The sequence below is a fragment of the Kitasatospora nipponensis genome, assembly GCF_039528135.1.
GTDB classification, from domain to species: Bacteria; Actinomycetota; Actinomycetes; order Streptomycetales; family Streptomycetaceae; genus Kitasatospora; species Kitasatospora nipponensis.
Window position 1 is genome coordinate 24,491 of the sequence record NZ_BAAALF010000014.1, and the last position, 57,145, is coordinate 81,635.

At 72.5% G+C, this 57,145-nt stretch carries 42 protein-coding genes and 1 tRNA gene; 19 read left to right on the forward strand and 24 right to left on the reverse strand.

Features of this window, described 5'->3' with window-relative positions; all coding sequences use genetic code 11:
• Nucleotides 1-126: 126 nt before the first annotated feature.
• The 4 genes from lgt (at nt 127) to ABD323_RS06920 (ending at nt 8,757) form a co-directional block, all read left to right on the forward strand.
• Nucleotides 127-1,200, forward strand: coding sequence for a prolipoprotein diacylglyceryl transferase (lgt, locus tag ABD323_RS06905; protein ID WP_344440321.1), 1,074 nt, complete (start codon nt 127-129; stop codon nt 1,198-1,200).
• A gap of 193 nt (nt 1,201-1,393) precedes the next feature.
• Nucleotides 1,394-2,137: a VIT1/CCC1 transporter family protein gene (locus ABD323_RS06910; RefSeq protein WP_344440322.1), complete on the forward strand. Its 744-nt coding sequence runs from the start codon at nt 1,394-1,396 to the stop codon at nt 2,135-2,137.
• A gap of 565 nt (nt 2,138-2,702) precedes the next feature.
• Nucleotides 2,703-7,304, forward strand: coding sequence for a glutamate synthase large subunit (gene gltB / locus ABD323_RS06915; protein ID WP_425555887.1), 4,602 nt, complete (start codon nt 2,703-2,705; stop codon nt 7,302-7,304).
• The gene (locus tag ABD323_RS06920; protein WP_344440324.1) at nt 7,297-8,757 is read left to right on the forward strand and encodes a glutamate synthase subunit beta; all 1,461 of its coding nucleotides are present in this window, start codon (nt 7,297-7,299) and stop codon (nt 8,755-8,757) included. The genes gltB and ABD323_RS06920 overlap by 8 nt, the downstream gene beginning before the upstream one ends.
• Nucleotides 8,758-8,970: 213 nt before the next feature.
• Here ABD323_RS06920 and ABD323_RS06925 read toward each other — a convergent pair whose 3' ends face one another.
• Complete coding sequence (locus tag ABD323_RS06925) at nt 8,971-9,423, reverse strand: hypothetical protein (RefSeq protein ID WP_344440325.1); 453 nt, start codon at nt 9,421-9,423, stop codon at nt 8,971-8,973.
• 48 nt (nt 9,424-9,471) lie between these two features.
• Nucleotides 9,472-10,455, reverse strand: a complete 984-nt coding sequence (locus ABD323_RS06930; RefSeq protein WP_344440326.1) for an ArsR/SmtB family transcription factor — start codon at nt 10,453-10,455, stop codon at nt 9,472-9,474.
• Nucleotides 10,456-10,560: 105 nt separating this feature from the next.
• On the opposite strand from ABD323_RS06930, the gene ABD323_RS06935 reads away from it, so the two are divergent.
• The 4 genes from ABD323_RS06935 to ABD323_RS06950 all read left to right on the forward strand — a co-directional run bounded on the left by ABD323_RS06935 (nt 10,561) and on the right by ABD323_RS06950 (nt 14,812).
• Nucleotides 10,561-11,883, forward strand: coding sequence for an MFS transporter (locus ABD323_RS06935; protein WP_344440327.1), 1,323 nt, complete (start codon nt 10,561-10,563; stop codon nt 11,881-11,883).
• Nucleotides 11,884-12,023: 140 nt separating this feature from the next.
• Nucleotides 12,024-12,893, forward strand: coding sequence for a helix-turn-helix domain-containing protein (locus ABD323_RS06940; RefSeq protein WP_344440328.1), 870 nt, complete (start codon nt 12,024-12,026; stop codon nt 12,891-12,893).
• 43 nt (nt 12,894-12,936) lie between these two features.
• Nucleotides 12,937-14,394, forward strand: a complete 1,458-nt coding sequence (locus ABD323_RS06945) for an aldehyde dehydrogenase family protein (RefSeq protein WP_344440329.1) — start codon at nt 12,937-12,939, stop codon at nt 14,392-14,394.
• Between the two features lie 106 nt (nt 14,395-14,500).
• Nucleotides 14,501-14,812, forward strand: a complete 312-nt coding sequence (locus tag ABD323_RS06950; protein ID WP_344440330.1) for a hypothetical protein — start codon at nt 14,501-14,503, stop codon at nt 14,810-14,812.
• Nucleotides 14,813-14,928: 116 nt separating this feature from the next.
• On the opposite strand, the gene ABD323_RS06955 is transcribed toward ABD323_RS06950, so the two are convergent.
• The 4 genes from ABD323_RS06955 to ABD323_RS06970 form a co-directional block, all read right to left on the reverse strand.
• On the reverse strand, nt 14,929-16,755 hold the full coding sequence (locus tag ABD323_RS06955) for a bifunctional metallophosphatase/5'-nucleotidase (protein WP_344440331.1): 1,827 nt from the start codon (nt 16,753-16,755) through the stop codon (nt 14,929-14,931).
• 185 nt (nt 16,756-16,940) lie between these two features.
• Entirely contained in the window at nt 16,941-17,564 is a 624-nt protein-coding gene (locus tag ABD323_RS06960) for a hypothetical protein (protein WP_344440332.1), read from the reverse strand.
• Nucleotides 17,551-19,218 carry a VWA domain-containing protein gene (locus ABD323_RS06965; RefSeq protein ID WP_344440333.1) on the reverse strand — a complete coding sequence of 556 codons (1,668 nt, stop codon included), beginning with the start codon at nt 19,216-19,218 and terminating at the stop codon, nt 17,551-17,553. The genes ABD323_RS06960 and ABD323_RS06965 overlap by 14 nt, the downstream gene beginning before the upstream one ends.
• Nucleotides 19,218-20,342, reverse strand: a complete 1,125-nt coding sequence (locus tag ABD323_RS06970; RefSeq protein ID WP_344440334.1) for a hypothetical protein — start codon at nt 20,340-20,342, stop codon at nt 19,218-19,220. The genes ABD323_RS06965 and ABD323_RS06970 overlap by 1 nt, the downstream gene beginning before the upstream one ends.
• Nucleotides 20,343-20,583: 241 nt before the next feature.
• Here ABD323_RS06970 and pyk point away from each other — a divergent pair, with 241 nt between their 5' ends.
• Nucleotides 20,584-22,029 carry a pyruvate kinase gene (pyk, locus tag ABD323_RS06975; RefSeq protein WP_344440335.1) on the forward strand — a complete coding sequence of 482 codons (1,446 nt, stop codon included), beginning with the start codon at nt 20,584-20,586 and terminating at the stop codon, nt 22,027-22,029.
• Nucleotides 22,030-22,258: 229 nt separating this feature from the next.
• Here pyk and ABD323_RS06980 read toward each other — a convergent pair.
• A tRNA-Leu gene (locus ABD323_RS06980) sits at nt 22,259-22,333 on the reverse strand.
• A gap of 95 nt (nt 22,334-22,428) precedes the next feature.
• Between ABD323_RS06980 and ABD323_RS06985 the strand changes: the two genes are divergently transcribed.
• Nucleotides 22,429-23,079 (forward strand): ANTAR domain-containing response regulator, encoded by a 651-nt coding sequence (locus tag ABD323_RS06985; protein WP_344440336.1) that lies wholly within the window; start codon nt 22,429-22,431, stop codon nt 23,077-23,079.
• Nucleotides 23,080-23,145: 66 nt separating this feature from the next.
• On the opposite strand, the gene ABD323_RS06990 is transcribed toward ABD323_RS06985, so the two are convergent.
• The 6 genes from ABD323_RS06990 to ABD323_RS07015 all read right to left on the reverse strand — a co-directional run bounded on the left by ABD323_RS06990 (nt 23,146) and on the right by ABD323_RS07015 (nt 30,024).
• The gene (locus ABD323_RS06990) at nt 23,146-23,865 is read right to left on the reverse strand and encodes an ABC transporter ATP-binding protein (RefSeq protein ID WP_344440337.1); all 720 of its coding nucleotides are present in this window, start codon (nt 23,863-23,865) and stop codon (nt 23,146-23,148) included.
• On the reverse strand, nt 23,862-24,851 hold the full coding sequence (locus tag ABD323_RS06995) for an ABC transporter ATP-binding protein (RefSeq protein ID WP_344440338.1): 990 nt from the start codon (nt 24,849-24,851) through the stop codon (nt 23,862-23,864). The genes ABD323_RS06990 and ABD323_RS06995 overlap by 4 nt, the downstream gene beginning before the upstream one ends.
• 2 nt (nt 24,852-24,853) lie before the next feature.
• On the reverse strand, nt 24,854-26,608 hold the full coding sequence (locus tag ABD323_RS07000) for a branched-chain amino acid ABC transporter permease (RefSeq protein WP_344440339.1): 1,755 nt from the start codon (nt 26,606-26,608) through the stop codon (nt 24,854-24,856).
• A 19-nt stretch (nt 26,609-26,627) separates the two neighbouring features.
• Nucleotides 26,628-27,557 (reverse strand): branched-chain amino acid ABC transporter permease, encoded by a 930-nt coding sequence (locus ABD323_RS07005; RefSeq protein ID WP_344440340.1) that lies wholly within the window; start codon nt 27,555-27,557, stop codon nt 26,628-26,630.
• A gap of 103 nt (nt 27,558-27,660) precedes the next feature.
• The gene (locus ABD323_RS07010) at nt 27,661-28,884 is read right to left on the reverse strand and encodes a branched-chain amino acid ABC transporter substrate-binding protein (RefSeq protein WP_344440341.1); all 1,224 of its coding nucleotides are present in this window, start codon (nt 28,882-28,884) and stop codon (nt 27,661-27,663) included.
• Nucleotides 28,885-29,544: 660 nt separating this feature from the next.
• The gene (locus ABD323_RS07015) at nt 29,545-30,024 is read right to left on the reverse strand and encodes a PaaI family thioesterase (protein WP_344440342.1); all 480 of its coding nucleotides are present in this window, start codon (nt 30,022-30,024) and stop codon (nt 29,545-29,547) included.
• 289 nt (nt 30,025-30,313) lie between these two features.
• On the opposite strand from ABD323_RS07015, the gene polA reads away from it, so the two are divergent.
• Nucleotides 30,314-32,998, forward strand: a complete 2,685-nt coding sequence (polA, locus tag ABD323_RS07020; RefSeq protein WP_344440362.1) for a DNA polymerase I — start codon at nt 30,314-30,316, stop codon at nt 32,996-32,998.
• Between the two features lie 73 nt (nt 32,999-33,071).
• Here polA and ABD323_RS07025 read toward each other — a convergent pair whose 3' ends face one another.
• The 3 genes from ABD323_RS07025 to ABD323_RS07035 are packed head-to-tail and all read right to left on the reverse strand — an operon-like array spanning nt 33,072 to nt 37,275.
• On the reverse strand, nt 33,072-33,617 hold the full coding sequence (locus tag ABD323_RS07025) for a Uma2 family endonuclease (protein WP_344440343.1): 546 nt from the start codon (nt 33,615-33,617) through the stop codon (nt 33,072-33,074).
• Between the two features lie 54 nt (nt 33,618-33,671).
• Nucleotides 33,672-36,233 (reverse strand): ATP-dependent helicase HrpB, encoded by a 2,562-nt coding sequence (gene hrpB / locus ABD323_RS07030; RefSeq protein ID WP_344440344.1) that lies wholly within the window; start codon nt 36,231-36,233, stop codon nt 33,672-33,674.
• 46 nt (nt 36,234-36,279) lie between these two features.
• Nucleotides 36,280-37,275 carry a class I SAM-dependent methyltransferase gene (locus ABD323_RS07035; protein ID WP_425555886.1) on the reverse strand — a complete coding sequence of 332 codons (996 nt, stop codon included), beginning with the start codon at nt 37,273-37,275 and terminating at the stop codon, nt 36,280-36,282.
• A gap of 326 nt (nt 37,276-37,601) precedes the next feature.
• Between ABD323_RS07035 and rpsA the strand changes: the two genes are divergently transcribed.
• Both rpsA and ABD323_RS07045 read left to right on the forward strand, forming a co-directional pair.
• Complete coding sequence (gene rpsA, locus ABD323_RS07040) at nt 37,602-39,092, forward strand: 30S ribosomal protein S1 (RefSeq protein ID WP_344440345.1); 1,491 nt, start codon at nt 37,602-37,604, stop codon at nt 39,090-39,092.
• 250 nt (nt 39,093-39,342) lie between these two features.
• Nucleotides 39,343-41,598 carry an MMPL family transporter gene (locus ABD323_RS07045; protein WP_344440346.1) on the forward strand — a complete coding sequence of 752 codons (2,256 nt, stop codon included), beginning with the start codon at nt 39,343-39,345 and terminating at the stop codon, nt 41,596-41,598.
• A 42-nt stretch (nt 41,599-41,640) separates the two neighbouring features.
• Here ABD323_RS07045 and ABD323_RS07050 read toward each other — a convergent pair whose 3' ends face one another.
• Together ABD323_RS07050 and ABD323_RS07055 are read right to left on the reverse strand one after the other, a co-directional pair.
• Nucleotides 41,641-41,790: a hypothetical protein gene (locus ABD323_RS07050; RefSeq protein WP_344440347.1), complete on the reverse strand. Its 150-nt coding sequence runs from the start codon at nt 41,788-41,790 to the stop codon at nt 41,641-41,643.
• A gap of 108 nt (nt 41,791-41,898) precedes the next feature.
• Nucleotides 41,899-42,315, reverse strand: a complete 417-nt coding sequence (locus ABD323_RS07055) for a MarR family winged helix-turn-helix transcriptional regulator (RefSeq protein WP_344440348.1) — start codon at nt 42,313-42,315, stop codon at nt 41,899-41,901.
• A gap of 61 nt (nt 42,316-42,376) precedes the next feature.
• Here ABD323_RS07055 and ABD323_RS07060 point away from each other — a divergent pair, with 61 nt between their 5' ends.
• Both ABD323_RS07060 and coaE read left to right on the forward strand, forming a co-directional pair.
• Nucleotides 42,377-43,039, forward strand: coding sequence for an MBL fold metallo-hydrolase (locus ABD323_RS07060; RefSeq protein ID WP_344440349.1), 663 nt, complete (start codon nt 42,377-42,379; stop codon nt 43,037-43,039).
• A 9-nt stretch (nt 43,040-43,048) separates the two neighbouring features.
• On the forward strand, nt 43,049-43,642 hold the full coding sequence (gene coaE / locus ABD323_RS07065; RefSeq protein WP_344440350.1) for a dephospho-CoA kinase: 594 nt from the start codon (nt 43,049-43,051) through the stop codon (nt 43,640-43,642).
• Here coaE and ABD323_RS07070 read toward each other — a convergent pair.
• From ABD323_RS07070 to soxR, 3 genes are read right to left on the reverse strand one after another with little or no spacing between them, the layout of a single operon-like run.
• On the reverse strand, nt 43,605-44,015 hold the full coding sequence (locus ABD323_RS07070; protein ID WP_344440351.1) for a VOC family protein: 411 nt from the start codon (nt 44,013-44,015) through the stop codon (nt 43,605-43,607). The genes coaE and ABD323_RS07070 overlap by 38 nt on opposite strands.
• Before the next feature lie 9 nt (nt 44,016-44,024).
• Nucleotides 44,025-44,900, reverse strand: a complete 876-nt coding sequence (locus ABD323_RS07075) for an SAM-dependent methyltransferase (protein ID WP_344440352.1) — start codon at nt 44,898-44,900, stop codon at nt 44,025-44,027.
• Nucleotides 44,901-44,941: 41 nt separating this feature from the next.
• Nucleotides 44,942-45,406, reverse strand: coding sequence for a redox-sensitive transcriptional activator SoxR (gene soxR, locus ABD323_RS07080; protein WP_344440353.1), 465 nt, complete (start codon nt 45,404-45,406; stop codon nt 44,942-44,944).
• 55 nt (nt 45,407-45,461) lie between these two features.
• Here soxR and ABD323_RS07085 point away from each other — a divergent pair, with 55 nt between their 5' ends.
• Complete coding sequence (locus tag ABD323_RS07085) at nt 45,462-46,142, forward strand: transketolase (protein WP_344440354.1); 681 nt, start codon at nt 45,462-45,464, stop codon at nt 46,140-46,142.
• Between the two features lie 32 nt (nt 46,143-46,174).
• The gene (locus ABD323_RS07090; RefSeq protein ID WP_344440355.1) at nt 46,175-47,071 is read left to right on the forward strand and encodes a transketolase family protein; all 897 of its coding nucleotides are present in this window, start codon (nt 46,175-46,177) and stop codon (nt 47,069-47,071) included.
• On the opposite strand, the gene treZ is transcribed toward ABD323_RS07090, so the two are convergent.
• The 3 genes from treZ to glgX all read right to left on the reverse strand — a co-directional run bounded on the left by treZ (nt 47,055) and on the right by glgX (nt 53,193).
• Entirely contained in the window at nt 47,055-48,743 is a 1,689-nt protein-coding gene (gene treZ, locus ABD323_RS07095; RefSeq protein ID WP_344440356.1) for a malto-oligosyltrehalose trehalohydrolase, read from the reverse strand. The two genes, ABD323_RS07090 and treZ, sit on opposite strands and share 17 nt — an antisense overlap.
• On the reverse strand, nt 48,740-50,989 hold the full coding sequence (treY, locus tag ABD323_RS07100; RefSeq protein ID WP_344440357.1) for a malto-oligosyltrehalose synthase: 2,250 nt from the start codon (nt 50,987-50,989) through the stop codon (nt 48,740-48,742). The genes treZ and treY overlap by 4 nt, the downstream gene beginning before the upstream one ends.
• Nucleotides 50,990-51,087: 98 nt before the next feature.
• Nucleotides 51,088-53,193 carry a glycogen debranching protein GlgX gene (gene glgX / locus ABD323_RS07105; protein WP_344440358.1) on the reverse strand — a complete coding sequence of 702 codons (2,106 nt, stop codon included), beginning with the start codon at nt 53,191-53,193 and terminating at the stop codon, nt 51,088-51,090.
• Nucleotides 53,194-53,546: 353 nt separating this feature from the next.
• Between glgX and ABD323_RS07110 the strand changes: the two genes are divergently transcribed.
• Both ABD323_RS07110 and efeU read left to right on the forward strand, forming a co-directional pair.
• Entirely contained in the window at nt 53,547-54,842 is a 1,296-nt protein-coding gene (locus ABD323_RS07110) for an SAV2148 family HEPN domain-containing protein (RefSeq protein WP_344440359.1), read from the forward strand.
• Nucleotides 54,843-54,979: 137 nt separating this feature from the next.
• On the forward strand, nt 54,980-57,052 hold the full coding sequence (gene efeU, locus ABD323_RS07115) for an iron uptake transporter permease EfeU (protein ID WP_344440360.1): 2,073 nt from the start codon (nt 54,980-54,982) through the stop codon (nt 57,050-57,052).
• Nucleotides 57,053-57,145 lie beyond the last annotated feature (93 nt).

Genomic DNA, 57,145 nt, shown 5'->3' on the forward strand with positions numbered 1-57,145 from the left:
GGACGCTCACCGCCGCCGGCCGAGCGCGCCGGGGTCCACCACGGGCCCCGGCGCGCCGCTGTGTCCGAACCGGTACCACGGGCGGTGCGGGGACGCAGGTCACGACACGGTAGCGTCGGTGCTGCCATGAATATCGCTTACATTCCGAGCCCGTCGCGGGGCGTGATCCATCTCGGACCGCTGCCGCTGCGCGCGTACGCCTTCTGCATCATCATCGGTGTCGTCGTGGCCGTCTGGCTCGGCAGCAAGCGCTGGGTCGCCCGGGGCGGTGCCAAGCACACGGTCGGCGACATCGCGGTCTGGGCGGTGCCGTTCGGCCTGGTCGGCGGCCGGCTCTACCACGTGATCACCGACCACCAGCTCTACTTCGACCCGGGCCAGAACCCCTGGAACGCCTTCAAGATCTGGGAGGGTGGCCTCGGCATCTGGGGGGCGATCGCGCTCGGCGCGGTCGGCGCCTGGATCGGCTGCCGCCGCCGGGGCGTGCCGCTGCCTGCCTACGCCGACGCCATCGCCCCCGGCATCGCGCTGGCCCAGGCGTGCGGGCGCTGGGGCAACTGGTTCAACCAGGAGCTGTACGGCAAGGCCACCACGCTGCCCTGGGGTCTGGAGATCCACAAGGTCGAGGCCGACGGCACGGTCGTCAACGGGGTCTTCCAGCCGACCTTCCTCTACGAGTCGCTCTGGTGCGTGGGCGTGGCGCTGCTGGTGCTCTGGGCGGACCGCCGCTTCACGCTGGGCCACGGCCGGGCGTTCGCGCTCTACGTCGCCGCGTACACGGTGGGCCGGGCCTGGATCGAGTACCTGCGGATCGACGAGGCGCACCACGTGCTGGGCCTGCGGATCAACGACTGGGTGGCGATCGTCGTCTTCATCGGCGCCGTCACCTACCTGGTGATCGCCGGGCGCCTGCGGCCCGGCCGCGAGGCGCCGGACTCCATCGACCCCGCCGCCCGGCTGGAGGGCCCGCAGGACGCGCCCGCCGATGCCGAGCCGACCGCCGACGCCGAGCCGGCCGAGGGTGTCGCGGGAGCCGGAGCCGGAGCCGGAGCCGGAGCCGGAACGGAGGCCGGGGAGGCTGCGGGGGGCGAGGACGCCGACGCCGACGCCGACCCGGTCGCCGAACCGGACGCCGGGTCGCCGTCCGAGTCGACCTCCGGCACGACGTCCGGCACGAAGGAGAACGGCACCTCCGCCTGAGACCCGCAGCCACCCGACACCACAGCCCGCCTGACCGCGGGTCAGCAGAGCCCCGGAGCGCCAGCGTTCCGGGGCTTTCGTCGCCCTCTCGACGAAACCGCAGGTCAGCGAGGTAAGCCAGGGCTTGCTTGCTGGAAACCATTCGGCCATTCGGACTAACTTCAAGTGAGAACCGACTGGAGGCCGCAGAGATATGAGCGTGACTGTCACCGAACGCGCACCCGAGGAGTCCCCCCTGCCGCGGATTCCGGCCGAGGGCCACCACCGCGACGTCAACGGCGGCTGGCTGCGCCCGGCGGTCTTCGGCGCGATGGACGGACTGGTCTCCAACCTCGCGCTGATGACCGGCGTGGTCGGCGGCGCGGCGAGCAGCGGCACCGTGATCCTGACGGGTCTGGCAGGCCTGGCGGCCGGCGCCTGCTCGATGGCGGCGGGGGAGTACACCTCGGTCGCCTCGCAGCGCGAGCTGGTCGAGGCCGAGATCGAGGCCGAGCGGATCGAGCTGCCCCGCAACCCCAGCGGCGAGCTGGCGGAGCTCGCCGAGCTCTACGTCAGCCGGGGCGTGGAGCCGGCCCTGGCCCACGAGGTGGCCCGCCAGCTCTCCCGCGACCCGCTCCAGGCGCTGGAGATCCACGCCCGCGAGGAGCTCGGGATCGACCCGCACGACCTGCCCAGCCCGCTGGTCGCCGCCTTCTCCTCCTTCGGCTGCTTCGCGCTCGGCGCGCTGCTGCCGCTGCTGCCCTACCTGCTCGGAGCGACCTCGCTGCTGCCCGCGCTGCTGCTCGCGGTGCTCGGCCTCTTCCTGTGCGGCGCGGTGGTGGCCCGGGTGACGGCCCGCAGCTGGTGGTTCAGCGGCATGCGCCAGCTGGTGCTGGGCGGGGCCGCGGCCGGCGTGACCTACCTGCTGGGCTACCTGATCGGCGGCCACGTCGGCTGACCCGAGCAGCCCCGACCGCTCTGACCGCTCTGACCGCTCTGACCGCTCTGACCGCTCTGACCGCCGACCGCTGATCGCCGCACGCTGATCGCTGACCGCGTCCGGCCGCGTCCGGCCGGTCACCCCGCCCGTCCCCGGCCCGTCGCCCGGGGGCGGGCGGCGCTGTGTGGAACATCACTCGCCACTCCGCATAACCATGCACAAGCTTCGGCCGTTCGGGGGACCGGCCATCGGTCCGATGCCTGGAGGCGCCCCGCCGGCGTGCAATCGCAGGCAGCCCGGGTGAGCTCCGGCGACCTGGGGGTTTCGCCCCTGTTTCGGGCCCCTCGCCACAGGGCAGACTGAGGGGAGCGTGCGGACGGTCTCGCGTCCCGCCTCCCCGAAGTTACTGGTAGGTAACAGCCTCTGAGCTGGGGTTGTGTCCGCCATGTGGACGAAAGATTCCACTTCCCGGGATATCCGGCATCATGTAACCTGCACGAAATCGCAGAGGGCCAACGTCGTCCCTGTTGCACAAGCACCTTTTGCCAAGACGACGACGGGAGAGCCGATGCTGTCTGCATCCATGCACTCCGCCAACGAGCCCCAGGGCAGCGCCTCGCGTTCCCCCTATGCGCTCGTTCCGGATGCGCGACCTGCTGCTCAGGGCCTGTACGACCCGCGAAACGAGCACGACGCCTGCGGCGTCGGCTTCGTCGCCACGCTGACCGGCATCGCCGACCACACCATCGTCGAGCAGGCGCTCACCGTCCTGCGCAACCTGGAGCACCGCGGCGCCACCGGCGCCGAGCCGGACTCCGGTGACGGCGCGGGCATCCTGACCCAGATCCCGGACGCCTTCCTGCGCGCCAACACCGCCTTCGAGCTGCCGGCCGCCGGCAGCTACGCGGTCGGCATCGCCTTCCTCCCGGACGAGGACGCCGCCGACGCCGCCGCGGTCGCCGCCATCGAGGCCATCGCCGCCGACGAGGACGTGCGGGTGCTGGGCTGGCGCGAGGTCCCGACGGCTCCCGACCTGCTGGGCGCCACCGCCCGCTCGGTGATGCCGCGCTTCCGCCAGCTCTTCCTGGCCAAGGACGGCCTGACCGGCCTCGAGCTGGACCGCACCGCCTTCGTCGTGCGCAAGCGCGCCGAGCGCGAGGCCGGGGTGTACTTCCCCTCGCTCTCCGCCCGCACCATCATCTACAAGGGCATGCTCACCACCGGGCAGCTGGAGCCGTTCTTCCCCGACCTCTCGGACCGGCTCTACGCCTCCGCGATCGGCCTGATCCACTCCCGCTTCTCCACCAACACCTTCCCGAGCTGGCCGCTCGCCCACCCGTACCGGTTCGTCGCGCACAACGGTGAGATCAACACCGTCAAGGGCAACCGGAACTGGATGACGGCCCGCGAGTCGCAGCTGGTCACCGACGTGATCCCGGCCAACAAGAACGGCCAGGGGCTCAGCCGGATCTTCCCGATCTGCACCCCCGACCACTCCGACTCGGCCTCCTTCGACGAGGTCCTGGAGCTGCTCCACCTGGGCGGGCGCTCGCTGCCGCACTCGGTGCTGATGATGATCCCGGAGGCCTGGGAGAACCACGCCACCATGGAGCCGGCCCGGCGGGCCTTCTACCAGTACCACTCCAACCTGATGGAGCCCTGGGACGGCCCGGCCTGCGTCACCTTCACCGACGGCACCCAGATCGGCGCCGTGCTGGACCGCAACGGCCTGCGCCCGGCCCGCTACTGGATCACCGAGGACGGCCTGGTCGTGCTCTCCTCCGAGGTCGGCGTGCTCGACCTCGAGCAGGACAAGGTGGTCCGCAAGGGCCGCCTGCAGCCCGGCAAGATGTTCCTGATCGACACCGAGCAGCACCGGATCGTCGAGGACGAGGAGATCAAGTCGGCGCTGTCCGCCGAGCACCCCTACGCCGAGTGGCTGGAGGCCGGCCAGATCCAGCTCTCCAAGCTGCCCGAGCGCGAGCACATCGTGCACACCCACGCCTCGGTCACCCGTCGCCAGCAGACCTTCGGTTACACCGAGGAGGAGCTGCGCGTCATCATCGCCCCGATGGCCAGGACCGGTGGCGAGGCGCTCGGCTCGATGGGCACCGACTCGCCCATCGCCGCGCTCTCCGAGAAGCCCCGGCTGCTCTTCGACTACTTCGTGCAGCTCTTCGCGCAGGTCACCAACCCGCCGCTGGACGCCATCCGCGAGGAGCTCGTCACCTCGCTGCTCAGCAACCTGGGCCCCGAGGGCAACCTGCTGGCCGCCGAGTCGGCCGCCTGCCGCTCGGTCGGGATGCCGTTCCCGGTGATCGACAACGACGAGCTCGCCAAGCTGATCCACATCAACGCCGACGGCGACCAGCCCGGCCTCAAGGCCGTCACGCTCTCGGGCCTCTACCGGGTCTCCGGCGGCGGCGAGGCGCTCGCCGCCCGGCTGTCGGCCATCGCCGCCGAGGCGGACGCCGCGATCGCGGACGGCGCGCGGATCATCGTGCTCTCCGACCGCCACTCGGACGCCGAGCACGCCCCGATCCCCTCGCTGCTGCTCACCTCCGCGGTGCACCACCACCTGATCCGCACCAAGCAGCGCACCAAGGTCTCGCTGCTGGTCGAGGCCGGTGACGTGCGCGAGGTCCACCACGTGGCCCTGCTGATCGGCTACGGCGCCGGCGCGGTCAACCCGTACCTGGCCATGGAGACGGTCGAGGACCTGGTCGCCCAGGGTGTCTTCATCGAGGGCATCGAGGCCGACAAGGCGATCCGCAACCTGATCAAGGCGCTCGGCAAGGGCGTGCTCAAGGTGATGTCCAAGATGGGCATCTCCACCGTCGCCTCCTACCGCGGCGCGCAGGTCTTCGAGGCCATCGGCCTCTCCCAGGAGACCGTGGACACCTACTTCGCCGGCACCACCAGCAAGCTCGGTGGCATCGGCCTGGAGGAGGTCGCCAAGGAGACCGCGGCCCGGCACGCCAAGGCCTACCCGGCCTCCGGCATCGCCGCCGCGCACCGCGCGCTGGAGATCGGCGGCGAGTACCAGTGGCGCCGCGAGGGCGAGCCGCACCTGTTCGACCCGGACACCGTCTTCCGGCTGCAGCACTCCACCCGCAGCCGCCGCTACGACATCTTCAAGCAGTACACCGAGCGGGTGAACGAGCAGTCGCAGCGCCTGATGACGCTGCGCGGCCTCTTCCAGCTCGACGCCCAGGGCCGCACCCCGATCTCCGTCGACGAGGTCGAGCCGGTCTCCGAGATCGTCAAGCGCTTCTCCACCGGCGCGATGTCCTACGGCTCGATCTCGATGGAGGCGCACGAGACGCTCGCCATCGCGATGAACCGCCTGGGCGGCAAGTCCAACACCGGGGAGGGCGGCGAGGACCCCGAGCGCCTCTACGACCCGCAGCGCCGCTCGGCGATCAAGCAGGTCGCCTCCGGCCGCTTCGGCGTCACCAGCGAGTACCTGGTCAACGCCGACGACATCCAGATCAAGATGGCCCAGGGCGCCAAGCCCGGCGAGGGCGGCCAGCTGCCCGGCCACAAGGTCTACCCGTGGGTGGCCAAGACCCGGCACTCCACCCCGGGCGTGGGCCTCATCTCCCCGCCGCCGCACCACGACATCTACTCCATCGAGGACCTCGCCCAGCTGATCCACGACCTCAAGAACGCCAACCCGGCGGCCCGCATCCACGTGAAGCTGGTCTCCGAGGTCGGCGTGGGCACGGTCGCGGCCGGCGTCTCCAAGGCGCACGCGGACGTCGTCCTGGTCTCCGGTCACGACGGCGGCACCGGCGCCTCGCCGCTCACCTCGCTCAAGCACGCCGGCGGCCCCTGGGAGCTGGGCCTGGCCGAGACGCAGCAGACCCTGCTGCTCAACGGCCTGCGCGACCGGATCGTGGTGCAGACCGACGGCCAGCTCAAGACCGGCCGCGACGTGGTCATCGCCGCGCTGCTCGGCGCCGAGGAGTTCGGCTTCGCGACCGCCCCGCTGGTGGTCTCGGGCTGCATCATGATGCGCGTGTGCCACCTGGACACCTGCCCGGTCGGCGTCGCCACCCAGAACCCGGTGCTGCGCGAACGCTTCTCCGGCAAGCCCGAGTTCGTGGTCAACTTCTTCGAGTTCATCGCCGAGGAGGTCCGCGAGATCCTCGCCGAGCTCGGCTTCCGCTCGATCGAGGAGGCCGTCGGCCGCGCCCACCACATCGACGCGACCGCCGCCGTCGACCACTGGAAGGCCGCCGGGCTAGACCTGGCCCCGCTGCTGCACGTGCCCGAGCTGCCCGAGGGCGCCGCCCTGCACTGCACCACCGTGCAGGACCACGCGCTCGACAAGGCGCTCGACAACCAGCTGATCGAGCTGAGCCAGGACGCCCTGGAGCGCGGCGACGCGGTCCGCATCCAGCTGCCGATCCGCAACGTCAACCGCACGGTGGGCACCATGCTCGGCCACCAGGTGACCAGCCGCTACCGCGGTGAGGGCCTGCCCGAGGGCACCATCGACGTGACCTTCACCGGCTCGGCCGGCCAGTCCTTCGGCGCCTTCGTGCCGCGCGGCATCACGCTGCGCCTGGAGGGCGACGCCAACGACTACGTCGGCAAGGGCCTGTCGGGCGGCGTGATCGTGGTCCGCCCCGCGCGGGACGCGGCCGCCATCGGCGCCGACGCGCAGGCGCACGTGATCGCCGGCAACACCATCGGCTACGGTGCCACCAGCGGCCGGATCCACCTGCGCGGCAAGGCCGGCGAGCGGTTCGCGGTCCGCAACTCCGGTGCCACCCTGGTGGTGGAGGGCGTGGGCGACCACGGCCTGGAGTACATGACCGGCGGCCGGGTCCTGGTGCTCGGCGAGACCGGCCGCAACCTGGCCGCGGGCATGTCCGGCGGCATCGCGTACGTCCTCGACCTGCGCCCGGCCAATGTCAACGGCGGTATGGTCGGCATCGAGGCCCCGGACGCGAACGACCGCGAATGGCTGCGCGAGACCGTGCAGCAGCACTACGAGGAGACCGGCAGCACCGTCGCCGCCGAGCTCCTGGCGGACTGGGGCAGCGGGGTCTCCCGCTTCTCCAAGATCATGCCGACCGACTACAAGGCTGTGCTCGCCGCCAAGGACGCCGCTGAGCGCGATGGACTCTCCGAGTCCGAGACCACTCGCAAGATGATGGAGGCGGCACATGGCTGACCCCAAGGGCTTCCTGACCACGGCCAAGCAGCTCGCCGAGCGCCGTCCGGTGGACGTGCGGCTGCGGGACTGGAACGAGGTCTACGTCGAGCGCAGCCTGCTGCCGATCATCACCAAGCAGGCCGGCCGATGCATGGACTGCGGCATCCCGTTCTGCCACAACGGCTGCCCGCTGGGGAACCTGATCCCCGAGTGGAACGACCTCGCCTACCGGGACGACTGGACCGGCGCGATCGAGCGGCTGCACGCGACCAACAACTTCCCGGAGTTCACCGGGCGGCTCTGCCCGGCGCCCTGCGAGTCGGCCTGCGTGCTGGGGATCAACCAGGACGCGGTGACCATCAAGAACGTCGAGGTCACCATCATCGACAAGGCCTGGGACCGCGGCGGCGTCGCCGCCCAGGCGCCCGAGCGGCTGTCGGGCAAGACGGTCGCCGTGGTCGGCTCCGGGCCGGCCGGCCTGGCCGTCGCCCAGCAGCTCACCCGGGCCGGGCACACCGTGGTGGTGTACGAGCGCGCCGACCGGATCGGCGGCCTGCTGCGCTACGGCATCCCCGAGTTCAAGATGGAGAAGCGCCACATCAACCGCCGCATCGAGCAGATGCGCGCGGAGGGCACCCGGTTCCGCACCGGCGTGCACGTCGGCGAGGACATCACCGGCCAGCAGCTGCGCGAGCGCTTCGACGCCGTCGTGGTCGCCGCCGGTGCCACCACCGCCCGCGACCTGCCGGTGCCCGGACGCGAACTGGGCGGCATCCACCAGGCGATGGAGTACCTGCCGCTGGCCAACAAGGTCCAGGAGGGCGACTTCGTCGAGGCGCCGATCAGCGCCAAGGGCAAGCACGTCATCGTGATCGGCGGCGGTGACACCGGTGCCGACTGCCTGGGCACCGCGCTGCGCCAGGGGGCGGCCTCGGTCACCCAGCTGGAGATCATGCCGCGCCCCGGCGACGAGCGCCCCGGCCACCAGCCCTGGCCGACGATGCCGATGACCTACAAGGTGACCTCCGCGCACGAGGAGGGCGGCGAGCGGGTCTACGCCGTCAACACCACCCACTTCACCGGGGACGAGGACGGGAACGTCGCCGAACTCCACCTGGTCGAGGTGGAGTTCAAGGACGGACGGTTCGAGCCGGTGCCCGGCACCGAGCGCGCGATCCCGGCCCAGCTGGTCACCCTGGCGATGGGCTTCACCGGCACCGACGTGACCAACGGCCTCGTCGAGCAGCTCGGCGTGGAGCTCGACGCGCGCGGCAACGTGGCGCGCGACGACCGCTTCGCCACCAACGCGGACGGCGTGTACGTCTGCGGGGACGCCGGGCGCGGCCAGTCGCTGATCGTCTGGGCGATCGCCGAGGGCCGCTCGGCCGCCGCCGCCGTGGACCGCTACCTGGGCGGCAAGACCGCGCTGCCCGCACCGATCCGCCCCACCGACCGCCCGCTGGTGGTCTGACCCCCCGACCGCTCCACCCGCACCACCACCCTCCCGCACACCGCTTGCTTCGGCAGGCTGCACCAAACCGTTGAACCGTCAGTGCCGCCGGTCCCAACGGAGCGTCAGAACGGCGCCTGCCCCCTCCCCGACCAAGCTGGGGGCAGGTGCCGTTGTCGTGCCCCCTGCTTTCTGCCGCCCGCAGGCGAGCGGGCGGGGGTCGTCAGGTGGCGGTCAGGCTGTTTCCCGGGGAGCGAGGCGGTCGGCGACGAGCTTGGCCGTCTTCTCTCCCGCCCGCTGCTTGATGAGCCCCTCCTTGGCCGCGCCACGCACGGTCGCAGCGGTGCGCCGCGGCCCCTGGTCGGTCAGGCTGACGGTGATCACGACCGGGTTCATGTTCCCGAATCCGCCCCCGACGACCGCTCGCACGGCTCGTGCCCGCGCGGGCCCGGTGTCCGCCGCGCCCAGCAGCTGCCCCGCCCCGGCCAGGACGGTGGCGACGTGGTCGGCGGCGGCCTCCAGCGGCATGGCGAGCGTCAGCTCGATCTCGTGGACGTTCTTCCGCAGGAGCCTGGCCGCGAACGTCGCCCCTCGCCGGCCGCCGCCGCGACTGCCGCCGATCCCACCGCCGATCGCCCCCAGATCGCCCATCGCCGCCGCCAGGATCCGGTCCTCGTCATCGAACATGGCGGCAGCGTACTGTGCGGCCCTGACGCCGCCGTCGGCCGGCCGGGCTCAGCTGTCCGGGGAGACCAGGGCCTGGGCAAGGGTGGTGCGCAGGTAGAGGACGGTGCGGCCGGTGCGGTGGCGGGTGACCAGGCCGGCGGCGTGCAGGACGGCCAGGTGGTGGGCCACGTTGGGGGCCGACTGGCCGGTGCGCAGGGCGAGTTCGGTGGTGGAGGCGGGGGCGCCCAGCTCGGTCAGGACCTGCGCGCGACCGCGTCCCAGCAGGTCGGCCAGGGCCTGCGGGGGTGCCTGGCCACCGCGCTCCCAGAGGGTGGCGATGCCGCGCGGCGGATAGACCAGCCCCGGCTGCAGGGAGCGGTCGGCGACCTCGAAGACCGCGCCCGGCCAGATGAAGACCGAGGGGACCAGGACCAGCCCGCTGCCCGCCTCCAGGCTGTGTTCCTCGGCGAGCCGGCGCTGGGCGATCCGCAGCCGGTCGGCCTGCCAGCTCACCTTGGGGTGCAGGTCCTCGAAGAGCGCGCCCGGGCCGCCGGCCGCCATCCGCCGGGCCCGGTGCAGGATCTCGCCCTCCAGCAGGTGCTCGATCCGCGGCCAGTGCGGCTCCACGGCGGCCGTCCAGAACGCCCGCAGCTCCCCGGCCAGCCGGGCCAGCCCGCCCGGCGGGTCGGCGTACAGCTCGGCCACCAGCGGCGGCAGCGGGCCCGGCAGCCGGTCCAGCTGGGCGCGCACCACGGCGGGCGCGGCGCCGCTCACCTGGGCGAGCTCCTCCTCGAAGCCGCGGGCGGTGGCGGCGGGCACCGGGGTGACGAAGTCCGGCAGGTACCAGGCCGGCATCGGGACCAGCTGGGAGAGCAGCTCGTAGCGCACCCCGTCGGCGGCCAGCCGCCGCCGGGTGGCGCTCACCCAGGGCAGGTGGACGGCCCGGGCGCCGGCGTCCTTGAGGACCTGGACGCCGGCCACCACCTCGCGCAGCCGGGAGCAGGCGAAGCGGGTGGCGGCGACGTCCTGGGCGGAGAAGCGGACGCTGATCACGGGACGGTCCCTGGTGTCGACGGGGGCGAGGCTTCGGAGGGCGGTGAGGATTCGATCAGGACGAAATCTCTGGGCACCGGTGATCATGCCCCACAGGCTCGTCCCATGACCAGGACCCTCACCCCCGCCCCAGCCGCCCCACCCGCCGGCACGGTCGCCGAGCGCCTGGGCCTGCCCCGGACCGCCGGCCGGCGCCCGCTGATCGGCTCGCACCTGGTCGACAGCCTGGGCACCGGGCTGGTGCTCACCTTCGTGGTCGTCTACTTCGTGCGCAGCACCGCGCTGCCCGTCGCCGAGGTCGGCGCCTCGATCACGCTCGCCCGGCTGCTCGCGCTGCCCACCGCGATCGTCACCGGCCGGCTGATCGACCGCTTCGGCGCCCGGGCCACCGCCGCCGCCGGCAACGCCGTCTCCGCGCTCGCCTACGCCGGCTTCCTGGCCACCCACCAGGCCTGGCAGATCGTGCTGGTGAGCTGGCTGGCCCAGGTCGGGGCGGTGATGTACTGGACCTCCAGCACCGGCCTGGTGGTGCTCGCCGCGGGGGAGGGGGAGCGCACCCGCTGGTTCGCCCTGGTGCAGACGCTGCGCAACACGGGCCTGGGGATCGGCGCCGCGCTCGGCTCGCTGGTGCTCGGCGCGGGCGGCACCGGCGGGCTGCGGCTGCTGGTCGTGCTGAACGCCGTCAGCTACCTGGTCGCCACCGTCCTGCTCGCCCTGTGGCGCCCGGCGGCGGGGGCAGCGGCGGCGGCCGGGGCGCAGGCAGCGGCGCAGGCCGGGGCCGGGAGCGCGACAGCGGCCGGCCCGACCCCGACGCCGTCCGCGGGCGGCTACCGCACGGTGCTGCGCGACGGCCGCTACCTGCTGCTGGTCGGCATCAACCTCAGCAACGTCTTCGGTTCGATGATCACCAGCATGCTGCTGGCCGTCTACCTGGTGCAGTCCCTGCACCGCCCGGCCTGGCTGGCCGGCTCGCTGCTGATGATGAACGGCGTGCAGGTCGTGCTCACCCAGGCCCCGGTGGCCCGCCGGCTGGAGCACCTGCGCCCCACCCGGGTGCTCGCCGCCGCGTTCCTGCTCAACGCCCTCGCCTTCGCCCTCTACGCCGCGCTCGCCGCCGCCCCCGGGGTGCTGGTGGTGGCCGGCCTGTACGCGGCGACCTTCCTCTACACGGTGGCCGAGACGGTGGGCACCCCGTTCTCCGAGGAGCTCAGCGTCAGCCTGGCCCGGCCCGACCTGCGCGGGCGCTACCTGGGCGTCTACCAGCTCTCCTGGAACACCGGGCAGGCGCTCGCCCCCGGCCTGCTCACGCTGCTGCTGGACCGCGGCGCGCTCTGGCCCTGGCTCTTCCTGACGCTCCTCGCGCTGGCCGCCGTCCCGGCCCTGCTGCTGCTCGAACGCCTCGGTGGGCGCCCGCCGTTGGCGCGCTGAGCGCGGGCGCGGCGGTGCGGGACGCGGGCCGGCGCCCGGTGCCGCCGGGCCTCCCGGCGAACTCACAGCTTGCCTGCCGGTGCTTGTGACAGTGCGACATGGCAGACTGCGCCCGTGGCGGCGCCAGGGGAGGAAGCGCGATGAGCGGCATGGGGCAGACCGGGAGCGGGGTGACGGTGCGCCGGCTGCTGCTGGGGTCCCAGTTGCGCCGGCTGCGCGAGGCCAGGGGCGTCACCCGGGAGGACGCCGGGTACGAGATCAGGGCCTCCGAGTCGAAGATCGGCCGGATGGAGCTGGGCCGGGTCAGCTTCAAGGAGCGTGACGTCGCCGACCTGCTGACCCTGTACGGCGTGGCCGACGAACGGCACCGCGGCGAACTGCTCGGCATGGTCCGCACCGCCAACGCCCAGCCCTGGTGGCACCAGTACGCCGACGTGGTGCCCGGCTGGTTCCAGACCTACCTCGGCTTCGAGGAGGCGGCCGGCACCATCGCCTCCTACGAGGTCCAGCACGTGCCCGGCCTGCTGCAGACCGAGAGCTACGCCCGCGCGGTGATCCGGCTCGGCTTCCGCACCGCGCCCGAGGCCGAGATCGAGCGCCGGGTCGAGGTGCGGATGCGCCGCCAGCGGCTGCTCGCCGGCCCGGACGCGCCCCGGCTGCTGACCGTCGTGGACGAGGCCGCGCTGCGCCGCCCGTGCGGCGGACCCGAGGTGATGCGCGGTCAGCTCGCCCGCCTGCTCGAGCTGGCCGAGCAGCCCTGGCTGGAGCTCCAGGTGATGCCGCTGGGCTTCGACGGGCTCTCCGCGGAGAGCGGCGCCTTCTCGCTGCTGGGCTTCCCCGAACCGGACCTGCCGGACGTGGTCTACCTCGAACAGTTCACCACCGCGCTCTACCTGGACCGCCCGCGCGAGGTCGCCGAGTACAGCGCCACCCTGGACCGGCTGCGGGCCGACAGCCTCAGCCCGGCGCGAAGCTTGGAGCTTCTGGGGAGTCTGCTCCAAGAAGCCTGAGAGATCAGTACGATGATCCCCAGTCAGCTCGAAGGGGAATCAGGTGTCCTACTTTTCCGATCTCGCGCTCCAGTACATCGACGGTGAGTGGCGCCCGGGCAGCGGGTCCTGGGACATCGTGGACATCAACCCCTACAACGGCGAGAAGCTCGCCTCGATCACCGTGGCCACCGTCGCGGAGGTCGACCAGGCGTACCGGGCGGCCGAGCGCGCCCAGCGCGCCTGGGCGCGGACCAACCCCTACGCCCGCCGGCTGGTCTTCGAGCGCGCGCTGCGGATCATCGAGGAGCGCGAGCGGGAGATCACCGAGACCATCATCGCCGAACTCGGTGGCACCCACCTGAAGGCCGGCTTCGAGCTCGCCCTGTCCAAGGACATGCTGCGCGAGGCGATGCAGGTGGCGCTGCGCCCCGAGGGGCGGATCCTGCCCTCGCCGGTCGACGGCAAGGAGAACCGCCTCTACCGGCTGCCGGTCGGCGTGGTCGGGGTGATCAGCCCCTTCAACTTCCCGCTCTTCCTGTCGCTGAAGGCGGTCGCCCCGGCGCTCTCGCTGGGCAACGCGGTCGTGCTCAAGCCGCACCAGGACGCCCCGATCACCGGTGGCACCCTGATCGCGAAGATCTTCGAGGAGGCCGGGCTGCCGGCCGGCCTGCTGAACGTGGTGGTCACCGACATCGCCGAGATCGGCGACGCGCTGCTGGAGCACCCGGTCCCCAAGGCGATCTCCTTCACCGGCTCGGACCGGGTCGGCCGGCACGTGGCCACCGTGGCCGCCTCGCACTTCAAGCGCTCGGTGCTGGAGCTCGGGGGCAACAGCGCGCTGATCGTGCTGGACGACGCCGACCTGGACTACGCGGTGGACGCCGCCGTCTTCAGCCGCTTCGCGCACCAGGGCCAGGTCTGCATGGCCGCCAACCGGGTGCTGGTGGACCGCAGCGTGCTGGCCGCCTTCACCGAGAAGTTCGTCGCCAAGACCGCCTCGCTCAAGGTCGGCGACCCGGCCGACCCCGGCACCCAGATCGGCCCGCTGATCAACACCACCCAGGCCGACGCGCTCACCGCGCAGGTCGACCAGGCGGTCGCCGAGGGCGCGAGGGTGCTGCTGCGCGGAGCGACGGTGGGCACCCTGATGGACCCCGTGGTGCTGACCGACCTGGCCCCCGGCGCGGCCATCGCGCGCCGCGAGCTGTTCGGCCCGGTCGTCCTGCTGATCCCCTTCGACGGCGAGGAGGAGGCGGTGGCGATCGCCAACGACACGCCGTTCGGCCTCAGCGGCGCCGTGCACACCGGGGACATCGAGCGCGGGGTGCGGCTGGCCCAGCGGATCGAGACCGGGATGATCCACGTCAACGACGGCACCATCCACGACGAGCCGATCGTCCCGTTCGGTGGCGAGAAGAACTCCGGGGTGGGGCGGCTCAACGGCGAGTCCACGGTGGACGCCTTCACCACGGTCAAGTGGATCTCGATCCAGCACGGGCGCAGCCGCTTCCCGTTCTGATCCCCGGTGTCGGGGCCCCGGGACCCGGGGCCCGGGTGGGCCCTTCGGGTGAAATGCGGCGGACCTGGACATACCATCGCAGAGGGGCGTCGATGGGAGGCCAGGGATGACCAAGCGACCGACCGGAAAACCGAGTGCGAAGCTGCGCCGGGGCACCCAGGAACTGCTGGAACGACGGGGCATGGCCGCCGGGGTCGGTGGCAGGCCGCGGGCCTTCGGGCCGGTCCTGCACACCGCCACCAAGGGCGGCACGGGCGTCGCCACCCACGGCACGTACGCGGCGCTGACCGGCATGGACACCTTCAGCCACGGCGGCCGGCGGCTGCCGGAGGAACGGGCGCTCACCGGCGCGCTCCCCGCGCACACCGAGCTCAAGGGGCACCGCCACCGCGGCGCCGAGCAGCACTCCAAGCACTAGGGCCCGAGGACTGGCCGGGAAGAGCGCCAGTCGACCGAGGGGCCCCCGTACCGGCTGTCGCCGGCGCGGGGGCCCCTCGGGTCGTGGTGGTGCGGTGGGACGCGGGGCGCGGCGGCCTAGAAGACCGGGACGCCCGCGCGCACCAGGCGCCAGCCGACCGTGGCGAAGTCCGCCGGGTCGATGACGCCCTTGGCCTTCACCCAGGCGATCATGGTGTTGCGGATCTCGTCCGAGCTGGTCCACACCTGCTGGGCCGCCGCCACGTGCGGGAAGTTGCCGCCGCCGTTGGCACGGTAGTTGTTCACCGCCAGCACGAACTGCGCGGCCGGGTCGACCGGCTTGCCCGCGTAGGACAGGTTGACGATCCGCGAACCGACCGGCTGCGAGATGTCGATGTCGTACGAGACGCCGTACACCGAGTCGTAGTTGTAGTCCGGGGTGTTCTGCTGGTTGGTCAGCGTGGCCTTGTCCACCGGGGCGCCCGGGGCCAGCTGGGCGAAGTACTTCGCGGAGTACTCCAGGTAGTCCTTGATCTGGGCACCCGTCATCAGACGGGCCTCCAGGGTGTTCTCGTAGATGTACAGGCCCGCCGCGTCCCGCAGCTTGACCGTGCCGGCCGGGATGTCGGCGGTGCGGTTGAACGGCGCGGCCTGCGCCAGCACCGGCAGGGTGGCGTAGCTGGTGGAGGCCAGCGCGGCCTTCACGGTGTCCTGCTGCACCTTGCCGATCAGGTCGATGATCGGCACGTCCTGGTAGGGCGCGAGCGCGATCGACAGGTCGGTCTTGCTGGTGCCGATCACCTGGTTCACGTAGGTGACGACGGTGTCGTGCTGGGCCTTGATCAGCTTGACGATCTCCGGGTCCTCGTCGACCGTGTTGGTGTTCAGCACCCGGGCGCTGAGCGAGGTGACCGACCAGGCACCGTTGTCGAGCGTCACCTCGAAGTCGAAGCAGCTCAGCCGCTCGCCCCAGCAGAGCGGCTCGGAGAGCACCACGGTCTTGCCGGTGGTCTTGTTGACCACCAGGCGCTGGGCCACCTCCTTGTGGGTGTGGCCCACCAGCACCGCGTCGATCCCGGGGACCTGGGCGGCCATGTCACCGGAGGCGTCCTCCGGGAAGGGGAGCTGGTCGCCGTAGGAGGACGGCTCGTCGATGCCCGAGTGCGCCGCCACCACGATGACGTCCGCGCCGGCCGCCTTCAGCTTCGGCACGTAGATCTTCGCGGCCTCCACGATGCCGTTGAAGGTCATCTTGCCGGCCACGTTGGCCTTGTCCCAGATCGCGATGCCCGGGTTGGTCAGGCCCAGGATGCCGACCTTGAGCGGGCGGTCGCCGCCCAGGTGCAGGGTCTTGATGACGTAGGGCGGGAAGGCCGGCTTCTCGTTCTTGGCGTACAGCGCGTTGGCGCCCAGCAGCGGGAAGTCCAGCTGCTCCTCGAAGGCGCGCACGGTCTCGATGCCGTAGTTGAACTCGTGGTTGCCCAGCGCCGCCGCGTCGTAGCCCATGTTGTTCATGGCGGTCGCCATCGGGTGCTCGGGGACCTCGTCCGCGTCGCTGGCGATCGGGTCGACCCGGGCGTAGTAGTAGCTCAGCTGAGTGCCCTGGATGATGTCGCCGGCGTCGATGAGCAGGGTGCGGTCCCAGCCCTTGTCGTCGCGGACCTGGTTCACCAGGGTGGAGACCTTCGCCAGGCCGACCGCGTTCTTCTGCGCGTCCTTGTAGACCGCGTCGGTGAAGTAGTCCCAGTTGACCGCGTGCCCGTGCAGGTCGGTGGTGCCCATGACGGTGAAGTGCGCGGTGTGCGGCTTGCGCTTGCGGCTGTCCGGCTCGGCGGCCTGGGCAGCCGCGGGGTCGGCGGCGGCCACCGACAGGCCTCCCACCATGGCGGCGCCGGCCGCGGTCACGGCGGACCGCGTGACGAAGTCGCGACGGTTCAGGGGCATGAGGTCACTCCAGGACTCTTCGACGGAAGCGGGCACACGTCTCTGACGCGCCGCCAGCAGGTGACGCGCGTAGAGGAACGCGCGTAGAAGTCTGCCCTCCCGAGGCGCCCACGACCAGCCCCTGGACGTTACCGCCAGGTGAGGAGTTGGGGACCGCGGCGTGACGCGGTGCCCGTGCCGGGGCCTCAGAGCGGCGGGAGGTCCCCCAGCAGGCGCCCCGCCAGCGCGGCGAACTCGGCGGCCGGCTCCTCGCCCTGCGGCTCCAGGCGCCACCAGGACCGGGCCCGCTCGTAGCGGTCCAGCGCGCCCGGCAGCGACTCGCGCACCACCGGGCCCAGCGCCACCGCGGTGGCGGCACTGAGCCGGTCCGCCACCGCCGCCACCAGCTGGCGCGCGGCGCCCGCCTGCGGCTCCGGCCAGCCCGCCCGCGCCACCCGCTCGCGCTGCGCCGCCAGTTCGCGGCGCAGCTGGGCCGCCAGCTCGGCCGGGGGCAGGGTGGGCGGCAGGGTCGGCGTCGGGACGGGTGGTCGCTCCCGGATCTCGCCCCCGGCCGTGCCTTCGCAGGTGACCTCGCCCTCGCCCGGCCCCGAGCTCGGCCCCGAGCTCGGCCCCGAGCCCGACCCTTGGGCTCCCGGGAAGGTCAGCCCCAGCACCGCCCCCGCCGCGTACAGCCCGCCGGAGACCGCCGCCGTCCACGGCCCGATCCCCTCCGCCACCCCCAGCCCGACCCCGGCCAGCGCCGCCGCGCTGCCCAGGAAGTGCGCCCGGGAGCCGAACCAGGCCGGTGGCCGCGGCCTACTGGTAGCCACGGATGTCCTCGAAGACGCCGTCCAGCGAGCCCGACATCCCGTCGAACAGCTTGCCGCCGGTGGTGTCCGCGATGCCCTGCAACTGCTGCTTGGCCGCGTCCCCGAAGAGGATCGGGAAGACCGGCACCGCCTGGCCGGCCGGCGGCAGCGCCTGGTAGAACTTCGCGAAGTCGCCCGCCGAGGCGCCCTCGTTGCTCTCCCCGTCGGTCATCAGCACGATCGAGGTGAAGCGGTCGTCACCGGCGGCCGCCTGCTGCTTGGCCACCAGCTTGTACGCCTCCTCCAGCGAGCTGTAGATCGCCGTGCCGCCGTCCGCCGACAGGCTCTGCACGTCGGCGTTGATCGCCGCGAGTTCGGGCTGCGGCTCCTTCTGCGGCACCTGGTGGGTCTTCTCCCACTTGACCGAGTCGGCGAAGGAGAGCAGCGTCACCTCCTCGCGGTCGCGGAACCGCTGCTCGCCGCGCGGGTCGTTGGAGCCCGTCAACTGCCCCAGCGCCTGCTTCAGTTTGGCCAGCCGGTCGCCCTCCATCGAGCCGGAGGTGTCCAGCACGTAGACCGTCCGCGAGGGCCGGCGCAGCTGGTTCTGGTAGGTCGCGAGCAGCGCGTCCGCGACCGCCCGGCTGCCGGGGAAGGGCAGTTCGGCGCGCGGGTCGCCCGGCAGCCCCGCGCCGGGTCCCACGCCCGGACCGATCGGCCGGCGCGCGGTGACGTCCGAGATCTTGCGCTGCACGTCGTCGCGGAGCAGGTAGGCGGTCAGCCGCTGGAAGGCGTCGCGGGCCGCGGCGGAGGAGGAGTTGAGCAGCGTCAGCGGGTAGTTGGCCGACACCACGCCGTCCAGCGGGCGGATCACGGTCAGCTGCGCGCCCGCGGGCAGCGTCCGGTTGAGCTCCATCAGCACCGACTCGTAGTTCACCAGCGCGCCCACCGAGGTGCCCGAGCCGCCCTGCGCGGAGCGCTGGTAGGCCTGCGCCAGCCAGCCCGAGGAGCCGGAGGTGAGCTTCTGGCCGGTGAAGAAGCGCTGCAGGTCGGGGGAGGCCTTGGTGATGTCGTCCTGGGTGAGGGCCGAGTTCGCCGCCGAGAACGCCGAGGCCAGCCCGACCAGCGCGGAGAAGCCGGAGTTGGAGCGCGAGGGGTCGGACATCCCGAAGGTGAGCTTCTCGGCCGCCACCGCCTGGCCGATCTGCGCCCAGGTGACCTTCGCCGGGTCCCAGCCCAGCGAGCTGAGCAGCGAGGTGCGCACGCCGATCGCCACCGGGGAGACCATCGTGGGGGTCTCCGAGAGCAGCTTGCCGGCGCCGGTCGGATCCAGCCGCAGGTAGTGGTTGGACGGGAACCAGAGCGCGTCGTAGGCCCCGTCGGCCCGGCCGGCGGCGACCGCGTCGGCGCCGTCCAGGGTGCCGGTGTAGGTGAACTGGACGCCCACCCCGGTCGCCTTCAGGGCGTCGTCGAGGATCGGCGTCATGTCCTGCAGTTCGCTGCCCCCCAGCACCTTGAGGGTCACGCTCGCGCCGACCGGGGCCGGGCCGTTCGAGCCGGTGACGCCGCTGGGCAGGGGGTCGGTGGGCCCCGGCCCGCTGGAGGTGCAGCCGGTCACCGCGGTCAGCAGCAGGGCCAGCGCGCCGAGCGCGGTCCGGCGGGTCAGGTGTGCGCGCATCAGTTGCTTCCCTTGGCTGCGTTGACCAGTTTCTGCAGGTTGTCGGTGGACGGCGGGGCCACCTGGAACGAGCCGATCCGGGTGACGTCCGCGGCGAATCCGGTGCCCCGCTCGCCCAGGGCCTGCACCATCGCCTGCGGGTCGCCGGAGGGCCGGAAGCCGAACCTGGCCGCCAGCTGCCGCAGGACGGGGTCGTTCTGCATCGCGGCGGCGAAGGGCTCGGCGTTCTTCGTCAACTCGACCACCGTGTGGTCACTCTGGATCGTGGTGTCGGGATAGAGCACGACGGTGTCCTGGGGCAGCTTGCCGGCGCGGGCCAGTCCGGCGGCCTCCGACTCGTAGGTCCAGATCAGCGGCCTGCCGACGCCGGACAGGAAGTCCCGGAAGAGTTCGTCACTACTGGCCAGCAGGGCGCCCTGGCTCTGCACCAGTTGCTTCAGAAGCGGTCCGACCCTGTCGATTCCGCTCTGGTCGGTGACCACCTGCTGGCCGTTCGCCAGGTAGGACATCACGGCCAGGTAGAGCGCGGCCGAGGAGGAGCTCGCCGGGTCGGTGGTGGAGATCAGCAGCTGGCCGCGCAGGTCCTTGCGGGTGCCCTGCGGATCGACCGCGCCCCAGGTCAGGTTGGCCGCCACGGCCTGCCGGTAGGCGTCCATGTCCAGCAGCTCGGCGCCGTCCTGACCGCTCTTCAGCAGTGGCGGCACCTTGCCCATCGGCCCGGCGACGCCGTTCCAGCTGTCCCGCAGCAGCAGGTCGACCGTGCTGCGGTTGGCGATCACCACCAGCGGCGAGTAGAACGGGCGCACCGGCACGCTGTTCAGGTCCTTGAGCGAGGACGTCGCGGTCGAGCTCGCCGGGAAGGCGAAGTCGTACGCGGTCGGCTTCGCGGCGACCTGCTGGGCCATCTGCCAGGAACCGGAGCTGGTCACATGGACGTCCAACTTGTCGTTGCGCAGCGCCTGCTGGACCTCGGGACTGTTGAAGAACTCGGTCTTCTCGGAGCCGATCAGCCCGGACACCCGGGTCAGTGCGGGTCCGGGCGAGTGCGGCCATCTGACCGCGATCACCACCCCCACGGCGGCCACCAGGACCACGGAAACGACCACTCCCAGTACACGCCGCACGGCGCACCCTCCCCCTAGGCCGGGATCCCCCGGACCCAGAGCCTCCCGCCACGGCCGGAGCGCCGACTGTCCGGGCAGTGAAGCGGGGGTGAACAAGCCTTCACGGATCAGCAACGGCCTCCCGTCGTCCGGTCAACTGTTCTTTCGTGCAACGGATGTCACGAGTCGTCAGAGAGTTCAGCCAAGCTTCCGACAGTGGTCATGCGACGGTCCGCCGGAACGTCGTTGTTACGCACCGGTAATGCATACGCTCGGAGCTATGCGCCGAGCAAAAATCGTCTGTACTCTCGGGCCCGCCACGGACTCGTACGACCAGATCAAGACCCTGGTCGACGCCGGGATGGACATCGCCCGCTTCAACCTGAGCCACGGCTCCCACGCCGAGCACGAGGAACGGTATCGCCGGGTCCGCAAGGCCGCCGACGAGACCGGCCGCAGTGTCGGCGTCCTGGTCGATCTTCAAGGTCCGAAGATCCGACTCGACACCTTCGCCGAGGGGCCGGTACTCCTCGAACGCGGCGACGAGTTCACCATCACGGTGGAGGACGTCCCCGGGGACAAGGAGATCTGCGGCACCACCTACAAGGGCCTGGCCGGCGACGTGTCGCGCGGCGAGCGGATCCTGATCGACGACGGTCGGGTCTGCCTGGAGGTCACCCACGTCGAGGGACCGCGGGTCCACTGCATCGTCATCGAAGGGGGCCTGGTCTCCGACCACAAGGGCCTCAACCTGCCCGGAGTCGCCGTCTCCGTGCCCGCGCTCAGCGACAAGGACGTCGCCGACCTGCGCTGGGCCCTGCGGATCGGCGCCGACCTGATCGCCCTCTCCTTCGTCCGCAGCGGCAAGGACATCGAGGACGTGCACACCGTGATGCGCGAGGAGGGCCGCTTCCTGCCCGTCATCGCCAAGGTGGAGAAGCCGCAGGCGGTGGAGAGCCTGGAGTCCATCGTCGACGCCTTCGACGGCATCATGGTCGCCCGCGGTGACCTGGGCGTCGAGATGCCGCTGGAGCAGGTGCCGCTGGTGCAGAAGCGGGCCATCAAGCTCGCCAAGCGCAACGCCAAGCCGGTCATCGTCGCCACCCAGATGCTCGACTCGATGATCAACGCCTCCCGGCCCACCCGCGCCGAGGCCTCCGACGTGGCCAACGCCGTGCTGGACGGCACCGACGCGGTGATGCTCTCCGGCGAGACCTCGGTGGGCAAGTACCCGATCGAGACGGTCAAGACCATGGGCCGGATCATCGAGGCGGTCGAGGAGGAGGTGCTGGCCGCCGGCCTGCCCCCGCTCACGGTCCGCAACAAGCCGCGCACCCAGGGCGGCGCGGTGGCCCGGGCCGCCGCCGAGATCGGCGACTTCCTGGGCGCCAAGTACCTGATCGCCTTCACCCAGAGCGGCGACACCGCCCGCCGGTTGACCCGCTACCGCTCGCCGATCCCGGTGCTCGCCTTCACCTACGAGCCCGCCGTGCGCAGCCAACTGGCGCTGACCTGGGGCGTGGAGACCTTCCTCGGCCCGTTCGTGCCGACCACCGACGAGATGGTCGCCCAGGTCGACGCCCAGCTGCTGAGCCTGGGTCGCTGCCAGCGCGGCGACATCGTCATCATCACGGCCGGCTCGCCCCCCGGCCTCTCCGGCTCCACCAACCTGGTCCGCGTCCACCACGTGGGCGAGTTGGACAACTGACCACCCGATCCCGGCGGGCCCCCGGCAACCCCGGGCGCCCGCCGGGATCGGTGGGCACGTCGTTCCGGGCGAGGGCGAGGGCGTGGCGGCGGGTGGCCTGGTCGTACGCGGGGTCGAGATTCCGCCAGAAGATGACGGTATGGACTCGATGTCGGCGGTTTTCACCTGAAGGAATGAAGAAAGTCAGGTGCTCGACGCCTTGGGAATAGCCTTCAAAAGGAAGGAAAAGTGCCCCGAGTGGGACTCGAACCCACACTGTAAGGTGTTTGAGACCTTCGCCTGCTGCCAATTGGGCTATCGGGGCCTACATATCAAAGGCCCAAGATCGCCCCTGATGGAACCAACATACATGCTCTGGGTACCCTCGTGCATGCAGATCCCGCCGGAACGAGGAGTCCCGTGAGCACCGCCGATGAGCAGCCCCTGGCGCTTGAGACCGACTCGCCCCAGATCACCCGCATTGTCATCGCCGAGGACGAGGCGCTGATCCGCCTCGACCTCAAGGAGATGCTGGAGGAGGAGGGCTACACCGTCGTCGGGGAGGCCGGGGACGGGGAGACGGCGGTGAGGCTGGTCGAGGAGCTCAAGCCGGACCTGGCGATCCTGGACGTCAAGATGCCGATCCTGGACGGGCTCTCGGCCGCCGAGCGGATCCATGACGCGCACCTGGCCCCGGTGCTGATGCTGACCGCCTTCTCGCAGCGCGAGTTGGTGGACCGGGCCCGGGACGCCGGGGCGATGGCGTACATCGTCAAGCCGTTCTCCAAGAGCGACCTGGTGCCCGCGATCGAGATGGCGGTCTCGCGGTACACCGAGATGCGCACGCTCGAGGAGGAGATCGCCGACCTCACGCAGCGGCTGGAGACCCGCAAGCTGGTGGACCGGGCGAAGAGCGTGCTGCAGACGAAGTTCGGGCTGAACGAGCCCGCCGCCTTCCGCTGGATCCAGAAGACCTCGATGGACCGCCGGATGACGATGGCGGCCGTGGCCGAGGCCGTCATCGAGGAGGGCGTCGCGCAGGACAGGAAGAAGGCCGACGGCGCCGAGTAGCGCCCGACCCGGCCCGGGGTCGGACGAGGGCGTCCCCGGCCCCTGGTGCGTGCGCGTGCGCGCGGGTCAGTCCTCGCCGAGGTAGGACTTGCGCACCGACTCGTCGTTGAGCAGTTCGGCGCCGGTGCCCGTGAGCACGATCTGGCCGGTCTGCATGACGTAGCCGCGGTCGGAGAGCGAGAGCGCGGCCTGGGCGTTCTGCTCGACCAGCAGGATGGTGGTGCCGCCGCTCTTGAGCTCGATGATGGTCGCCATGATCTTCTGCATCATGATCGGCGACAGGCCCATGCTCGGCTCGTCGAGCATCAGCAGCTTGGGCCGGGACATCAGGGCCCGTCCCATCGCGAGCATCTGCTGCTCGCCGCCGGACAGCGTGCCGGCGGCCTGCTTGCGGCGCTCGCCGAGGATCGGGAAGAGCGTGTAGGCGCGCTCGACGTCCTCGGTGATGCCGGCCTGGTCCTTGCGCAGGAAGGCACCGAGCAGCAGGTTCTCCTCGATCGTCATGCGCGGGAAGATGTGCCGGCCCTCGGGGGAGTGGGCCAGGCCCAGCGCGACGATCTTGTGCGCGGGGACGGTGTCCAGGCGCTCCCCGTCGAAGGTGATGCTGCCGCTGGTGGGCCGCAGCAGGCCGGAGAGGGTGCGCAGGGTGGTGGTCTTGCCGGCGCCGTTGGTGCCGATCAGGGTGGTGACCTCGCCCCGGGCGACGCTGAAGCTGATGCCCTTGACGGCCTCGATCTTGCCGTAGGCGACGCGGAGGTCCTGGATCTCCAGGAGGGCGGTGCTCATTCCTCGGTCTCCGTGCTCTGCTCGTTCTCCGTGGCGGGATCCGACTCGTCGGCCGGCTCGGCAGCCTGCGCCGCATCCGGCTCGGCAGTCGGCTCGCCGGCCTGTGAGGCGGCCGCGGCCGGAGCCGTGGCCTCGTCCGGGGCCGGCGCGGGCGCCGGTACCGACGCCACCGCGGCCGGTGCGGCGCCCGCCTCGGGCGCGCTCTCCAGCGGCGCGCCCAGGTAGGCGGTGATGACGCGCTCGTCGCCCTGGACGGTCTCCCGGTCGCCCTCGACGATCTTCTGTCCCTGGACCAGCACGGCCGTGCGGTCGCAGAGGTTGAAGATGAAGCGCATGTCGTGCTCGATGACCAGGATGGCGATGCCGCGGTCCCGGATCGCGAAGACGAGTTCCTCGGCGGCCCGGGTCTCCTGCGGGTTCATGCCGGCGGTGGGCTCGTCGAGCAGCAGCAGGCCGGGCTCGCTGGCCAGCGCCCGGGCGATCTCCAGCTTGCGCTGCTCGCCGTAGGGCAGGTTGCGGGCCAGGTGGTCGGCCTTGGCGGCGAGTCCGGTGAACTCGAGCAGGGCCATCGCCTTCTCGCGGCTCTCGGCCTCGGCCCGCTGGTAGCCCGGGCCGCGGATCAGGGCGGAGAGCAGGCCCTCCTTGGTGCGGGTGTGCCGGCCGACCAGGACGTTCTCCAGCACGGTCATGTTGGCGAAGAGCCGGATGTTCTGGAAGGTGCGGGCGATGCCGGCCTGGGTGACCAGGTGGGGCTTGGGCGGCAGCACCCGGTCGCGGTACTTGACGGTGCCCTCGGTGGGCACGTAGAGGCCGGTGAGGCAGTTGAAGAAGGTGGTCTTGCCGGCGCCGTTGGGGCCGATCAGTCCGATGATCTCGCCGGTGCCGACCGTCAGGTCGACGTTGTTGACGGCGGTCAGGCCGCCGAACCGCATGGTGACGCCGCGGACCTCGAGGAGCGGCTGGGCGGTCGTGGTGGTGGTGCTCATGGTCACGCCCCTGCCTTGGTGAGGGTGATGGTGTCGGCGGGTCCGGCCTGTTCGGGCAGGTCGGCCTGGTGGAACTCCAGCTGCCGGCGCCGGTTGGCGACGATGCCCTCGGGGCGGAAGCGCATCAGCAGGATGAGCGCGACACCGAAGGCGAGCAGCTGGTAGTTCTGCAGGAACTCGAGCTTCTCGGGGATCAGGTAGAGCAGCGAGGCGCCGAGCAGCGGGCCGCTGACCGTGCCCATCCCGCCGAGCACCACGGCCGCCAGCAGGAAGGCGGAGTTGGGCGGGGTGGAGCCGGCGAAGACGTACGGGTTGGGCACCACGGTGTAGGTGACGTGGGCGCTGACCGTGCCGGCCAGTCCGGCCAGCGCCGCACCGAGGGCGAAGGCGGTGAGCTTGGTGCGGAAGCCGTTGATGCCCATCGCCTCGGCGGCCGTCTCGTCCTCGCGGATCGCGATCCAGGCGCGGCCGATGCGGGAGTTGCCGGCGCGGCTGAAGACGGCGATGACGATCAGGGTGACCAGCAGCATCAGGAAGAAGTAGTTGGCGAAGCGCCCGATGGTGAAGGAACCGATCGTGTGGGCGGTGCCGAGGCTGAACCCGAAGAGGCTGATGTCGGGGATGTTGGGGATGCCGTTGGGCCCGTTGGTGATGTTGGGGCCCGAGGTGCCGTCGAGGTTCTGCACGGTGAGGTGGAAGATCTCACCGAAGCCGATGGTGACGATGGCCAGGTAGTCGCCGCGCAGCCGCAGGGTGGGTGCGCCGATCAGCACACCGAAGATCATCGAGACCCCGGCGCCGATCAGGGCCGCCGCCCAGAAGGGCACCTCGGCGTGGTGGAAGGGGGAGTAGGCCGAGCCGGAGATCAATGCGGCCGTGTAGGCGCCCACGCCCAGGAAGGCGACGTAGCCGAGGTCGAGCAGGCCGGTGAGGCCGACCACGATGTTGAGGCCCAGCGCGACGGTGGCGAAGATCAGGATGTTGACGCCGACGTTGGCGTTGTGGTCGTCGCTCTGGGTCAGCGGGAAGAGCGCGGCCGCGGCGAAGGCGGCGGCCATCGCGAACGGGCGCTGGCGCGTGAGCAGCGCCGAGGTCCGCTCGAAGAGACCGGACTTGAGGTGGGCGGCGGCGCCGAAGCCCAGGGTGATCAGGAAGCCCTCGAAGAGCTCGCCGTAGCTGGTCTCGATGGCGTAGGTGAACAGGAACAGGCCGAACGCGGCGATCGCGGTGACCTGCAGCCGCTCGCGCCAGGCCGGCAGTGCGTCGGCGGGGGTGGCGGCGTGCTGGTCGGCGGGCAGCGCCAGCGCGCCGTAGAGGGCGGGCAGGACGGCGAACGCCGCGACCCAGCCGCCGGCGGTGAGGTTGGCCAGGCCCCCGAGTTCGACCGCGATCGCGCCGAGGGTGAACCAACTGGTGGCCAGCGCGCCCAGCGCCAGGCGGCGCAGCGCGATGGTGTGGCCGTGCGGGCCCAGGCCCCCCAGGCCGCGCACGCCGTGGGCGCTCAGGCTCTGCAGCAGGAGCAGCAGGCCGGCGGTGACGGTGAGCCACTGCAGGCCGCCGGGGTAGCCGTTGACGGTGAGGTCGCCGGGGAAGTCGGCGGTCCAGGTCCAGGAGAGGAAGGCCGAGGCGATGGTGAGGACGGCGCCGCCGGCGGTCAGGGCGCGGGCCACGGGGGCGGTCACGGTGCCCTCGAGCTTGCCGAGTGCGGCGGCGGCCGCGCGGCGCAGGGCCAGGGTGGTGAGCGGGGTGGTGGTCATCTCTGGTTCTCCTTCGGCCTCAGGCCCGGTCCGCGACGCGTTCGCCGAGTAGTCCCTGCGGTCGCAGCAGCAGGACCAGGATGAGCAGCACGAAGGCCCAGACGTTGGCCCAGCCCTGGCCGCCGAGCTGGTGCATGCCGGGGACGTCGGCGATGTAGGCGGTGGCGAGGGCCTCGGTGAGGCCGAGCACCAGGCCGCCGAGCATGGCGCCGTAGATGTTGCCGATGCCGCCCAGGACCGCGGCGGTGAAGGCCTTGAGTCCGGCCTGGAAGCCCATGCTGTAGTCGACCTGGCCGTAGCGCAGGCCGTAGCAGACGGCGGCGACGGCGGCGAACAGGGCGCCGATGCCGAAGGCGGTGGCGATGATCCGGTTGGTGTCGATGCCCATCAGCTGGGCGGTGTCCGGGTCCTGCGCGGTGGCCTGCATGGCGCGGCCGGTGCGGGACTTCTGGACGAACAGCGCCAGGATCACCATGCAGATCGGGGCGGCGATGACGGTGAAGAGGTCACCGGACTGGATCTGGATGCTGCCCAGGTGCCAGGGCCCGCTGGGGATCTGCGGGAAGACCCGGGGGCTGGTGGCCTGCGGGTAGAGGTTGTGCACGGCCTGCTGCAGGGCCAGCGAGAGTCCGATGGCGGCGATCAGCGGCGCGAGCCGTGGGGCGTTGCGCAGCGGCCGGTAGGCGAAGCGTTCGGCGCCCAGGGCTATCAGGACCGAGACGAGGGCGCCGCCGAGCAGCATCAGCGGCAGGGCGAGCCAGAGGCTGGTACCGCTGGGCAGGGCGAGGTAGACGGTGAGTGCGCCGAATCCTCCGGTCATGAAGATCTCGCCGTGGGCGAAGTTGATGAGCTGCACGATGCCGTAGACCATCGTGTAGCCGATGGCGATGAGCCCGTAGGTCGAGCCTAGGAACAGGCCGTTGGCGAGTTGTTGCGGCAGGGTGTGCACCGCAGCCTCCATGTCGCTTGGAGAGTGGCGTCTCGTGGGGTGGGGGACGCGGGGCCGCCGGCGCGGAGTGTGCGCGGCGGCCCCGGTGGAGTTCGGGGTGGGGTCAGCCGATGGTGCCGGTCTTGACGGAGGCCCACTTGCCGTCCTTGACCTGGTACACGGTCAGCTGCTTGTTGGTGGTGTCACCGAAGTCGTCGAAGGAGACGTGGCCGGCGATGCCGTCGAAGTCGGCCTTCTGGACGCCCTCGACGACCTTGGCGCGGGCGTCGCTGGGGACCTTGCCGCCGTTGGCGCTGACCACGTTGCCGATCGACTTGATGATGGCGGTGGCGGCGTCGTAGGAGTAACCGCCGTAGGTGCCGTAGTCACCGGGGTAGCCGGCGGCCTTGTACTTGGCGATGAAGTCCTTGGCGCTGTCCAGGGTGTCGACCGGGACGCCGACGGAGGTGGCCAGGTCGCCCTCGGTGCCGGTGCCGCCGGTGGAGATGTAGCTGGCGGAGAAGATGCCGTCGCCGCCGAACAGGGCGATGTTGTCGCCGGCCGCCTTGAGCTGCTTGCTGAGCAGCGAGGCCTCGTCGTACTGGCCGCCGTAGTAGAGCAGGTCGGCGCCGGAGGACTTGATCTTGGTGACCAGGGTGGAGAAGTCCTTGTCACCGGTGTTGACGTGGTCGGTGCCGACGACCGCGCCGCCGCCCTTGGTGAAGGAGTCCTTGAAGATGCCGGCCAGGCCCGCGCCGTAGGTCTGCTTGTCGTCGACGATGAAGGCGCTCTTCTTGCCGGCGGTGGCGGCGTACTGGGCGGCGAAGGCACCCTGCAGCGCGTCGGTGGTGGCGGTGCGGAAGTAGGTCTTGAAGCCGCGGGTCTTGGTGCCGCTGGCCCAGTTGGGGCCCTGGGTGAGCGCGGGGTTGGTGTTCGAGGGGGAGATCTCGACCAGGTTCGCGGTCGCGAAGACCTGCTGCATCGAGCCGGCCACACCGGAGTTGAGCGGGCCCACGACGCCCAGCACGCTGGAGTCGGCGACGAGCGCGGTGGCGTTCTGCTGGCCGGTGGCGGGCTGCGCCTGGTCGTCCAGGGCCTTGACCTTGAAGGTGACGCCGGGAACGGTGTGGTTCTTGTTGGCGTCGTCGACGGCGATCTGCACGCCGTACTGGATGCCGAGCCCGGTGGCCGAGTTCTGGCCGGAGAGCGGCGCGTCGACGGCGATCGTGACGGTGGTGCCGCCGGCCGCGTCGCCACCGGACTTGCTGGTGCCGCGCGAGCCGCAGGCGGTCACGGTGAGGGCTCCGGTGAGGGCGATGCTGAGGACGAGCAGTGAACGGTTACGCACGAGGGTCCCCTTCAGGTCGGAGGCAGCGGCCGGGGTGGCCGGCTGCCGGGTCGCGCGCTGGGGCCTGCCCGATCTGGTGAGCCCGATCCGGTGGCGCGGTGACTGGCGGTGACTCTAGAGCGCTTGGGGCGACTCTGGCAGGGGTGTGCTCTTGCTGTGATTCTCTTGTTATGAGCACCGCATTCCAGCGTCTCGCATGCTGGGCAACGGTCAGTTCAATGAAGGGTTTTGCTCATGTCGGCGCGGCGCTTGGCCCGGTAAAAGCGGGGGAACGGGGAGTTGGCAGCGGATCTGTCCGCTGAGCGGACGCGAGTGACCGGCGCAGTGGCCCCGGTCGCACACGTTCGGAATTCGGACACCGAGCGGGCTGACGTGCGGTCAGCAGCGGTTTCCCGAGGGGGCCGAGGGGGAATTGGGCCGCCTGGTAGATGGCAGCAATATTACCTAGCGTTACAACCGGAGTGCATCGCTCCGAATCGGCCGGCGGGCCGTGCCCGGGCTTCGGCGGCGGGGCGGGTACGCGGACGCCCCCTGCGTTCGGCCAGGCACCTGCCCAGTCGGGGCCGTGGTCAAACGAGGGGGCGTGCAACGCGCCTGACGGAGCGTCAACGGAGTGCGGCGGCCACCCGGTGCGGCCGGCCGGGGGCCCGGCGGGGCCGGCTACAGGTCGCGCAGCGCGCAGGTCAGCCGGCAGCTGGTGATCCGCCGGCCGGTGTCGTCGGTGATCGCGATCTCGTAGGTGGCGGCGGTGCGGCCCTTGAAGACCGCGGTGGCCACGCCGGTGACCAGGCCGGAGGTGGCCGAGCGGTGGTGCGTGACGTTGAGGTCGACGCCGACCGCGTACCGGCCGGGCCCCGCGTGCAGCATCGCCCCGATCGAGCCCAGCGTCTCGGCGAGCGCGGCCGAGGCGCCGCCGTGCAGCAGGCCGTACGGCTGCTGGTTGCCCTCGACCGGCATGGTCCCCACCACCCGGTCGCCGGACGCCTCGACGACCCGGATGCCGAGCCGGTCGCCGAGGTGGCCGCCGGAGAAGGTGGAGGCGTCCACGCCGAGCTTGGCGAAGTGGTCCAGGACGTCCTGCGGCACGTCGAGCACGGGCGCCGGCGCGGTGGCGGCCTCGGTGGGGGTCGGCTCGGTCATGCGAAGTCATCTCCTGCTGGTCGGGGGCGGGCCGTTGAGGGAGGGCCTTTTCGTGATCGTACGACTGACGGGTAGCTCAGTGCGGGCGGGGTGGCCGGGCGGTTTGCGGCGCGGCGTCCGTTCTCGGCGGTGTTGTCACCGTTGTCGGTGGTCCTGTCGGTGCGGGGGCCTAGGATCGGGGACGGCAGTTGCAGTTGGAGTCGGCAGGAACGGACACGTGGACGTGGCTACGCAGAGTGCGGTGCAAGGTGCGCAGAGCGGCAGTGCGGCGGGGGCGCGCCCCCGGCTGATGCTGCTCGACGGCCATTCCCTGGCGTACCGGGCGTTCTACGCCCTGCCGGTGGAGAACTTCAACACCTCCACCGGGCAGCCGACCAACGCGGTCTACGGCTTCGCCTCGATGGTCTCCAACACCGTGCGCGACGAGGCGCCGACCCACCTGGCGGTGGCCTTCGACGTCTCGCGCAAGACCTTCCGCTCCGAGGAGTTCCCCGACTACAAGGCCAACCGGGCCAAGACGCCGGACGAGTTCAAGAGCCAGATCGGCCTGATCGGCGAGCTGCTGGACGCCATGCGGGTGCCGCGGATGGCGCTGGAGGGCTTCGAGGCGGACGACATCATCGCCACCCTGGCCACCGCCGCGGCCGCCGACGGCTTCGAGGTGCTGATCGTCACCGGCGACCGGGACGCGCTGCAACTGGTCAGCGAGCACGTCACGGTCCTCTACCCGACCAAGGGCGTCTCCGAGCTGACCCGCTACACCCCCGAGAAGGTCGCCGAGAAGTACGGCGTGACGCCCCGTCAGTACCCGGACCTGGCCGCGCTGCGCGGCGACCCGTCCGACAACCTGCCCGGTATCCCCGGGGTGGGCGAGAAGACCGCCGCGAAGTGGGTCAACCAGTTCGGCTCCTTCGACGAGCTGGTCTCCCGGGCCGACGAGGTCAAGGGCAAGATCGGCGAGAAGCTGCGCGAGCACCTCGACTCGGTCAAGCGCAACCGGATCCTCACCGAGCTGGTCCGCGACGTCGAACTGCCGCTGGGGGTGGCCGACCTGGCCCGCGTCCCGTTCGACCGGGAGGCGGTGGGCCAGCTGATGGAGACGCTGGAGTTCCGCAACCCCAACTTCCGCGACCGGGTCTTCGGCCTGGACGTCGGCGCCGCCGAGCAGGCCGAGCAGGTCGCCGCCGCGCCCGGCGTCGAGGTGGCCGGCGACCTGCTCACCGAGCCCGGCGCGCTGGCCCACTGGCTGACCGCGCACGCCGGTGGCGCCGAGCCGGTGGCCCTGGCCGCCGTCTACAGCTGGGCGCAGGGCAGCGGCTCGGTGCAGGAGGTGGCGCTGGCCACCGCCACCGAGGCGGCCTGGTTCGACCCCGCCCAGCTCGCCGAGCAGGACGAGCGCGCGCTGGCCGGCTGGCTGGCCGACGCCCAGCGGCCCAAGGCGCTGCACATCGCCAAGCAGGTGATGCGGGCCTTCGCCGAGCAGGGCTGGACGGTGGCCGGCGTGGTCGCCGACACCGCGCTCGCCGCCTACCTGGAGAAGCCCGGCCGGCGCACCTTCACCCTGGAGGTGCTCGCCGAGGAGTACCTGCACCGCTCGCTGGCCCCGGCGGCCGCCGCCGAGAGCGGTCAGCTCTCCTTCGACGCCCCGGAGGAGGACTCCACCGCCGGCGCCCGGGCACTGATGGTGCAGGCGCGCACCGTGCTCGACCTGGCCGAGCTCTTCGAGGGCCGGCTCGTCGAGGTCGGCGCGGTCGAGCTGATGCACGGGATGGAGCTGCCGATCGCGGCGCTGCTGGCCCGCATGGAGCGCACCGGCATCGCCGCCGACCGCGAGTGGCTGGACGGCCTGGAGAAGCAGTTCGCCGCCGAGATCCAGCGGGTGGTGGAGGAGGCGCACGCCGCCGCCGGGCGCCCCTTCAACCTGGGCTCGCCCAAGCAGCTGCAGGAGATCCTCTTCGGTGAGCTGAACCTGCCCAAGACCAAGAAGATCAAGACCGGTTACACCACCGACGCCGACGCGCTGACCTGGCTGGCCACCCAGACCGACAACGAGCTGCCGGTCGTGCTGCTGCGCCACCGCGACCAGGCCAAGTTGCGCACCACGGTCGAGGGCCTGCTCAAGACGGTCTCCCCGCAGGGCCGGATCCACACCACCTTCAACCAGATGGTCGCCGCCACCGGCCGGCTCTCCTCGCAGGACCCGAACCTGCAGAACATCCCGGTCCGCACCGAGGAGGGACGCCTGATCCGGCGCGCCTTCGTGGTCGGCGAGGGCTACGAGTCGCTGCTCACCGCGGACTACTCGCAGATCGAGCTGCGGATCATGGCCCACCTCTCCGAGGACGCGGCGCTGATCGACGCCTTCGCCACCGGCGAGGACCTGCACACCACGGTGGCCTCCTCGGTCTTCGGGGTGGAGCCGGGCGCGGTCGACGCCGAGATGCGCCGCAAGATCAAGGCGATGTCCTACGGCCTGGCCTACGGGCTCTCCGCCTTCGGGCTCTCCCAGCAGCTCGGCATCAAGCCCGCCGAGGCGCAGGGCCTGATGGACACCTACTTCGAGCGGTTCGGCGGCATCCGCGAGTACCTGCACCGGGTGGTCGAGGAGGCCCGTGCCACGGGCTACACCGAGACCCTGCTGGGCCGGCGCCGCTACCTGCCCGACCTCACCAGCGACAACCGCCAGCGCCGCGAGATGGCCGAGCGGATGGCGCTCAACGCCCCGGTCCAGGGCTCGGCCGCGGACATCGTCAAGCTCGCGATGCTGCGGGTGGACGAGGAGTTGACCCGCGCCGGCGTCCGTTCGCGGATGCTGCTCCAGGTGCACGACGAGATCGTGCTGGAGCTGGCCCCCGGCGAGCGCGAGCAGGTCGAGGAGATCGTGCGCACCCAGATGGCCGGCGCCTACGACCTGCGCGCCCCGCTGGACGTCTCGGTCGGGGTGGGCCCCAACTGGGAGGCGGCGGCGCACTGACGCCCGCGAAGTGGAAGGAGGGGTGGCCCGGCGCGCGGTGCGCCGGGCCACTTCCTTTCGCGTGCGGGGGAGCTCAGTAGGGGAGCAGGCCGCTGGTGTCGAGGACGAAGGAGAACGGCGCGGGGATGTGGATCGTCTCCCCGAAGTCGGCGTCCTCCCGGGCCCGGTAGCGACCGTTCTCCGGTTCGCTGAGCAGCGTCACGCTCTTCCGGCCGGGGTCGACGATCAGGTACGCGGGGATGCCCATCAGCGGGTAGTCGCGGACCTTGCCGGTCCAGTCGTTCTCCGGGTTCGAAGGAGAGACGATCTCCACGGCGATCAGTGCCAGGTCGGCCGGAATCGAGCTCTCCGTGGTCGCCATGGCGTCCTCGGGGAGATAGGTCAGGTCGGGGTTGCGCAGTATGCCGACGGCCGGTGAGGAGAGGTCGGAGTTCCCCGAGAGCAGGTAGCCCTGGGGCGCGTGGGCCTCGAACTGGCGCTGGACGAGGGCGAGGTTGCGCTGGTGGATACCCGAGGGGGACGCCTGCATGATGATCACCTCGCCGGAGAACTCGACCTTGATGTTCTTCGGTGCGATCCTGCGGGCTTCCTCGATCAGTTCGAGGTGGTGCGCGTACATCTGCCCTCCCAGGGAGCCTCGCCCCAGCCTAGACGCCCGACGGGCAGCGCCCCGTCACCTGCGCGGGTTGAGGCGGCGGGTGGGTTCGGCGGTGGTGGGGTCCTCGGGCCAGGGGTGGCGGGGGTAGCGGCCGCGCAGGTCGGCGCGGACCGCGCGGTAGCCCTCGCGCCAGAAGGAGGCCAGGTCGCCGGTGACGGCGGCCGGGCGGCCGGCGGGGGAGAGCAGCTGGATGGTGAGCGGGACCCGGCCGCCGGCGAGCGCGGGGGCGGCGCTCCAACCGAAGAGCTCCTGGAGCTTGACGGCCAGCACCGGGCGCTGGTCGCTGTAGTCGACGCGCACGCGCGAGCCGCTGGGCACGGTGATCCGCTCGGGCGCCAGTTCGTCCAGGCGGCCGGCCTGGCCGCCGGCCCAGGGGAGCAGGCGCTGCAGGGCGGCGGCGGTGTCGATGCGTTCCAGGTGGGCGCGGCGCCGGGCCCGGCCCAGTTCCGGCTCCAGCCACTGCTCGGCGCCCTCCAGCAGCGCCCGGTCGCCGACGTCGGGCCAGGGGTCACCGAGTGCGTGGTGCAGGAAGGCCAGGCGGGCGCGGAGCGAGGTGGCGTGCTCGGACCAGCGCAGCACGTCGCCGACGCCCTCGCGGGCCAGCCCCTCCAGCAGGGCGGCGCGCACCAGTGCGGGGTCGGGTGAGGGCAGCGGCACGGCGTCGAGTTCGAGGGCGCCCAGGGAGCGGACCCGGCGGGCCGCCAGGTCGCCGCGCCGGCTGCCGGGGGGCGTCGCCCAGTGCACCTCGTCGCGGGTGGTCAGCAGGTGCGCGGCCGCTTGCAGAGCAGTGCTCTCGTCGATGATCACCGCTCTGCGCACGCGCGCGGAGGCCGCCCCCGCCGGCCGGTCGGCCACCGCGATCGCCAGCCAGTGGGCACCAGACAGCGGGGAGCCGGCGGCGGTGTCGGCGGCCGTCCCGGAGGCCATCAGGTAGGCCGCCGCCGCGCCCGGCTCGCGGGTGGCGGCCGCCTCCCGGGCCCGGGCCACCCGCACCGGCTTGGCGAGCGCGGCCAGCAGGCCGGCCGACGCGGCGTCGGCGAGCGCGGTGACCGGCGTGTCCACGTGCGCGCGCAACCGCCGCGTCTCCTCGCGCCAGCGCCCGGCGTACGGATCACTCCCGCCGCCCCCGCCGCGCACCGAGCGCCACACCGCGACCAGGTCGTCGCCCAGTGCCCGCGGCGGCTCCTCCGAGAGCAGCGCGACGATCTCCGCGGCCCGCCGCGCCCCCACCGCCGGCGCGCCGTCCAGCAGCGCGCGGGCGAGGCGCGGGTGCAGCCCGGTGCGGGCCAGCCGCCGGCCGCGCTCGGTGACCCGCCCGTCGTCGGGCACCACCGCGCCGAGCGCGGCGAGCGTGCGCCGGGCGGCGGCCATCGCCCCGGCGGGCGGCGGGTCGGGCAGCGCGAGGGTGTGCGCGTCCGGATCGCCCCAGCAGGCGGTCTGCAGGGCGAACGGGGTCAGGTCCGCCAGCGCGATCTCGGGGGCCGGGAAGCGCGGCGCCCGGGCGTCCTCCACCTCCGCCCAGCAGCGGTAGGCGACCCCCGGTGCCTCGCGCCCGGCCCGCCCGGCGCGCTGGCGTCCGGCGGCCAGCGAGGCGCGCACCGTCACCAGGCCGGCCAGCCCGCGCGCGTGGTCGGTGCGCGGCTCGCGGGCCAGCCCGCAGTCCACCACGATCCGCACCCCCGGCACGGTCAGCGAGGACTCCGCCACCGAGGTCGCCAGGATCACCCGCCGGCGCTCTCCCGCGCTCAGCGCCGCGTCCTGCACGGCGGCGGCGGCCTGCCCGTGCAGGTGCAGCACGTCGGTGCCGGCCAGCGGGCCGAGCAGGGCGCTCACCCGGGCGATCTCGCCCACGCCCGGCAGGAAGCAGAGCAGGTCGCCGTCCTGTTCGGCCAGCGCCCGGCGGACCACCCCCGCCACGTGCTCCAGCAGTGCCGGGTCGGTGCGGGTCCCCTGCGGGGGGCGCACCGCGCGGGCGGGGGGCGCCCAGCGGATCTCGACGGGGTGCGCGGTGCCGTGCGCCTCGACGACCTCGGCCGGCCCGTGCGCGTCGCCCAGCAGGTCGGCCCAGGCGGCGGTGTCGGAGGTCGCGGAGGCGCAGAGCAGCCGCAGCTCGGGGCGGAGCGCGGCGCGCACGTCCAGCAGGAAGGCGAGCGCGGTGTCGGCGTCCAGGTGCCGCTCGTGGCACTCGTCGAGCAGCACCGCGTCCACCCCCGGCAGCTCCTGGTCGCGTTGCAGGCGTTGCAGCAGCACCCCGGTGGTGACCACCTCGACCACGGTGCGCGGGCCCACCGTCCGCTCCCCGCGCACGGTGTGCCCGACCCGGCCGCCGGACTGCTCGCCCAGCAGCCAGGCCATCCGCCGCGAGGCGGCGCGCACCGCGAGCCGGCGCGGCTCGGCGACCAGCACCCGGCGCGGCGCCGCCCCGTCGTCCAGCAGTCCGGCCAGCGCGAGCGGCACCAGGGTGGTCTTGCCGGTGCCGGGCGGGGCCGCGAGCACGGCGACCCCCCGCTCGTCGAGGGCGCGCCGCAGGGCGGGCAGGGCGGAGCGGACCGGGAGGTCGAGCCAGGCGGGGTTCACCCCAGCAGTATCGGTCCGGCGGTACGGGTTGCGGATCAGTGCCGGATCAGTCCCGCCGGGTCACGAAGATCGCGGTGCCCGGCAGGTGCCGGCCGCGCAGCGGGCTCCAGCCGCCCCAGGACTGCTCGAGCTCCTCGGGCCACAGCGGCTCGACCAGGTCCAGCAGCCGGAAGCCCGCCCCGGTCAGCTCGCGCACCCGGTCGCCCAGGGTGCGGTGGTGCTCGACGTAGGTGGCCCGCCCCTGCTCGTCCTGCTCGACGTAGGGGGTGCGGTCGAAGTAGGAGGAGGTGGCGGTCAGCCCCTCCTCGCCCGGCTCGTCGGGGAAGGCCCAGCGGATCGGGTGGGTGACCGAGAAGACCCAGCGCCCGCCGGGCCGCAGCACCCGGTGCACCTCGCGCATCAGTTCGGCGGTGTCCGCGCTGAACGGCACCGCGCCGTACGCCGAGCAGGCCAGGTCGAAGGCGCCGTCCGCGAAGGGCAGCACGGCCGCGTCCGCCTGCACCAGCGCCACCAGCGGCCCGCCGCGCTCCTCGTCGATGCGCCGGGCGTGCTGGAGCTGGCGGTGCGAGATGTCGAGGGCGACCGGGCGGGCCCCGCGGGCGGCCAGCCAGCGCGAGCACTGGGCGGCGCCGGCGCCGACCTCCAGCACGTCCAGGCCACTGAGGGCGGCGGGGTCGCCGAGCAGGCGGGCGTCCGCCTCGTCCAGGCCCTCGGGGCACCAGGTGAAGCGGTCGTCGCCGAGGAAGGCGCCGTGCTCGTCCTGGTAGTCGTCGGCGTTGCGGTCCCACCAGTGCCGACTGGCCCGGCTGGTCTCGTCGGCCGCGGCCTCGCGGCGCAGGGCGAGGTCCTCGTCGGCCTCCTCGGCCTCCTCGACCCAGTCGGCGCCCGGTCCGTCGGCCCACTGGCCCGGGGGGGTGTCCACGGTCATAATGCGCCTCGCGTAAGGTAGGGGATGCGGAAAGCGCCGCTGCGTGGAACCGCCCCTCACGGGGTCGGGATCAGGCGGTGGCATCCGGGGAGCCGGGCCCCTGGCGGCTGCCACTCCGCACGTCGACCGTTCGGTCGCGTGAGGTGCGCAGCTGTGAGGATATGGCCTGATCTGTACCGCCCTGCACGGTCTCGTCGTCTTCGGCGTTGACCGTTCCTGGCTGTCCCCGTATGCTACAAGTTGCGCTGCGGGCCTGCGCGCCTCGGACGGAGCAGGTCGCGCTCGCATCTGTCGAAGACCCCATGGTCGCAAGACGGACACCTTCTGGTCATCCGGAATGGTGGGCCGTGTTCTTGGCTGTCCGGCTTTCGGTGGGAGCGACACGGGCCCCCGCGTGGCATTACCTACGACTTCATGTCCGTACCGGAGCCCTTTTCCTAATGACGAGCCCCACCGACACCTCTGTCAGCACCACCCCGCAGGTTGCGGTCAACGACATCGGCGACGCGGAAGCATTCCTCGCGGCGATCGACGAGACCATCAAGTACTTCAACGATGGCGACATCGTTGAGGGCATCATCGTGAAGGTCGACCGTGACGAGGTGCTCCTCGACATCGGTTACAAGACCGAGGGTGTCATCCCCTCCCGCGAGCTCTCGATCAAGCACGACGTTGACCCGCACGAGGTCGTCAAGGTCGGCGACGAGATCGAGGCCCTGGTTCTCCAGAAGGAGGACAAGGAGGGTCGTCTGATCCTGTCCAAGAAGCGCGCGCAGTACGAGCGCGCCTGGGGCACGATCGAGAAGATCAAGGAAGAGGACGGGATCGTCACCGGTACCGTCATCGAGGTCGTCAAGGGTGGTCTCATCCTCGACATCGGCCTGCGTGGCTTCCTGCCGGCGTCCCTGGTCGAGATGCGTCGTGTCCGCGACCTCCAGCCCTACGTGGGCAAGGAGCTCGAGGCCAAGATCATCGAGCTGGACAAGAACCGCAACAACGTGGTCCTGTCCCGCCGTGCCTGGCTGGAGCAGACCCAGAGCGAGGTCCGCCAGACCTTCCTCACCACCCTGCAGAAGGGTCAGGTGCGCTCCGGCGTCGTCTCCTCGATCGTCAACTTCGGTGCCTTCGTGGACCTGGGCGGCGTCGACGGCCTCGTGCACGTCTCCGAGCTGTCCTGGAAGCACATCGACCACCCGTCCGAGGTTGTCGAGGTCGGCCAGGAGGTCACCGTCGAGGTTCTCGACGTGGACATGGACCGCGAGCGCGTCTCCCTGTCGCTGAAGGCGACCCAGGAGGACCCGTGGCAGCAGTTCGCCCGGACGCACCAGATCGGCCAGGTCGTTCCCGGTAAGGTCACCAAGCTCGTTCCGTTCGGTGCGTTCGTGCGCGTCGACGAGGGCATCGAGGGCCTGGTCCACATCTCCGAGCTGGCCGAGCGCCACGTGGAGATCCCGGAGCAGGTCGTCCAGGTCGGCGACGAGATCTTCGTCAAGGTCATCGACATCGACCTCGAGCGCCGCCGCATCAGCCTCTCGCTGAAGCAGGCCAACGAGTCCCTCGGTGCCGACCCGGCCTCGGTCGAGTTCGACCCGACCCTGTACGGCATGGCCGCCTCGTACGACGACGCGGGCAACTACATCTACCCCGAGGGCTTCGACCCCGAGGCCAACGACTGGCTCGAGGGCTTCGAGAAGCAGCGCGAGGCGTGGGAGGCCCAGTACGCCGAGGCGCAGAGCCGCTTCGAGCAGCACCAGGCCCAGGTCATCAAGAGCCGCGAGGCCGACGCCGAGGCCGCTGCCGAGAGTGGCGAGGCCACGGCCGCCGCTGCCGGTGGCTCCTACTCGTCCTCCAGCGACGAGGGCTCCGGCGCTCTCGCCTCGGACGAGGCGCTGGCCGCACTGCGCGAGAAGCTGGCCGGCGGCCAGAGCTGATCGCGTCGGTCGCACCCCGGTGCGACTGAGCTGAGCTGAGCTCGATGGGGCCCCCACCCGGGTGACCGGGTGGGGGCCCTGTGTCATGCCGCGGGGAGGTTCCCGGGCCGGGGGTTGGACGGTGTGACAAGAGGCTCATCAGCAACCTATGGGTCTTTTCGGACAGAACGCCTAGCGTGGAACAAGTTGCCCGTCGGGCTCCCCCGCCCCGTACGCAAGGCAGTTCCGCTTGATGCGTCGCACCAGTGCAGTGACTTCCCCCGCCGCCCCCGGCAAGCTCGCCGCGCTCGGTCGCGCCTGCTTCCGGCACCGGCGTTGGGTGCTGGCCTTCTGGGTGGCCGTGCTCGCGCTCGGCGTGCTGATCGGCGGCCGGGTCTTCGAGGGCTCGGTGGCCGGCACCTCCTCCGGGGGCTACGAGTCCGCCCGCGGCACGGCCGCGGTCGCCGCCGCGGACCCCTCGGCCGGCCGGGTCAGCGCCGTGGTGGACGGCGCGCCGGTGGACACCCCCGCCGTGCGCGAGGCCGTCACCGCCACCGTCCACGACCTGGCCGCGCTGCCCGGCGTGCTCTCGGTCGCCGACGCCTACCAGCCGGGAGCCGCGAGCCAGGCGCTGCGCGCGGCCGACGGCCGGGCGAGCCTGATCGACGTACGGATGGCGGACGCGAGCACCGCCGGGCAGCAGGACGCCGTCGCGCAGCGGCTGGCGGCGCTGCAGGCGCCGGGCGCGCACGTCACGGTCGGCGGCGACCTGGTGCTGCAGCAGGAGGTCAAGGACCAGACCCAGTCCGACACCAAGTTCGGCGAGCTGGTCACCCTGCCGCTCACCCTGATCGTGATGGTGCTGGTCTTCGGCGGCCTGGCGGCCGCCAGCCTGCCGGTGATCGGGGCGGTGGCCTCGGTCGGCGGGGCCCTGCTGGCGATGTTCGGTTTCAGCCATCTGATGGACATCGACACCAGCGTGCTGCCGATCGCCACCGTGCTGGGCCTGGGCCTGTCGATCGACTACGCGCTGCTGATGGTGAACCGTTTCCGCGAGGAACGCGGCGCGGGCGCCGAGATCGCGGCGGCCGTCGAGCGCACGGCGGCGACCGCCGGTCGCACGGTGGCCTTCTCCGGCCTGACCGTGGCGGTCGCGCTCAGCGGCCTGTTCGTCTTCAGCAGTCCGGTCTTCCGGGCGGTGGCCGCCGCCGGGGTCAGTGTCGTGGTGATCGCGGTGCTCGCCGCGCTCACCCTGATCCCCGCGCTGCTCGGCTTCGCCGGGCACCGGATCAAGCCGCCCAAGAAGGCCGAGCCGGACGAGGGCTTCTTCGCCCGGACGGTGCGCCGGGTGCAGCGCCGCGCGGTGCCGGTCGCGCTGATCTGCGTGGCCCTGCTGACCGCCGCCGGCGCGCCGTTCATCAGCGCCCAGATGCGCAACTCCGGCGCCTCGGTGCTGCCGGTCTCCTCCGCCGGCCGGCAGGTCGCCGACACCGTGCAGCAGCGCTTCCCGCTGGCGGCCGAGGCTCCGGTGACGGTGGTGGTCAAGGCCGGCGCGCCGGCGGCGCAGGCGTACGCGGACACCGTGGTCGCCCACCTGCCGGGGGTCTCGGGGGTGCGCGCGGTGCAGCCGGTCGGCCCGCAGCTGAGCACCGTCGAGGTACTGGTGCAGGGCGATCCGCAGGGCGGGGCGGCCAAGCAGGTGGTGCACGAGCTGCGCGAGCACCGCGGCGGCCTGAGCACGTACGTCACCGGCGGGGCGGCCAGCGTGGTCGACTTCCAGCACGAGCTCGGCTCGCGCGGGCCGTGGGCGCTGGGGCTGGTGGCGCTGGGCACGCTGGTGCTGCTCTTCCTGATGACCGGCTCGGTGGTGATGCCGGTCAAGGCCCTGCTGATGAACCTGCTCTCGCTCGGCTGCTCGCTGGGCGCGCTGACACTGGTCTTCCAGCACGGCTGGTTCAGCGGGCTGCTGGGCTTCACCCCCACCGGCGGGCTGGAGACGTTCATCCCGGTGCTGGTCTTCGCCTTCGCGTTCGGGCTCTCGATGGACTACGAGGTCTTCCTGCTGGCGCGGATCAAGGAGCTGCGGGACCAGGGCTACGGCTGCCAGGAGGCGGTGCAGCTGGGTCTGCAACGCAGCGGTCGGATCATCACCTCGGCCGCGCTGCTGATGGTGATCGTCTTCGCCGGCTTCGCGGCCGGGCAGATGCTGATGGTCAAGCAGATGGGCATCGCGCTGGCGGTGGCCGTGGCGGTGGACGCCACCCTGGTGCGCTGCCTGCTGGTGCCCGCCACGATGTCGTTCTTCGGGGAGTTCAACTGGTGGGCGCCGGCCCCGCTGCGCCGGCTCTACGCCCGGTTCGGGCTGCGCGAGCACGTGGCGCTGCCGCCGCTGGTGGAGCCGGCGGCCGGGGCGGACGTGGAGCCGACGGACGGGGAGCCGGAGCCCGCGGCCCTGCTACCGGGCCAGCGCGCCCCGGAGCCGGCGCCGGTGGCGCTGCCGGCGTCGGTGGAGCTGGTCGGCAGCTGACCTCGGCCGGGTCAGCTGCCGTGGTCGCCCCCGGTCAGCGGGTCACTCGCCGTTGACGCACGCGTTGCCGAAGCCGGCGTTCAGCGCGCCGCCCAGGTTGGCGGAGTCACAGGCGGCGGCGGCGCCGGCCCCGGCGATGATCAGACCGCAGAGCGCGGCGGCGACGAGCAGGGTGTTGCGCAGGGAGGTCACGCGGGGTCCTTAGCGGTCGAGCGGGCTGGTGCAGGGGGTGGGTGCGCGGTTGGTGCGCTGGTTGGTGCGTCCTGCACAACGCGTCGGCGTGCGGAAAGTGACTGGCGTTCAGCTGATCCGGCGCAGGAGGTCGACGGCCTCGCGCAGTGTCCGCCGCTCCCGCTCGGTGAGTTCGCGCTCGATGGCGGCCGCCAGCCACTGCTCGCGGCGCAGGCGCTGCTCGTGCAGTGCGGCGGTGCCCGCCTCGGTGGCGTGCAGCACCAGCTTGCGCCCGTCGGTGGGGTGGGGTTCCTGGCGCACCAGGCCGGCCTCGGTCAGCAGGGTCACCGTCCGGGCCATCGACTGGTGACGCACCCGCTGGCGGGCGGCGAGTTCGGCGGTGGTGTGCGGGCCCTCGCGGACCAGCCAGCCCAGCGCGCCGGCCTGGCTCTGCGGCAGCACCGACTCGGCGCGCACGTGCCGCACCAGCTCACCGAGGGTGCTGCGCAGGTCGGCGGCGAGCTGGAGCGGGTCGAGGGAGTCCATGGGGGAACTCTACCGAAAAACTCTCCAGCAAAACTGTGCAGTCTTGCTGTACGGTTTTCCCATGCGACTGACCAAGTTCGGACATGCCTGCGTTCGCGTCGAGCACGACGGCGCCACCCTGGTGATCGACCCCGGCCTCTTCACCGAGCCGGCGGCCGTCGAGGGCGCCGACGCCCTGCTGATCACCCACGAGCACTTCGACCACGTCACCGAGGACCAGGTGCGCGCCGCGCTGGCCGCCAACCCGGGCCTGCGGATCTGGACCAACACGGCGGTGGCCGCCCAGCTGTCCGGGCTCGGCGCCGCGGTCACCGTGGTCGGCGAGGGCGACGCCTTCGAGGTCGGCGGGATCGACGTCACGGTGCACGGCGAGTGGCACGCGGTGATCCACCCCGACGTGCCCCGGGTGCGCAACATCGGCTTCCTGCTGGACGGCGGGCGCCTCTTCCACCCCGGCGACGCGCTGACCCTGCCCGGGCGCCCGGTGGAGACCCTGCTGCTGCCGCTGGCCGCCCCGTGGAACAAGACCGGCGAGCTGATCGACTACGTGCGCGAGCTGCGGCCCGCCCGGGCGCTGGGCGTCCACGAGGCGGTGCTCAGTGAGGTCGGGCTGGGGATCGGCACGCACCTGCTGGGCGCCAACGGCCCCGGCATCGGCGCGCCGTACAGCTACCTGCCCTCCGGGGGCACCCTGGAGCTGACCGGTGGCCCGGGCCCCGAGTAGTCTGCCGCCATGCGGAAGATCGGACTGACGGGTGGCATCGGCGCGGGCAAGAGCGCGGTGGCGCAGCTGCTCGTCTCCTACGGCGCGGTCCTGGTCGACTCCGACGCGATCGCGCGTGAGGTGGTCGCGCCGGGCACCGAGGGGCTGGCCGCCGTGCTCGCCGAGTTCGGCCCCGAGGTGCTCGCGGCCGACGGCACGCTGGACCGCCCGGCGCTGGGCGCGGTGGTCTTCAACGACCCCGAGCGGCTGCGGGCGCTGAACGCGATCGTGCACCCGCTGGTGCGGGCCCGCTCCGCCGAGCTGGAGGCGGCCGCCGCCGCGGACGCGGTGGTGGTGCACGACGTCCCATTGCTGGCCGAGAACGGGCTGGCCCCGCTCTACGAGCAGGTGATCGTGGTGGACGCCGACGAGGAGGTCCGCCTGGAGCGCCTGGTGCGGCTGCGCGGCATGGCCGAGGCCGAGGCGCGCGCGCGGATGGCCGCCCAGGCCACCCGTGAGCAGCGGCTGGCGGTGGCCGACCTGGTGGTGGAGAACAACGGCACGCCGCAGGAGCTGGAGCAGCGGGTCAGGCAGGCGTGGGAGCACCTGACGACGGCTCGATGAGGTCCCAGCGGTTGCCGTAGAGGTCTTCGAAGACGGCGACCGTGCCGTACGGCTCGTGCCGCGGCTCCTCCACGAAGTGCACCCCGGCCGCCACCATCCGGCGGTGGTCGCCGGCGAAGTCCTCGGTCTGCAGGAACCAGCCCACCCGCCCGCCGGTCTGGTCGCCGATCCGGGCCTGCTGCTCGGGGCGGCCGGGCCGGGCCAGCAGCAGGCCGCCGCCCGGGCCCGCGCCGCGCGGGGCGACCACCACCCAGCGCCCGCCGTCCGCGCGGGGGCTGTCCTCGCGCAGCTCGAAGCCGAGCGCACCGGTGTAGAAGGCGATCGCCTCGTCGTAGTCGCGGACCAGCAGGGCGGTGAGGGTGATCATCGACATGGCGTCAGGCTACGGCTTGCGGGCGACCGCCGCCCAGATGGCGACCTGCGGGTCGGTGTCGGCCGGCGGCTGGTCGGGGCGCCACTGGGCGGCGGTGACCAGGCCCGGCTCCAGCAGTTCGAGGCCCTCGACGAAGCGCGCCACCTCGTCCTTGCCGCGCAGCGTCAGCTGGGCGGAGGCGGCGCGGTAGATCGCCGGGCCGCGGCCGCCCTCGCCCTGCGCGGCGAAGTCGGCGGTGGCGTGCGACAGGGCCAGGTAGCTGCCCGCGGGCAGCGCGTCCAGCAGCTCGCGCACCAGGGCGTACGGGTCGTCCGCGTCGTCGATGAAGTGCAGGACGGCGAAGAGCAGCAGGGCGACCGGCTCGCCCGGCTCCAGCAGCCGCTGGATCGTCGGGTCGGCCAGCACCACCTTGGGTTCGCGCAGGTCGGCCCGGATCACGGTGGTGCGCCCGGGCGCGGTGCCGGCGAGCAGCGCGCGGCTGTGCACCAGGACGATCGGGTCGTTGTCCAGGTAGGCCACCTCGGCGTCGGGGTGGACCCGCTGGGCTATCTCGTGGGTGTTGCCGGCGGTGGGGATCCCGGTGCCGATGTCGATGAATCTCTTCACGCCCAGCTCGGACAGCCGCTGCACCGCGCGCTGCAGGAAGGCCCGGTTGGCCCGCGCGCTGATCCGCACCAGCGGGCCCAGCGCCAGCACCTTCTCGGCCGCCTCGCGGTCGGCCGGGAAGTTGTCCTTGCCGCCCAGGTAGTAGTCGTACATCCGGGCCGGGTGCGGGATCTCCGGGTGCAGTTCGGCGGGCGGCGGGGTGTCGTCGCTCCACGACATCCAGCTGCGATCGCCGGCGGGCCAGACCTGGTCGTCGGCTGTCGACTGATCGTCGGTCATCTGTTCGCTCCCCCGGGGCGGTTGGCGTGTCCTGGGAGATCCTAGGGTGTCCGGGGCCGCTGGGGCAGGAGCTTTCGGGCACCGGGGCCCTCGACGCCCTGGACGTCGCCGGGGTTGTAGAGCGCGCACTTGGCCAGCGAGAGGCAGCCGCAGCCGATGCAGCCGGTCAGCCGGGTGCGCAGGCGCTCCAGGTCGGCGATCTGCTCGTCGATCCGGGACTGCCAGGAGAGCGCCACCGTGCTCCACTGGGCGGCGGTGGGGGAGCGGTCCACCGGCAGCTCGGCGAGCGCGGCCTGCACCTCCTCCAGCGACAGGCCCACCTGCTGGGCGGCCCGGACGAAGGCCAACCGGCGCAGTGTCTGGCGGGAGTAGCGGCGCTGGCCGCCGCCGGTGCGCTCGGCGTGGATCAGGCCGAGCCCCTCGTAGTAGCGCAGCGCGGAGTGGGCCAGGCCGCTGCGGGTGGCGAGCTCGCCGATCGTCAGGCGGTCGTGCGGGGAGGCGGTCACCCGGTGATCATACCGGCTTGACCTCAAGTCGGCTTGAGGTTGCAGGGTTGTCCCCATGACCACGACCTACGCGCAGCTGCCCGCGCTGATGGGCCGCATGACCGGCGCCGAGAAGCACGGCCCGGCGGCCACCTCGACCCTCGACGCCCTGTGGGTGCTCTACGACCGGGTGCTGCGGATCGACCCGGCCGAGCCCCAGGCGCCGGACCGCGACCGCTTCCTGCTCTCCAAGGGCCACGGCCCGATGGCCTACTACGCGATCCTGGCCGCCAAGGGCTTCCTGCCCGCCGAGTGGCTGGACGACTTCGGCGGCTACCACTCGCCGCTGGGCCACCACCCGGACCGGCTGCTGCTGCCGGGTGTCGAGATCGGCTCCGGCTCGCTGGGGCACGGCCTGCCGCTGGCGGTCGGCACCGCGCTGGGCCTGCGCGCCCGGGGCCTGCGCGAGCCGGCCGTCTGGACGCTGCTGGGCGACGCGGAGTTCGACGAGGGCAGCAACCACGAGGCGCTCGCCCTGGCCGGATCGGTGGGCCTGGAGCGGCTGCACGCCGTGGTGATCGACAACTCCTCCGCCACGCACGGCTGGTCGGGGGGCATCGCGGGCCGCTTCGAGGCGGCCGGCTGGTCGGCGCTGAGCGTCGACGGCCACGACCACGCCGCGCTGTACGAGGCGTTCACCGCCGCGCACCCGGGCCGCCCGCACGCGGTCGTCGCCCGCGTCGAGCCCAAGAACTAGACCACGTTCAGGAACCGAGGGGGATCCCACCGATGGACACCATGCGCGAGCGCTTCACCGCCGTCGCCACCGACCTGCTGGACCAGGACCCGCGCACCGCCCTGGTGCTCGCCGACATCGGCGCCGCCGCCTTCCAGGGCGCCGCCGCGGCCCACCCCGACCGGGTGCTCAACGTCGGCATCCGCGAACAGCTGCTGATCGGGGTGACCGGCGGCCTGGCGCTGGCCGGGCTGCGCCCCATCGCGCACACCTTCGCCAGCTTCCTGATCGAGCGGCCCTTCGAGCAGGTCAAGTTCGACCTCGGCCACCAGGGCGTGGGCGCGGTGCTGGTCAGCGCGCTGGGCTCGTACGACTGGCCGGCCGGCGGGCGCACCCACATGGCGCCGGGCGACGTGGCGCTGCTGGACACCCTGCCCGACTGGACGGTGCACGTGCCCGGGCACCCCGACGAGGCCGAGCGGCTGCTGCGGCACGCGGTCGCCGACGGGGACCGCAACGTCTACGTCCGGCTCTCCGAGCACCGCAACGGCGCGGCCCACCCGATCGCGCCGGGCCGGTTCCTGACGCTGCGCCAGGGTCACCGCGGCGTGGTGCTGGCGGTCGGCCCGATGCTGGACGCGGTGCTGGCCGCCACCGAGGGCCTGGACGTCACGGTGCTCTACGCCGCCACCGTGCGCCCCTTCGACGCGAGTGGCCTGCGCGCGGCGCTGGGCCGCGGGGCGGCGGACGTGGTGCTGGTCGAGCCCTACCTGGCCGGCACCTCGAACAACGCCGCGCACGAGGCACTGGGCGACCTGCCGCACCGGGTGCTGGGCCTGGGCGTGCCGCGCGCGGAGCACCGGCACTACGGTTCGATGGCCGAGCACCTGGCCGCCTACGGCCTGGACGCCGCGGGCCTGCGCGAGCGGCTGGTCAGCCGGTTCGGGTGAGCACGCAGGAGCGCGGGCCCAGCCGTCCGGCGGACAGCTCGCCCCACTGCCCCAGCACCGTGCCGCCGGGCCAGTCGGTGGGCCGCTCGCCGAAGTTCACGCAGATCGTGAACGGGCCGCGGTGCACCGCCAGGTGGCGCGCAGGCTCGTCCACGTCCACCCGCACGGCGGCCAGGTCGGGATCGGCCAGCTCCGGGTGGGCGCGCCGCAGCCGGATCAACCGGCGGTACCAGGAGAGCAGTTCGGCGTGCTCGCCGCGCTGAGGCTCGCTCCAGTCCAGCACCGAGGCGAGCACGGTGGCCGGTGCCTGCGGGTCGGGGACCTGCTCCGAGCTCCAGCCGTAGGCGGCGAACTCCCGGCGCCGGCCCTGGCGGACGGCCTCGGCCAGCTGCGGGTCGGTGTGGTCGGTGAAGTACTGCCAGGGGGTGGTGGCGCCCCACTCCTCGCCCATGAAGAGCATCGGGGTGAACGGCGAGGTGAACACCAGGGCCGCGGTCAGGGCGAGTTGGCCCACGGTGAGGCGATCGCCCAGGGCCCGGTTGCCGATCTGGTCGTGGGTCTGCGCGTAGCCCAGCAGGCGGTGCCCGTCGGCGGTGGGGAAGGGGCGGCCGTGGTGGCGCCCGCGGAAGGAGGACCAGGTGCCGTCGTGGAACCAGCCGCGGGTCAGGGTGCGGGCCAGCGCCGCCATCGGCGCGCTGCCGAAGTCGGCGTAGTAGCCCTGCGCCTCGCCGGTGGCGGCGGCGTGCAGCGCGTGGTGGAAGTCGTCGCTCCACTGCGCGGTCAGGCCCTGGCCGCCGGCCTGCCGCGAGGTGGTGGTCCGCGGGTCGTTGCGGTCGCTCTCGCCGATCAGGAAGAGCGGCCGGTTCAGCGCGGCGCCCAGCGTGTCGACGGCGGCGGAGAGTTCCTCCAGGAAGTGCGTGGCGCGGTCGTCGACGAGCGCGTGCACGGCGTCCAGGCGCAGGCCGTCGATCCGGTAGTCGCGCAGCCAGCTCAGCGCACTGGCGACCAGGTAGCCGCGGACCTCGTCGGAGCCGGGCGCGTCCAGGTTGACCGCCGCACCCCAGGGGGTCTGGTGGCGGTCGGTGAAGTAGGGGCCGAAGGCGGGCAGGTGGTTGCCCGAGGGGCCCAGGTGGTTGTGCACCACGTCCAGGATCACGCCCAGGCCCCGGCGGTGGGCGGCGTCCACGAAGCGCTTGAGCCCCTCGGGCCCGCCGTAGGGCTCGTGCACGGCCCAGGGCGCCACGCCGTCGTAGCCCCAGCCGTGCCGGCCGGGGAAGGAGCAGACGGGCAGCAGCTCGACGAAGTCCACGCCGAGCTCGACCAGGTGCTCCAGGCGCTCCTCGGCGGCGGCGAAGGTGCCGGTGGGGGTGAAGGTGCCCACGTGCAGCTCGTAGACGACCGCGCCGGGCAGCGGGCGGCCGTGCCAGGGGGTGTCCGACCAGCGGAAGGCCGCGTGGTCGACGAGTTGGCCCAGGCCCTCGGGCCCCTCCGGCAGGCGGGGCGAGCGCGGGTCGGCCAGCGCCGGGCCGCCGTCCAGCCGGAAGCCGTACCGCCGGCCGGCCGGCGCCTCGCCGTGCCACCAGCCCCCCTCGCCGGCGGCCAGTGGATGGGCGGCGCCGTCCACCTCGACCTCCACCCGCGCCGCGGCCGGGGCCCAGAGCTGGTACTTCACGCGGACTCCCGGGTGAGCAGGGCGACGGTCTCCACCGGGCCGCGGTGCGGGCGGCCGGTCAGCAGGTCGCGCCAGCGGCCCGGCAGCTCGAGGGTGGCCCGCTGTCCGCTGCGGGCCAGGGCGAACGGGAGCCGGCTGACGGCCACCGTCAGGTCCGGGCCGCGCTGGAAGGCGACCAGGTGCGGCTGCGCGGGCAGCGGCTGGTAGCGGCCCAGCGGGCGGGGCAGCCGCAGGGCGGTGCGGGTGAGGTGGAGTTTGTGGCGGGCGAAGTCGGACAGGCCGATTTCCGGCGCGGCGAAGTCCACCGGAGCCCGGTTGTCCGGGTCGACCAGCGTGTACAGCGGCTTCTCCGAGCCCTGGTAGAGGTCGGGCACGCCCGGCATGGTCAGGTGCAGCAGCGCGGCGGCCAGGCTGTTGCTCTGCGCGAAGGGCTCCAGGAAGGCGACGAACCGCTCGATGCGCTCGGTCAGCGCCGGGGTGTCCAGCACCCGGCGGGCGTAGTCGGTGACGGTGGCCTCGTAGCCGGTGTCCGGGTCGGTCCAGCTGGTGGCGAGCTTGGCCTCGCGCACCGACTTGGTCAGCACCGCGACCAGCCGCTCGGGGGAGATCGGCCAGGCGGCGACCAGGGTCTGCCACAGCAGCCACTCGGCGTTGCGGTCGGCCAGCCCGCCGGCCAGCTCGGACCAGGCGGTGCACTCGCGCAGCCAGCGCTCGGGCAGCTCGGCGAGCACCGCCAGGCGCGCCCGGGCGTCCGCGCTGCGCTTGGTGTCATGGGTGGAGAGCACCGTCATGGTGTGCGGCCAGTGCGCTTCGAGGTCCATGCAGAAGCGGTGGAAGTCGGCGGGCTCGACGCCCGGGTGCGCAGGATCGCCGCCGACCTCGTTCAGGCTCAGCAGCGGGAACCAGCGGTAGAAGGCGGTGTCCTCCACCCCCTTGGCGGCGACCGCGGCCGCGGTCTGCGCGAACCGGTCGCGGAACTCCTCCTTCAGCGCCCCGCCGCCCAGGCGGCCACGGCTGAGCAGCTCGACCAGCTGCCGGGTGGATTCGGGGGAGGCGACGGTGCGCTGCGCGGTGGAGGGGTAGGTCCGGTAGACCGTGTAGTGCGCCAGCAGCTCACCGAGCGCGGCGCGGATCTCCAGGCGCGGGTGGTCGGCCAGCGCGGGCTCGGCCGCGCAGATCCGCACCGCCAGGCGCACCAGCCGGTCCAGTTCGGTGGCCAGCTCGCCCTGCGGCGCGGTCAGCTCGGCCCGGCCCCGGCGGGCCGCGGCGGCGGCCGAGGAGGGCAGGCCGGTGTAGCGCTGCCCGGTGTAGTCGGCGTACAGCTCGGCCAGCCGGGCCGCGCCCGCGCCGTCGGTCAGCACGCCGTCCAGGTGGCGCAGCGCGTCGTAGCCGGTGGTCCCCGCGCACGGCCAGTCGGCGGGCAGCCGTTCGGGGCCGGAGAGGATCTTCTCCACCACCGTGTAGGCCCCACCGCTGTCGGTGGCCAGCCGCTCCAGGTAGCCGCGTGGGTCGGCCAGCCCGTCGGGGTGGTCCACCCGGAAGCCGTCCAGCACGCCCTCGGCGCGCAGCCGCAGCAGCACCCCGTGGGTGGCACGGAAGACCGCCGGGTCCTCCACCCGCAGCGCGATCAGGTCGTTGACGGTGAAGAACCGGCGGTAGTTCAGCTCGGTGTCGGCCAGCCGCCACCAGGCCAGCCGGTAGAACTGGCGGTTCAGCAGCTCCGGCAGCGGCAGCCGCTCGGTGCCCGCGCGCAGCGGGAAGACGTGGTCGAAGTAGCGCAGGGTGTCCTGATCCACCTTCAGCTGCTCCAGCACCGCCCCGAGCCGGTCGCCGAGCACCGGCAGCAGCACCCGGCCGCCCTGGGCGGCCCAGTCGATGTCGAACCAGGACGCGTACGGCGAGTCGGGCCCCTCGCGCAGCACCTGCCAGAGCGGGTCGTTGAGCCGTTCGGGGACCGGCACGGCCATGTGGTTGGGCACCAGGTCGGCGATCAGGCCCAGGCCGTGCGCCCGGGCGGTGCGGGCCAGCGCGCGCAGCGCGCGCTCACCGCCGAGCTGCTCGCTGACCCGGGTGTGGTCGACCGTGTCGTAGCCGTGCGCCGAGCCGGGTGCGGCCTCCAGCAGCGGGGACAGGTGCAGGTGGGAGACGCCGAGCCCGGCCAGGTACGGGACGGCGGCCGCGGCGTCCCCGAGGGTGAACGAGGGCTGCAGCTGGAGCCGGTAGCTTGCCGTGGGTGCGGGAGTCACACCCCATGCCTACCCGGTGTACCCCGGCCCTACGACCCGGAGCGCGCGGACGGGGGAAGCTCCGCGCGCTGCCGGGGGCGGGCGCCGGGCCAGGGCGCTCAGGCCGGCCGTTTGAGCACCAGCAGGGACCGGTCGGTGAGCCAGACGCCCTCGCCCGCCTTGACCCGCAGCCCGCTGCCCGGGGTGGGCAGCGTGGCGAGCGTGGTGTCCACCACCACCTGCCACTCCTGGCCGTGGTCCTTGGGCACGGTGAACTGCAGCGACTCGTGGTGGGCGTTGAAGAGCAGCAGGAAGGAGTCGTCGGTGATCCGCCCGCCGCGCCGGTCCGGCTCGGAGATCGCCGCGCCGTTCAGGAAGACGGTGAGCGACTTGGCGTAGCTGGCCCGCCAGTCCCGGTCGGTCATCTCGTCGCCGCCGGGGGTGAACCAGGCGATGTCGGTCAGCTCGTCCTGGGCGGTGGCCACCGGGCGGCCGCGGAAGAAGCGCCGGCGCCGGAAGACCGGGTGGGTGCGGCGCAGCCAGACCATGCCCTGGGTGAACTCCAGCAGCTCGGTGTCGCCCGGCCACTGCACCCAGGAGAGCTCGTTGTCCTGGCAGTAGGCGTTGTTGTTGCCCAGCTGGCTGCGGCCCAGCTCGTCGCCGTGCGAGAGCATCGGCACGCCCTGGGAGAGCAGCAGGGTGGCGATGAAGTTGCGCTGCTGGCGGGCCCGCAGCTCCAGCACCGCCGGGTCCGCGGTGGGTCCCTCGGTGCCGCAGTTCCAGGAGCGGTTGAAGGACTCGCCGTCGCGGCTCTGCTCGCCGTTGGCCTCGTTGTGCTTGTCGTTGTAGGAGACCAGGTCGCGCAGCGTGAAGCCGTCGTGGCAGGTGACGAAGTTGATCGAGGCGATCGGGCGTCTGCCGTCGTCCTGGTAGAGGTCGGAGGAGCCGGTCAGCCGGGAGCCGAACTCGGCCAGCGTCGCGTTCTCGCCGCGCCACAGGTCGCGCACGGTGTCGCGGTACATGCCGTTCCACTCGGTCCACAGCGGTGGGAAGTTGCCCACCTGGTAGCCGCCCTCGCCGACGTCCCACGGCTCGGCGATCAGCTTGGCCTGCGAGACCACCGGGTCCTGCTGGACCAGGTCGAAGAAGGAGGAGAGCCGGTCCACCTCGTGGAACTGGCGGGCCAGCGTGGCCGCCAGGTCGAAGCGGAAGCCGTCCACGTGCATCTCGGTGACCCAGTAGCGCAGCGAGTCCATGATCAGCTGGAGCACGTGCGGGCTGCGCATCAGCAGGCTGTTGCCGGTGCCGGTGGTGTCCATGTAGTAGCGCCGGTCGGCGGCCAGCCGGTAGTAGGAGGCGTTGTCCAGGCCGCGCATGGAGAGCGTGGGGCCCAGGTGGTTGCCCTCGGCGGTGTGGTTGTAGACCACGTCCAGGATCACCTCGATGCCGGCCGCGTGCAGCGCCTTCACCATCGACTTGAACTCCTGCACCTGCTGGCCGCGGTCGCCCAGCGAGCAGTACGAGCCGTGCGGGGCGAAGAAGCCGATGGTGTTGTAACCCCAGTAGTTGGACAGGCCCAGGTCGCGCAGCCGGTGGTCGCGGACGAACTGGTGCACCGGCATCAGCTCGATGGCGGTGATGCCGAGCTTGGCCAGGTGCTCGATCAGCGCGGGGTGGGCGAGCGCGGCGTAGGTGCCGCGGATCTCCTCCGGGATGCCCGGGTGCAGTCGGGTCAGCCCCTTGAGGTGCGCCTCGTAGATCACCGAGCGGTGGTACTCGGTGCGCGGCGGGCGGTCGTTGCCCCAGTCGAAGTACGGGTTGATCACCACCGAGTGCATGGTGTGCGGGCCGGAGTCCAGGTCGTTGCGCCGCTCGGGCGCGCCGAAGTGGTAGCCGTAGACCGACTCGTCCCAGTCGATGGTGCCGCTCATCGCCTTGGCGTACGGGTCCAGCAGCAGCTTGGCACTGTTGTGCCGCTGCCCGCGCGCCTGGTCGTACGGGCCGTGCACCCGGAACCCGTACCGCTGGCCGGGCTGGATGCCCGGCAGGTAGGCGTGCCGGACGAACGCGTCGGTCTCCCGCAGCTCGACGGCGCGCTCGCCGCCGTCGGGGTCGAGCAGGCACAGCTCGATCCGGTCCGCGCTCTCGGAGAAGACCGCGAAGTTGGTGCCCACCCCGTCATAGGTGGCACCCAGGGGGTACGGTTGCCCCGGCCAGACCTGCATAAGCCTCAACTTCCCTGCTGTCAGGGGGAGCTGACGCTCCCTGGGGACGTTGGCGCACCGCTGGGTGCGGTATGCCCGGTGACGCGCGGCGCATGTCCGCGCGCCACCCGGCGTGACGCACGGCACACCGCCGCTCGACGCGCTGTCAACTGTCACTGGCATGCTTGCCGCTCCGGGCCCCTTTCTGACGCTCTTTCGGCCCACTTTCGCCCGAACGGGTGTCCAGCGCGCCGATCGCGAGCGTGTGCTGACGGTCGATCGGCCCGCCGCCGCCTCCTGCGGCAACCGGCTGCCGGGGTGGCCGGCCGCGCAGTACCCTTGATCGTCACGCCTTCTTGGAGTTGAGGTATCGCATGGTGTTCCCCGCCGACGACTGGTCCGACGGTCCCGGCGGAGCGGTCCCCCTCGGTGGCGGGGGTGCCCGCGTCGAGGCGCCGACGGTGGTGCTCGGGCCACCCGGCGGCGGCCGGCTGCCGCAGCCCGGCAAGGGCGGCGGACAGGTGCCCCTCGAGGCGATCGGGCCGGCCTGGGACACCGAGCAGTGGCAGCGCGCCTACCAGCGGGTGCGGCTCACCGGGCGGGCGTACGTCTGGCTGAACCTGGTCGAGCAGCGGCTGCGCGCCCTGCTGGACGACCTGCTGCGCCCGGTCTACGCCCCCGCCCACGGCGCGGACTGGGTCACCGCGGCGGCCGGCCCGGTCGGCGAGGAGTGGGTGCGCCGGGCGGCGGCGGTGCGCGAGGTGAGCCGGCGCAAGGGCTTCCTGCTCGACCCGGACGACGACGACCCGCTGGTCTTCCTGACCCTGCCGCAGCTGCGCGAGCTGATGGTGCAGCACTGGCCCTGCTTCGAGCCGTACCTGGACGACCGCCGTGAGATCGAGCTGGCGCTGGACGAGCTGGAGGTCGCCCGGCACGTGGTCTCGCGCAACCGCAGCCTCTCGCCGACGGTGCTCGCGCAGACCGAGCGGGCCGCCGCCCGGGTGCTGAGCCTGCTGGACGGCCGCCCGGCGGGCGCGGCGGGGCTGCCCGCCGACGTGGTCGAGGAGCTGGTGGCCGGCCGTTACGCGGACGTCGCCGCGGTGCACGCCGACCGGGTCCGCCTGCAGCGCGAGCTGCCGGTGGAGGACCTGCTGGAAGGCGCCCGGCGGCTGGACGCGCTGGGCATCGGCCTGGGCATGCTCTGCCAGAACTTCACCGGCAAGCGGCTGGTGCGCCTGGCCGCCGACGGCTGTCGGGTGCGGCTGCTCTTCCTCAACCCGGCGAGCAGCGCGGTGCGCCGTCGTGAGCGTGAACTGGGCCTGGGACGCGGAGAGTTGGCGCGCTCGATCGAGATGAACATCATGCACGTGCGCCGGGTGCGGGCCCGGCTGCGCGATCCGGGCGGCTTCGAGATCCGGGTCTTCGACGAGACGCCGCGCTTCACCGCCTACCTGGTGGAGGGCGCCCGGGTGCCCGGCTCGCGGCGGCGCGGCGGCGACCTCGGCGTGGTGCAGCCCTACCTGCGGCGCTCGCGCGGGATCGAGTCGCCGGCCCTGGTGCTGCGGGCGAACCCCGCGACCGGCGGCGCCGAGGGCGGCGAGCCGGGCCTGCTGGAGGTCTACCGCGAGGAGTTCGAGGGGGTCTGGGCGGACTCACGTCCGGTCAGCTGAGGCTTAACTAACTTTTTCCTCCCCCCGGCGTGGACGCCGCAATCCGACATGCCTAAGGTATGCCTAAGCTAAGCCTGCCAACCGGCGGGTGATCGACGCCGGTTTCCGGGGCGTGCCCGGGGAGGAGTCCACTAACCGTGTGGGACGACGCATTTCCAAGCTTTCTGATCGGGCTCCGGGAGGGCCTGGAAGCGGGACTCATCGTCTCGATCCTGGTCGCCACCCTGGTCCGCTCGGGCCAGAAGGCCCGGTTGCCCCAGGTCTGGACCGGCGTGCTGGCCGCCATCGCGCTGGCCCTGAGCTTCGGCGCCGTCCTGACCTTCACGGCCGCGAACCTCTCCGGCACCGCCCAGGAGGCCTTCGGCGGAACGCTGAGCCTGATCGCGGTGGCCTTCGTGACCGCGATGGTGTTCTGGATGCGCCGCTCGGCGCGCACGCTCTCCTCCGACATCCGCGAGAAGGTGACCGCCGCGCTGACCATGGGCGCCGGCGTGCTCGTCACCACCAGCTTCCTAGCGGTGGGCCGCGAGGGGCTGGAGACCTCGCTCTTCCTGTGGACCACCGCCCGCTCCGCCGGTGAGGCCACCGGCCCGGCGATCGGCGCCACCGTCGGCCTGCTGCTGTCGGCCGGGCTCTGCTGGGGCCTGTACCGCCGGGTGCTGAAGATCAACCTGACCACCTTCTTCACCCGTACCGGCATCGTGCTGGTCGTGATCGCGGCCGGCGTGCTCAGCTACGGCCTGCGCGACCTCCAGGAGGGCGGGGTGCTGCCCGGCGCGCACGCCTACGCCTTCGACCTGAGCTCCTCGGTGGACGCCGGGTCCTGGTACGCCACGCTGGTGCAGGGCGTGTTCAACCTGACCGTCACCATGACCTGGCTCCAGGTCGCCGCGTACGTGCTGTACCTGGGCATCGTGCTGACGCTCTTCGTGACCGGGCTGCGGGCGGGTGCCCCGCAGCCGGTGGCCGCACCGCCGGTCGCCGCGCAGAGCGAGGAGAAGGCGGAGGAGAAGGCCGAGGAGACCCCCGCCGCTCCCGCCGGCTCGCGCAACCGCTGGCTGCTGCCGGCCGCGCTGGTCGTCGTCCCGGCCGTGGTGGCCGGCGTGGTGATCGCCGCCAGCGACGGCAAGCCGGCCGCGGCCGGCACCGTCACCGTCTCGGACGCCAAGGGCGAGTGCGGAAAGGGCTTCGGCACCCCGCAGACCGGCCGGCAGACCTTCCAGATGCACAACGCCGGGAGCAAGACCTCCGAGGTCTACCTGGTCAACCCGACCACCAGCGCGGTCTACGGCGAGATCGAGGGCCTGGCCCCCGGCACCACCCGCCCGCTCACCGCCACCATCGGCAACGGCGACCTGGCCTGGCGCTGCGTGCCCACCGGCGGCGAGGCGGTCACCTCCGCGTCGGTGCACGTCAGCGGCGGCACGGCCGTCAAGGCGGTGCTCCCGGTCTCCGAGGACGACCTCAAGGGCCCGCTCGACTCCTACAAGGGCTACGTCAACGCGGGCCTGGCCACGCTGCTGACGCAGACCCAGAAGCTGCAGGCCGACATCCACGCCGGCGACCTGACGGCCGCCAAGGCCGACTGGCTCACCGCGCACCTGCAGTACAACTCGCTGGGCGCCGCCTACGGCACCTTCGCCGACCTGGACGGCAAGATCAACGGCCGGGCCGACGGCCTGCCCGACGGTGTCAAGGACAAGGACTTCAGCGGCTTCCACCGGGTCGAGTACGGCCTGTGGCACGGCGAGAGCGCCGCGGACCTCGCGCCGGTCGCCGACCAGCTCTCCGGTGACGTGGCCGACCTCGGGCAGAAGTTCCCCACCCAGGACTTCGACGCCACCGACCTGCCGCTGCGCAGCCACGAGATCCTGGAGAACACCCTCCAGTTCGAGCTCACCGCCGACACCGACGAGGGCAGCGGCAGCAACCTGGCCACCGCCCAGGCCAACCTGGCGGGCACCCAGGAGCTGCTGAGCGTCCTGCAGCCGCTGATCGCGCAGCGCAGCCCCGAGCTGCTGAGCACCGTCAACGCCGACATCCAGCGACTGGGCGACCTGCTCGCCGCCGCCCACCAGGCCGACGGCAGCTGGACCCCCGTCCAGCAGCTCGACGCCAGGGCGCGCACCCGGATCAACGGCGCCACCGGCCAGCTGCTCGAAGACCTCGCCCCGATTCCCGACCTTCTTGAGATCCGGAAGTCCGCCTGATGACCACCCAGCCCGAATCCACCGGAACCTGCCCCTTCCCGCACGAGGCGGTCGCCGCGGCCAGGGCCGCCGAGGCCGCCCGCGCGGTCGAGG

Coding starts and splice junctions, on each gene's coding strand:
- lgt (WP_344440321.1), top strand. CDS start 127: ATGAATATCGCTTACATTCCGAGCCCGTCGCGGGGCGTGATCCATCTC.
- ABD323_RS06910 (WP_344440322.1), top strand. CDS start 1,394: ATGAGCGTGACTGTCACCGAACGCGCACCCGAGGAGTCCCCCCTGCCG.
- gltB (WP_425555887.1), top strand. CDS start 2,703: ATGCACTCCGCCAACGAGCCCCAGGGCAGCGCCTCGCGTTCCCCCTAT.
- ABD323_RS06920 (WP_344440324.1), top strand. CDS start 7,297: ATGGCTGACCCCAAGGGCTTCCTGACCACGGCCAAGCAGCTCGCCGAG.
- ABD323_RS06925 (WP_344440325.1), bottom strand. CDS start 9,423: ATGTTCGATGACGAGGACCGGATCCTGGCGGCGGCGATGGGCGATCTG.
- ABD323_RS06935 (WP_344440327.1), top strand. CDS start 10,561: ATGACCAGGACCCTCACCCCCGCCCCAGCCGCCCCACCCGCCGGCACG.
- ABD323_RS06940 (WP_344440328.1), top strand. CDS start 12,024: ATGAGCGGCATGGGGCAGACCGGGAGCGGGGTGACGGTGCGCCGGCTG.
- ABD323_RS06950 (WP_344440330.1), top strand. CDS start 14,501: ATGACCAAGCGACCGACCGGAAAACCGAGTGCGAAGCTGCGCCGGGGC.
- ABD323_RS06955 (WP_344440331.1), bottom strand. CDS start 16,755: ATGCCCCTGAACCGTCGCGACTTCGTCACGCGGTCCGCCGTGACCGCG.
- ABD323_RS06965 (WP_344440333.1), bottom strand. CDS start 19,218: ATGCGCGCACACCTGACCCGCCGGACCGCGCTCGGCGCGCTGGCCCTG.
- pyk (WP_344440335.1), top strand. CDS start 20,584: ATGCATACGCTCGGAGCTATGCGCCGAGCAAAAATCGTCTGTACTCTC.
- ABD323_RS06990 (WP_344440337.1), bottom strand. CDS start 23,865: ATGAGCACCGCCCTCCTGGAGATCCAGGACCTCCGCGTCGCCTACGGC.
- ABD323_RS06995 (WP_344440338.1), bottom strand. CDS start 24,851: ATGAGCACCACCACCACGACCGCCCAGCCGCTCCTCGAGGTCCGCGGC.
- ABD323_RS07000 (WP_344440339.1), bottom strand. CDS start 26,608: ATGACCACCACCCCGCTCACCACCCTGGCCCTGCGCCGCGCGGCCGCC.
- ABD323_RS07015 (WP_344440342.1), bottom strand. CDS start 30,024: ATGACCGAGCCGACCCCCACCGAGGCCGCCACCGCGCCGGCGCCCGTG.
- polA (WP_344440362.1), top strand. CDS start 30,314: ATGCTGCTCGACGGCCATTCCCTGGCGTACCGGGCGTTCTACGCCCTG.
- ABD323_RS07025 (WP_344440343.1), bottom strand. CDS start 33,617: ATGTACGCGCACCACCTCGAACTGATCGAGGAAGCCCGCAGGATCGCA.
- rpsA (WP_344440345.1), top strand. CDS start 37,602: ATGACGAGCCCCACCGACACCTCTGTCAGCACCACCCCGCAGGTTGCG.
- ABD323_RS07055 (WP_344440348.1), bottom strand. CDS start 42,315: ATGGACTCCCTCGACCCGCTCCAGCTCGCCGCCGACCTGCGCAGCACC.
- ABD323_RS07060 (WP_344440349.1), top strand. CDS start 42,377: ATGCGACTGACCAAGTTCGGACATGCCTGCGTTCGCGTCGAGCACGAC.
- coaE (WP_344440350.1), top strand. CDS start 43,049: ATGCGGAAGATCGGACTGACGGGTGGCATCGGCGCGGGCAAGAGCGCG.
- ABD323_RS07070 (WP_344440351.1), bottom strand. CDS start 44,015: ATGTCGATGATCACCCTCACCGCCCTGCTGGTCCGCGACTACGACGAG.
- ABD323_RS07075 (WP_344440352.1), bottom strand. CDS start 44,900: ATGACCGACGATCAGTCGACAGCCGACGACCAGGTCTGGCCCGCCGGC.
- ABD323_RS07085 (WP_344440354.1), top strand. CDS start 45,462: ATGACCACGACCTACGCGCAGCTGCCCGCGCTGATGGGCCGCATGACC.
- ABD323_RS07090 (WP_344440355.1), top strand. CDS start 46,175: ATGGACACCATGCGCGAGCGCTTCACCGCCGTCGCCACCGACCTGCTG.
- glgX (WP_344440358.1), bottom strand. CDS start 53,193: ATGCAGGTCTGGCCGGGGCAACCGTACCCCCTGGGTGCCACCTATGAC.
- ABD323_RS07110 (WP_344440359.1), top strand. CDS start 53,547: ATGGTGTTCCCCGCCGACGACTGGTCCGACGGTCCCGGCGGAGCGGTC.